The organism is Mesotoga prima MesG1.Ag.4.2 (assembly GCF_000147715.2).
GTDB classification, from domain to species: domain Bacteria; phylum Thermotogota; class Thermotogae; order Petrotogales; family Kosmotogaceae; genus Mesotoga; species Mesotoga prima.
In genome coordinates this window covers 2825907-2883577 of the sequence record NC_017934.1, presented here as the reverse complement: position 1 = coordinate 2883577, position 57671 = coordinate 2825907, and the positions used below count along the sequence as shown (strand labels likewise).

Genomic DNA, 57671 nt, shown 5'->3' with positions numbered 1-57671 from the left:
AACATGATTGCTAGAATCGCCGTTATTTGAACGACTCCCAATAACAGTATCGGGAACACCTGCGCTATAACAGTTCCTACAAGTTCCAGATCAGATATCAATCTCGATACGAGCTCGCCGGTTTTATTCTTGTGGAAAAAGTCGAAAGGAAGAACAAACATCTTTTCTAGCAACTGCTTTCGCAAATCCGATTTTGCCATGAGGGCCGTGGTTTCAAAAACCACCTCGCCAAAATAAGTAAATATCAAGCTTCCAAACCAGAGCCCGACGACAAGCAAAACGTACTTTACGAGAAGGTCCATGTCGCCAGAAGGGATAACTACATCTATTAGCAGCCTTATCAAGAGCGGAAAGACAACTGCAAGTGCAATCATCACGCCGACTAGAACTGCAGCCAGCAGTTCCCGTTTCCAGTAAACCTTGAACAACTTGAAAACAAACCTGCGAACTGTCTTTTTTTCATTCTCCATATTTCTCCCCCCCCCCATCGGGCTGTTGTTTCACAGGCCATTCGAAAATATCGCCTTCTTTTCCGCTTATTCTTGAACACCGGGGATCTGGTGAATCGTACGAATTATAGTAAGAAAAGGCTAGAGCTCTGCAACCTCCATTACATTGAGCAAACTTTACACAATCAAGACACTCTGAGATTTCGCGATTCGTTCTAAATGCATCAGCTTGTTTAGAGAACCAAATCTCTTCTATTGAGTTACGGAATACATTTCCATAACTGAAACGTGCCCTGTCAAGACCTTCTACAACATCGCACAGTAGAACCTCCCCATCTGCACCAATCTGCATTGCGAGTTTAGCACCACCACAACTGAGTGAACTAGTATATCTGTGCACCCCAAAGACAATCTCTGGCTTATTGCCATACTTTGATCTGAACGCTTCCACAACCTCCAATGCACTTTCAATCTGATCTCTGTTAGGGATCTCATTGATTCTGGCTCTTCCAGAAGGCATCAGAGTCACTATTCTAATCTCGCTTACTCCCAAAAATGGGAGGTTTTCTAATAAATATGGCAACTCTTCCAGATTCCGCCTTGATAGAGTTATTCTTGCTCGTGTAGAGACATTTGCACTCTTGCAGTATATGAACGATTCAATTGCGCTATTGAAGGCGTGTTTAGGTAATCCAACAATTTCCGACCACACCTCAGGATGCCACGCGTCAATACTTATCTGAATGTTCCTAATACCAGCAACAACAAGCTCATCAACTTTCTTCTTGCTCAGTAACAATCCCTTGGTAGAGAGCTCATAGGTTATTCGGCAACTTTCAAGATAACTTACTATTTCTGATAACCCTGAATGGGCAATCGGATCACCGCCTCCCAAACTTACATACTCTACCTTTCCGAGTTTTCTAGCATCTTCAATGATCGATATTACCTTCGCCGTAGGAAGGTAGAAAGCTTCGTTTTCGCTTCCAAAAGCTCCATAACAATATTCGCAATTGTAAGGACAGTAATTGGTTAATGCAAAGCCTATGCTGCTTATCCTTGCAGGAACAACTGGACAACTTTCATCTGCAGGAATGAAAACAAATTCATGCCAATCCTCCATAGTTGATAGCCTCTTCTCTAAAGCCATAGGCAGCATAACAAGGACATGCAATTCATGCAGTTTTTCTGCAAGCCTTGTTATATCATTTAGAATTGTTCTAGAATCTACTTTGTAAAGCTCAGACAAGAGGATGGCGATTTTGCTCATACTTCTAGTGCCATCACATAATGAAAGGAAGATAGCGTCGGTTTGTGTAACATAAAGTGCAACAGTTTTTCCAATGAACTTCAGTATTCCGCCTTTGTTAGTTTTTATCAAGTCAATTCCTGGAGAACGAAATGGAAAGCCTTCTTGTAAACTCATGCTCCTACCTCCTTGGTTTGACCTAACTAAACTGGACAATTGCCAAAATGGACAGGGCAGATAGCAATATCAACAAATTACCACGTTATTCCGCAGATGACAATAGCATCTCGACAGAAGCTGCAAGAGACAATTTCAGGAAAATCACTTGACAACATGTAATATCCCAAAAGCATAAAACCACTCCTTTATCAGAACAATCAGAACACTTATGGTCTGCTAGATGCAGCTACCAAATTATTCCACAAATGACAATCGCGCTCTCACAAAAAGAGCACAAAGACAGGTTCACTAAGTCAGTACTGATCTCATAGTACCCACTGAGCATCCTAACACCTCCATTTCTTTGTCAATAACAAACTCCTTCCACAATGTACACAAAGCACGAATTTGCCCTGTCCAACCAATTGCGGTTTAACATGTTTAACATGTTTGCAGAATCCACTTTATATTGTAGCATACTTGACTTATATTATGACTATAAACTACATTAGTGTTACATTATGCAATATCATGTGCTGAACACTACGAATGAGCTCAATATCTTGAGAGGTTATAGATCTTGTGAAAATTGTGAGCATGTTTGCAGATTTTTGGCCGGATTTCGAAGCAAGCTGGAAGTGCCTCACCCTTTAGCTTCGAAAGGATTTCACGTTGTTTGCCAGTCAGTTCACTTCTCTTGGAGAAATCACTCATATCAAAAGAGAAATGATCCAGTACATTCTCTCCAGTCCGTTTCTCATTCTCTTCCAACTTATCCCGTTGCGAGCTTTTCATTGCACATAAGTCAGCGAGTTAAATGCCGCCAATATACTGGTTCTTACGCGAGCTTGTTTTTGATGATTTTGAGTACTCCATTACGTGAGGAGGGCCATGCAGCGAGGAAGGTGTTAGTCTTTGTCTGCGAGAAAAGGCGACGATCTGAAATAGCTCCACAAGAAAGGTTGTTCGATGCCCGTTCTTGGTTGCTGGCAGGAACATACATATGGATTACTGACCAAATATCGTGAAGAGTGAATCTCGGGAAGAGGCATTTGCACTCCAAGATGCTCAAAACAAGCGCGGGATTTTGGAGCGAGATCCCGTGCAGAGGCATCATCGGATGACAGTATTAAGAAATTCTGGAAGCGTCCCTATTCGTCATGCTGAACTTGATTCAGCATCTCGGTATTGAGAGCCGCTGTGCGCTGTTAGAAGCGACACTCCGTTGACAGCCCCAGATCATGTACCCGTTCACCGATAAGATCAAAGACCAGATCCTGATCAAGAGCACATCAGGATGGCAAATTGAGTTGGTTCAAACAAGTTGATATTTTTCGCCGGGTGATTGCTGTCTTCTCTTCCTTAAGCTCCAACCAACCACGGCTATTAGAACAGTTGTCAGTTCCAAGATCCAAGTTGCAAAGTTGGAAGAACGGGTAATCAGTTCTCGGTTCACCGTTCTCCGAGAGGAGCATAGGGACATCGGTTCCAAGCGCAAGAACGGCTGGACGACACTAAGAGTCTCTCGCTCCGTTGGGCGATCAGAGTTTCTTTTAGAATCATAGAGGAAAGAAAAAAAGACGCTCTGAAAGCGTCTTCAATAAAAATTCTACCACGAGAAATTGTTAAAGTCAACCGGTCTTGCTGTTGACGGCAGGTTAAGGAATCTCACCCGGGAATCTGCAATCCCTTTGGTTTTGTCGATCTGAATCTATTATTCACATATCAACTACAGTGAGTCGTCGCAAAGAGTAATCATAGTATTGGATGAATCCAGAAACTCATCCAGCCGGTCCAAACCTTCAGCGAAGCTCTTTCGGCCCAATCCCATTCTGAAGAAGCCACCTTCGTAATCGTACATCGATCCGGGAAGAAGTAGAATTCCCGCGCTTTCCAGGACCACCGAGCAGAAGTCTTCGACGTCCCCTCCAACGAACTGTACAAAAGCTATGGGCCCTGCCTTTGGCCTCGAAACTCTGAATACCGACGAGTGCTTCTCAAAGAAGGGCGCAGCCCGATCCCAGTTCTGGACGACTATCGCTCTGTTCCTTTTCAGGATCTTGTCTCCTACACACAGCGCCTTCCAGGCAAGATACTCCGAGGGCGCGCTGTTGCAGATCGTAGTGTAGTGTTTGAATCTTGTCATTGATTCCAGGACGCTTTTGTTGTGAGATACAACCCAGCCGATTCTCAAGCCGGCCAATCCGTAAGATTTTGACATCACACCCAGTGCAAGAGAGTTGTCGGAAATGTCTGCAAAGGACTTCTGCTTTTCTACAGATTGATCAAGCTCAAGCCCTCTGTAGACCTCGTCGGAAAAAACGAAAATCCCCCTTTCTTCGGTAAAGGAAGCGATCTTCATCAGGTCTCTGTTAGGCACAAGGTATCCGGTCGGGTTATTAGGATTGTTTATCACAACCAGTTTAGTTTCTGGACGAACAAGATCCTTCAGTTCATCTACATTAAAGCTCCATTCTTCCCCACTTCTTCTCAGTTCCCAGCGGGTTATTTCACATCCTATTGCGTTGGCAACTTCGTACAGTGACTGATAAACCGGAAACTGGCAGATCACATGGTCGCCTTTCTGAAGAAAAACATTCATGAAGTTGAAGATAGCCTCTTCCGCCCCGGAATGAACAAGAACATCCTCTTCTCCAACAGTCGAGTACAGGCGGGAGATCTCCTTTCTCAATATCGGATTGCCCGAAACTTCAGTGTATCCAAGCCATGTATCGAGAAACTCGGACGAGCTGTCCCCCGCCATTTGCAGCAATTCTTTAATTGTCATGGCTTCGCAGTCCGACTGTGCAAGAAGATAAGGCGCACTAAACTCATGCTTTCCAAAGTAGACTTCCAGTTTGAAATCGTTAAGCTTCATTCTCTACCTCCCACACCATTCGATGAGCATTTTTAAGAAATCCATATAGGCGACTACGGTACGTCAGAATCCTACAATCAAAATGTAAGTTTAGGCTAAATCTTCACTCTTCGAAGGGAAAATCAATCACGAAGATATTCTTTCCATCCAGATGAGTGTATTCAAGCTTCAAGCCATGCGCCCTGAGGATTGACCTGACCACCCGAAGGCCCAGTCCGTACCCCTTAATTTGCTTGGCCTCCTCGAGTTCTTCGTTTTGAACGAAATCGATAGCTTTTCCCATGTTCGAAATCGAGAGAAAGGAACCATGTTCATCGGAAATCAGTTTGACCTCTACTGATCCGTCGGTTGTGTATCTGCAGGCGTTGTCGAGCAGATTGATGATCACATGCTCCAGCATGTAGCCGGAACCTCTAATCACTATATCTGGCGCAATATCGATTTCCAGATCTTTATCGGAATGAATCATTAAAATCTTTTCAATCGTCTGGAGCAAGAGCTGAGAGAAATTAATGAGATTTTTCTCGATCGGCAGTGAGCTCTCAGTGCGGGATAGAAGCAGATAATCTTCAGACAATCGGATGAGTTTATCAACTTCTCCCAAAGTCGATTTCAATGCTTCGCGCATTGTATCTTCAGAAAAATCCTTGGTAAGAGAGAGTTGTAGATTTGTTTTCATTACTGCTAGCGGTGTACGCAACTCGTGGGCAATCTTAGATGACATCTGCTTCGCATCTTCTATCAACTGTTCGATTCTGATCAGTGATTTGTTGATCTCACGTTCAAGTTTTGAAACTTCTTCGCCGGTCTTCCTAAGCTCGACTCGAGAGTTCTTCAGACCACTCCTGCTGATTCGCTCAAGCTGATTCCCTGCCTCTTCAAAAGGGTTTATTAGTTTTCTGGTGAACACCATTCCGACTACGCTGACAATCAGAAGGGTCAGAAGAGAGAAGATTACGATCGTCACAAAAACAAATCTGAGATATTTCTGAGACTCATCCAAATCGTAGAAAGTCACGAACTTTTCTTCCTTTCCTTCAATTATCTCAAATGAAGATCTAAATCGATAATCTCCTTTAGTTCCGCTTCCGGTTACTGCCTTGAAAAACTCCGGTTCGGCACGGAAACTGGCAATCGGAACTTCATCAGTGTAAATGGCAAACCCCAGATCTTCATCCCCGGCAAGAGTCAACAGTCTGTTCTCCTCGCCTGCGTATTTGTAAGTATTGACAATGTCATTGTGGAAGGAAATTAAGAGATTGTCTATTCTGCGCATCTCGAGATTTCTAAGAACGAAGAAAACGGTCAGTCCAAGCGAAACGACTATACTACCATAAGTAAAGAGGTACAGTAGAGTGATTTTCGACTTAACCGTCATCCCGCAATCTCCTCAACCCATACCCCTTTCTCGGTACCGTCTGTATAATATCTAGAATTCCTGCAGCCTCTAGCTTCCTTCTGATGTATCGAATGTAAACGTCGACAATATTGCTCCGAGACTCGAATCCAGTTTCCCAGATCTTGTCTGTAATTTCCTCTCTGCTAAAGACCGTTCCGGGATTCCTTAAAAAAAGCTCTAGGATCGAGGATTCTCTGGAAGTAAGCGACAGTTCCTTCTTCGAACAACTAAAAACACCGCTCCTTGAATCGTATGTCAACGGCCCATATCGAATAACAGGCTCACTTCTAAGTTGGTTCCGCCTGATAAGCGCTCTGACTCTTGCCTCAAGCTCTCTCAGGTCGAATGGTTTCGGCAAGTAATCATCCGCTCCTATCTTGAGACCTTCGATCCTACTGTCAATTTCCCCAAGGGCAGTGATGATGATTATTGGTACGTCGGAGCCGATCTCTTCTCTGAGGAAGCGGCAGAATTCATATCCGCCCATTCCGGGTAAGATCACATCAAGAATTATGCAATCATAGTTTCTCTCAAGCGCTAGATCCAGCCCATCTTCTGCATCCTGCGCAGTATCTACAAGGAATCCTTTGCGTTCTAGGAAAGCAGCCACATTCTCAAGAAGCTTCTTCTCATCTTCAACTACCAGTAACTTCATAGGACATCATTTCTTTCCGTTTTCTTTTCCCGGAGGTGTATTTGGCGGACCTGGATCATCAGGCTTTCCAGGATCTTCCGGTTTTCCGGGATCTTCTGGTTTACCTTGCTTTTCGGAAGGATGCTGATTTTCCCTTACCTCCTCAGATCTCTGCAACCCCTTGTTTATCTCTTCCAGTGCTTCCTCATTTGACTTTATACTAAGAGTAGAGGCAAAACTGCTTGCGAGCCTGAAGGTCCTAGTCCCGGTCACAACATGCCAGAAGTAAGAATTCTCTTCCTGCACCAGGAAGATGCCAAATACATTCTCTCTTGTCTGAACAGATACGAGAGAAAGCGCATCTATGATTCCAACTTTCAAAGTGGTACCCGATCCAGTGATCTCATAAATCTCATAAATCTCACCGGTTTCCGAAAGCGTGACAAAATGGGAATCGGTAATGACTCTTACCGACCCTTCGGGTAGAAGAAAAACCGCTTGAATCTCTCCTGGAACCTTTTCTTGGACACTCTGAATCAGAGAGATATCAACCGCCATATTCAGGGCCTTCCCCTCGACTAGATAATCCAGCAAAGATCTCTCGCCCTCAATTAGTACGTTAGAAAGAATCTTGGAGGAGAAAAAGAGAGACATTATTATCAAGATCCAGACGATTTTCTTCATGTAACCTCCATATGCTCATCTTTTTCGAGAAACTCTGCGCGTTGCACCTTGCCACGCTAGTGAAGAAGAAGGGCTCTTATGTCATCTCAAGAGCAGCGTCAACAGAACCTATTTCTCCACAAGAACAATTGTACCAAGATCTACGTCTCTATCCACCACTGTCACAAACAAAGGCTGATATCTGGACTCGCTCTCGTCAATCGAAAAACCTTCATCTGTGTAATTGTCGAAGAACTCTATCCTGTAATCTCCCGAAACGACTTTGCAGAACCTGAATTCTCCCTGATCCCAAATTGAATTGTCCTCATGGGTAAACGTTGTAAGTGCCTCGCCTCCATTCTCAGGAAAGAGCGCTACTAGAAGAGGGTAAATGCTTGAAGAGGCAACTCCGGTTACGTCAAAAAGGCTGCCGTGGCGCACATGAAGGACAGGAGTCATATGGACCTTGTCTTTGCGAGAATTGATACCTCCATTGTCCTCTTCAATCTTGAGATCTTCCCAACGTCCATTTATGATCAGGGACTTAGATAAGTCGAAATCAAGCACAACTGTTGTAGTTGCGTTCTCATCAATCGTCAAATCGAGATCGTTTATCTTTAGCGACCCTGAGTTGACAGTAACAGGGAAGATCTCACCATTGGCAGTCAAAGTCGCGGCTCCGACCTCCATTCTCAACTGGTTGTAGATGCCTGAGACGCTGCTTGTATTGGGCAATTCGTACGTTGCTCCGACCAGAGTGACGATATCCACTTCGAAAGGCGTATCTGAAATAACAACCGGCTGATCTTCATCTCCGTAAAGTGAAATACTCTCAATCCTTACCATCAAGGAATCGATGTCCTCTACGGGAATTACTGCATCGGTAAGAAAGACTCTTACAGTACCTATGTCAGGTTCCTGTGAGGGGAACTCCATGCACCCGGCAAAGAAAAGTGTAATCAATAGTATGATGGACAATGAAAGCTTTTTCATAATTCACAACCTCCCTCTACTTTTTCGATCATCGTAGTTTAACCCGCATCCAATTAAAGAGAGATTAAACAGACAGCCAACTTCGTTGCTATCATCATTCATCGTTGAGTAGAAGCTTACAAGGAGATAATTATCCGTAATAGTTTCTACTGCTAAATTCCTTATAATGGGAAGCGGCGAGTTCATTTGAGTTAGTCTGTAAGCAGTACATCATCTGGAGATTTGAATGCCAAATGAGCCCGACTGGTATTGCCAATGTTTCCAGGGATAGAGATTAAAAGAAGATCCGAGAAATTCTCCTCAAAAGATTCGACTTCGTAAATCTAGATTTTCGACCGTCCGGCTTCATTTGTGATTGATAACCAAAGAACTTCAGAGCAATAAATGTGAAGACCGAAGGGAAAATATCTCGGTTTGGGTCAAAAATGCGACAAATGGCAGTAACAGCTCAGAAGAAAAGAAAGAGCCTCTGCAATTCAGGAGGCTCCAAACTGAATGTTATCGTCGGCTTCGACGAATATTCTTCACTAAAAAGGATCGTCTTGTGTAGCAAAATGAGATTGACCGCGAGATCTCCTGAGCCGGTTAACTGATAACTGCAAATCCACTCGATCTACTTCTTTATTGCGGAAGCCATGTTCAAACCAAGTTCGACACACTTCTCCAAATCCTCCTGTGTCGGACAGCTCTTCGCCTCAATCACCGGGCAGACCTGATCGCATTTTGATTTCGAAGCGAACTCTTGAAGCTCCTTGAGAGCTCCTCCGCTCCATGTATAAGATCCAAATACGCCGATCTTTCTGTTCTTCATCATCCGGTTCTCTATCGCACTAACCAGTTGTTTCATCGGAGGGAAGAGCTCCATATTGTATGTGCAGCTTCCCAATACGAGACCTCTAAATCTCCAGATATCTCTAATTATGAAAGATATATGTGTGGTAGAGATATTGTGGACCCTGATCTTATCTACGCCCCCCTTGACCAATCCGGATGCTACCGCCTCCATCATCTTCTGGGTGTTTCCATACATCGAACCGTAAACAAGAACTACTCCCTCTTCGGTTTCCTCTTTGCTCCAGCGATCGTAAAGCTCTATAATTCTTGAAGGATTTTTCCTCCAGACAGGTCCGTGAGTTGCGCAGACGACTTTTATATCTACATTTTTAAGCTTTTCGAATGCCTTCTGGACCATCGAACTGTATCTTCCAACGATGTTGGAAAAATATCTAAGAACCTCATCCTCAAAGTAGTCCACATCGACTTCATCATCGAAGATTCCTCCGTTGAGGGCTCCGAAACCCCCAAATGCATCTCCCGAGAAAAGTAGTCCAGTTGTCTTCTCAAAAGTCATCATTGTCTCGGGCCAATGAACCATAGGAGTCATATGAAACTGGAGTGTCTTTGAACCTATCTCAAGCTCATCACTATCTTTCACGGTTACAACGTTGTCAGTCACTCCGTAAAAAGCATCCAACATTCCCTTTGTCTTTTCGTTCCCGATTATCTTTATCTCTGGAAAGGCTTCCCTCAGAACTTTTATCGATCCAGAGTGATCTGGCTCCATATGGTTGACCACAAGATAGTCAACCTTTCTTCCTTCGGGAAGAAGCGACCTGATCTTGTCGAGAAAATCTGAGAAGAACGGACCTTTAACCGTGTCGATAAGGACAACCTTGTCGTCTATCAGAATGTATGAGTTGTAAGATACTCCTCTTGGAAGCGGCCAAAGCGCTTCGAAGAGGTTAGTCTCAAAATCGTTAACTCCTATCCAGTAGATCCCTTCAGCAATTCTTACTGTATCACTCACTCAAAAAGCCTCCCTTCTGTTACTCTAAATCAAGTATTCATCCCTATTTTCTTCCTACAGAAGACACAGATACTCGCTAGTCAAACCTAAGAAGCGCTAAGATAACGCTTCCCGGTGAAATACAACAGTACAACACCACTTAGAAAAAGCACAAGATTGGTAATAACGAAATATGAAGTTGACACAAATTCAATTCCAAGTGAATGCCTTATCAGCTCGGCCACATATTTTACTGGAAGGAACATGGATATTACTCTCAAATAGTCGGGCAAGAAAGAGAGTGGGAAATAGATTCCCGCAAGGAAAACCATGATCACCATCAATATACTCGCGGCGGTATCGGCAGTCTCTGGATTTCTGAACAACAATGTAAGAAACAGACCAAGTGCCATCATTCCAAGAGTCGAGGACAGAATCGATACTAGAAACGGAAGCCAGTCTATTTGAAAAGTAGTTCTGAACAACAGTCTGCTGACAACCAAGATGAGAACTATGGAAACCAGACTTACAAGAAATCTAGTAAGGGTGCTGCCAAGGACAAAAGTGAAGGGCCTAAGAGGAGTAATTTTGAATCTATCGAGGACTCCCCTCTTACGGTATCTCCCAAAAACACTAATCACAGAAAACATCCCTGCCGAAAGAAGTGAGATGGCTATTACTCCTGACATTGTATAATCTGCGTCTGTTGCGCGAATTCTACCGGCTGTTTCGGGAATATTCTCCACGACTATGAAAGACCTGGCGTTGTTGATTTTCTTCTCCACTGCGGCCGAAATGCTTGCTCGAGCCATTTCGATAGTGCTTTGCTGTTCTAGATTACCTTCCTGATGAAGATAGGTGATCTTCTCCCCGTTGAATATCATACCGAGAAGAATGTCTCCATTCTTGACAGCTTCCCCGATATCCGTTTCCCCGTCGTACAGACGCAGATTCCAGGCTCCGCTTTCCTCAATAACCGCGGAAATATCGTATGGTCCCGTCTGATACAGACCAACTGAAACCTTTTGATAACTCTCGGACCCCCCGAAGAAGAATCCGAACAGAAGGAGAAATATCATCGGGAAGAAGAGTGTAAAGAAGATTTCCAATCTGTTCCTGAAAGCTTCCTTTGCAAAGGCAATGAATACCGGTTTAAGACTGTTCCTACTCATAGCCCATCACCTTCTTAAAGTTGATTACGAAAATTACGGTCGAAAAGGCTGTCCAAATGATTGGCACTAAGATCAGCCAGAACAAAGAAACCGGTGCAAACTGATATCCCATTACCCTTCTGCTCAGTTCGACAAGATAGGTTGTTGGTAGAGCGTACACCAACCAGCGAATTCCCCACGGGAGATCAAAGACGGGAAAGTAAAGACCACCAAGGAACATCATGAGCTGATATAAAGTCTGCCCAAGAACTGTCACAGTGGAGAGCTTCTTGGAGAAAGATGCGATCATCAGTCCGAAGGAAATCGTTACCACCATTGAGAAGAGAAGTGTAAGAATGAATCTGATATCCAGTATTGGACCTCGCACATTGTATACAAAAGTCGCAATTAAATACAGTAAGGTCAAAGAGATCAGCATCGTGAAAATCAGCTTGGCGAAGTGACCCGCGAAGTATTCGAAGGGTTTCAAAGGCGTTGTGTAGAGCTTCTTGTTGACACCCGATACCCTGTATTGGATCAGTCCTATTGGACTGTTGAAAAGAGCTACCGAGAGGATCATCATCAAGGCTACTCCCGGAAAGATGTATTCCCTGTAATCGAAAGGTTTTTCTTCTCTCGCAGAAACGGTTTTCGCCTCAGTAACAACGTCGACATACTCTCCGCCACTTTGACGTCTTATCTCCAGATTCACTTCGTTTATTATTTCAGAGAGGACATTAGAAGCAATGGAAGACGAATCCTTTCCGCTGACATAATGAACCAGCAGAGCGACTTCTCCAGTCTGAAGAACAGCGGCGCTTGCAATTTTTGCGCTGGTCCCTTCTGGAATGACAAGAACGATATCCTGCTTACCTTCCTTGAGATCAATCAACGCCTCATCTATTGATCCATACTCCTTTTTGACAAAGGGCCCATTCTCGGAGGAAATATCTTCTATAACTTCGTCGAGGATCATTCCAAGACCTGAAAGGGATTCCTCCCTGACGATTCCTACTCTGAAACTTATCCCCTGAGTATCATCTCCATAGAGAGAACCAAACACGGAAGTCAAAATGAAATAGAGAATCAGAGGAAATATGAAACTCCAGAACATAACCTGAAACTCTCTTATTTCACTTTTGAAAAGGCCTGAAGTGAAATTCCATATCCTGCTCATTGAATCACCTCAGTCTCTCAGTTTTTTGCCCGTGAGCGTTATGAATACATCTTCAAGGTTGGGTTTTCTAATCGTTACATCATCCAGAAGCAAGTCGAATCTCTTGGATCTCTCGAACAGCCTTCCAAGAGTTCTCTCCACATCCCTTGTCGTTACCGAATACTCGCGGTTCTCTGTGTGTTGAAGACCTTCAATCTCAAGGAACTCATTTGGAATAGGACCATCTCCCCGCACACTAAACGTGACTATGTTCTCCACTTCAATAGAATCTATTAACTCAAAGAGCGTTCCCCTAGCTATGATTTTGCCCTGATCCATTATCATAATCCTGTCTGCCAATCTCTCGGCCTCTTCCATGTAGTGGGTAGTGAGAATTATCGTTTTCCCACGCTGTTTGAGGACCGAAATCGTTTCCCATAACATTCTTCTCGCTTGAGGATCGAGACCGGTCGTAGGTTCATCCAAAAACACCACTCTAGGATCGTTGACCAGTGCTACCGCAACTGCCAATCGCTGAAGCTGGCCTCCAGAGAGATTCTTGGTGTACGTCTTCTCTTTGTCCTGCAAAGAGACTTCTCTTATCAAATCCTTGGAAGGAATGCTTTTCCTGTAAAGACCTCTGAAGAGATCTAGAGTCTCCTTCACGGAAAGATACTCAAAGAAACTCGAGGACTGGAGCTGAACTCCAATTTCCTCCTTCACTCTATCACTTGAAGGAGGAAGTCTCTCTTCGAAGTATTCTATGGTTCCATGATCTGGCTTTCTTAATCCTTCCAGCATCTCGACTGTTGTGGTTTTTCCTGCTCCGTTCGGTCCAAGAATGGCGAGTACTTCGCCTTCTCTCAGATCGAATTCGATTCCATCAACTGCTTTAGTTTCACCGTAATACTTCTTTAAATCCTTCACTTCAACTACAGTCCTGGGCAACTCTACCACCCCTCATTTGTAAACTCTCAATCACGAAAAAGTATTGTATTTCATGTTTTCACCAGATCAGCTCTGTTCGTCTATTGCTTTGAGTAATGCCTTAGCAGCCATTAATGGCCCTTCCATTTCATATCCGGGGATCCCTAGCCTGGTCCTAACTTCTCCGACCCTTACTCCTGAATCTATCATAGCTTTTAGATAGCGATCTGCTATCACTTCATGTCTTTCTCTCCGTTGAATCGCGCCAAACGGGTTTGCAAAATAGCTGTAAGTGAGTCCTTTCTCGGTGGTCGTCCCTTTAGCCATTCTTGCACCATTCGAAAATACCGCTGCCGCTTCCTCAGCGTCTTTAAAGATTCTTAGATCGCTATCTTTGTCTTCGTTGTAATTGTTTGCATACAGGAAGTAGTCAACTTTCGTGGGCTTGATGATGTCGGTGTAGTTTGAGTACGGAACGATTACCCGGGCATTGATCTCGTTGGGATTCATGAAGATACTACGGTCCATAGTAGAGTACGCATACCCGGGTTGAAGATCATCTAGGCGAACAAAGGCTCCCGTTTCTGTACCGTAGGCAATCACAGAACCCGAAGAGGTAATATCTAAAGATCCCATGTCGTCAATCAATATGTTGACTTCAGAAACTTCGGCATGAAGTCTATTCAGTGCGTCGAGAGTCTCTGATTTACCTGCTCCGCTATCTCCGATAAGCATTACGTTGGCCTTTTTCCCATTCCTAAGCTTTATGTGTGCAAGGGCCCCGTGAACTGGCAGTCTCCCTTCGTCGATAACAAGAAGATTATGAATAGTGAGGATCATCTTTTTCATATACCCGAAGTAGTCTATAGAAGGATCGTCTCCCACTATTCCAATGTAGGTGCCGTCGTCCTCCCTGTATATGACTCCGTTGAAGTCTTCTTTCTTTTCGAAGAATGAGTTGTCTATCCCTAAAATATATATTCCATCGGGCTTCTTGTTTTTTACGATATCAAAACTGGCCAACTCGAAGAGATTTCCGAGCCCGGCCGCAAGAGAAAGATACTCCTTATTCACAACAACGTCGATTAGTTTCGAACCTACGTGAATTGGAAAGAGAAACCAATCGTTTGATGACGGGATATTCAATTTGCTTAGAATTGGTTTGTCACGGACTTCGAAAAGCCCATGCCTCTTATTGGACCTTGTGTAAAATATGACCGGGGGTTCGAAGACAATGCTCCAAACACAGGCCATTCCGTACAACCAGTCTGCTCCGGGGACCCTAGCTCTTTTATCTACCTCGGGGTTGTCTACGATGAAACCCACCTGGGCTCCGCCGGGCTCCTGTCTGAGAATCTTGAGCCTGATGTCCGATACATTTATCAGAATCTGCCTGTAGAGGCTCAGTACCAGGCTCTTTAGATCAGTGTTAGTTCTTACGAGGACCATCTGCTTGAAGATCCTGTCAAATCTGTTTGGCGTGTATTCGTCTCTCTTGACTATGAACCTGTGCTTGTTTCTCCACAGGGAAAACAGGCTTTCAACAAACCTCACAAGGAGCTCCCTTTTGTTGCTCATTTTGGGAAACGAATAGTAGGATGAGCCGTCGATTTTCTCAATAGGATCTATCGTCAACGCAAGAAGAAGCTCGACGATACCGTCGATATCGTATTTTCTTGAAGTCTCCATCGTGTCTGTATTTCTTAAGAAGGGTTCGAAAAGAGACAAAAGCGAATTCTTCTTTTCTTCGGAGTCATTGATCAGCTCGGCAAGAATTTCCCTGAAGGTGACACTGTTAAATATCTGGGAGGGAGCATTGTAAGCCACCTCACCATTGATTAAAATACTTCTCATAAATGTTTACCTCCTCGATCCGACATAAACATATTATACTTGCAGGCAATGCAATTTCCTCCGCGACCGTGTAATCCGCACTAATCCCATGTTTATTTGATCTAGCTTTTTTTGGAAGAATTTCAAAGGAATCAATCATCTATCCACTCAGAAAAACGAGCAATACTTTAGTTATCTCATAAAGCATGCTCCAAAAAAACGAAGACAATTTTCGCTAGAATAGCTGTTAGAAGACTTGGTGCAACTAGCTGATAACGGTGCTAAAATTGACATAGTGCGGCCTCGAGCCGCCACAAAAAAGAGGTGTCCAGAATGGCGGACAAGAAGAAAGAAGCAAAGAAACAAGTAAAGAAAGAAAAGAAAGAAACACCAAAGAAGTAAAACCTGTCAGTCCTCTGGGGAGACGGGCTTTAGCTACCCGCCTCCCGTTTTTTGTTTAGATATCGATACTTGCTCGTGATAGGTCTTCACAAGTTTTAGAATTCTCTTGCGACTCTTGATATTCGTAATAGTAAAGCTGAGGTGAATAATGATGAGAAATCTCATTTTCGTGATTCTGATTTTGTCATCGGTGATTTCACTCGGACAAGAAGACATTCTCAAAACGATAAATGAGACTGAGGAGTTGAGCATAGTCGCTAGCTACATTCAATTATCCGGGTTAGATCAAACACTGTCAGGAAAGGGGCCGTTCACATTTTTTGCGCCAACCGACAGCGCATTCATGAAGCTACCTGAACTGACCAGAGCGGATTTGATTAATGACGTGGTTCGTCTTCAGAGAGTCCTTAAATATCATATAATTCAAGGTAAATTCTCTTCAAGCATCATCGTCCAGAGACCCAATTTTGTTACACTGCTGGGTCAACCTCTTTCTGTTGACACAAAGGGAGGAATCAAGGTAGACGGTTCATCGATCTTGGTGAGAGATATCGAAGCCACGAACGGAGTTATTCACATCATAGATACTGTGATCTTTCCCCATGAAGAACCGGATATTGTTCAGGTCATGAGGAACACAGGTATTCTAGATACGGCCGTCTTTTCCCTTGAAGAAACTGGTGTTATAGACATTCTTAAAGGTGAAGGTCTATATACAGTATTCATGCCCAGCGACGTCGCATTCGCCAGATTGCCCCCTGAGACAATGGAGAACCTTTTCAGAGATCCGGCACGGCTGAGTGACATATTGCTTTTTCATATTGTGGAAGGTTCCTTCTCGGTTGAAGAACTCTTTGAGAGAGGCTCTATTAGATCGCTTCTTGGAGAAACTATTGTGTTAGGCACAACTCCTCCGCGAATTGGTCCCCAGAAAACAGTTGTAATTCTGAGCGACATCGAAGCCAGCAACGGAATGATCAATATCGTTGATCATGTTATGTTTCACGAAGATTCAAGGACCAAGCTTTCAACGATTGAAGAGACTCTGAAAGCAAACGAGATAGATATTATGGCGGAACTGTTGAAGAAAACCGGTATCTGCAGTGAGTTGAGTGAAAATAAGCGTTTAACGGTTTTTGCTCCGACTAATGAAGCTTTTCTCGAGCTAAAAGAGAGCGATAAAGCCTTCCTCTACAGTGCAAATGAACTGAGAAAGGTACTCGAGTACCACACTCTTCCGAATGAGTACCTGCTGTCGGAATTGAAGATCTCTAACATGCTCCTCTCTCTAATCGGAAAGCCGTTGTACTTTGAGATGAAAGAAGACCTGTTAGTCAATTCCATTCCGATAGTTGAAAGCGATATTCTATGTAGCAATGGCGTAATTCACATAATTGAATCGCTTCTGGTCACGAAGTAGATTTTAGCGATTCAGATCTCCCGTCCGCAATCTTTCTGAAAAGGGATCTCAAAACTCTCGATGAAAACATGCTACCAAAGGCCAGAGTACGAACCTTTCCTCATGCGCCTCCAAAGTGGTTAGCACTGAGAATAACATAATCCCTATTATCCGTCCGCTAAAAAGCTCCGATATTTCATCTTTCTGTTTATCACGTGGTGACATCCCTACAAATGATGCCGGCGTCACGACGGCCAAGAGGACAGCCGCATTCTCGGCTCCCAAGGCGGCAACAAGAGATCCAAGCTCAAACTCAACTTTGACAGCAACGAATCTGAAAACAGCTAAACATGGGAAAAAATGAAAAGAAAAACAGACGTACCACCACAGTGGTCTGTTATGCAATCTCTTTGAGTAGATCCGGCGGTCTTATCTTGAGTGCTTTGAAAGCGTCGTAAGCATTGCCCATCGTTTCAGTCCTTGCAAGAAAGCGTTTGTTTTCTACCGTTATCTCAACTGCTCTTATCTCTTTCAAGTCTTCAAGTATTTCTGCGTAAGAGAAAGTACTTCCAATCTCTTTCAGCTTTCTGCATAAGGCAGTCTCCATTACTAGTGCAAGGAAACAGATCATTATGTGTCCCTTCACCCTCGTATCTGTGTAATGGTATATGGGGCGAAGATCGAGTCCGCTCTTCAGTTCCCTGAAGGCCCTCTCTACTTTCCACAGTAGCTTGTATGATTGAGCAACCTCTCTATTGGTTAGTTTTGTGTTCGTTCTTAGAACGTATTTGCCATCATATTTGATTTCCGAGGCCATCTTTTCCTGGTCTATCTTCACATCTGTTTTCTGCATACTCAGATATCTTCTGTATCCTCTGTTTCCTACAAGACTCTTTGGCCCCTGTTTAAGTTTCTTCGTAAGGTTCTTCACTATCTCTTCTCTCTTGATTCTGTCTCTTTCTGCCTGAAATGGATTGAAACAGATTACGTATCTCTCCCCCTCATGCAGAACTTCCTTTACCTTCAGATTCTCTTCCACTTCTTCGTAATCACCGGGCTGATTCAATACCGCTTCAACTCTCTTGCTTCTTCTCATCTTCACTCCGAATATGTATGAAAGCCCGGCCTTATCTATCTCCTCAATGAGTCCGTTGCTTATCATTCCTCTATCGGCTACCACTATAACCCTGTCTATGTTGAATCTCCTTCGTATATCCTCAAGAGCTATCCTGAAGGTATCTATGTCTGCCGTGTTTCCGGGAAAGATTTGGTGAGCAACGGGGAAACCATCCTTCGTCATTAGTACCCCTATCATCACTTGCTTGCAATCAGACCTGTGATCCTTGGAACGACCATACATTGAAAGTTCGGGTCCTTCTCCCTGGAAGTACGTGCTCGTTGTGTCCCAGAATACTAGATCGAGATTCAAGTTGAAGAGAGTCTTCACATTACTGAATAGCTCTTCCTCCACTTCTTCCTTGAACTTCTCGAGATAATCCAGTCCACGGTAGTAATGCTGAAGACTCAGTTGTTCGAACTCAGGTCTGTAAACCTTGCTTACCCACCTGTCTACTCCCCTCTTCGATCTCGGTTCGACAAGTCTGTTAAGTACCATCGCGAATATAGCCTCAACGTAATCGCTAACTGCATCCGTATCTCCCAGAAGTCTCCTCAATACTCTTTCGATACCCAGTTCCTTCCATAACTGCTCGAAGATAATTACAGGTCCCCACAGATAGGTTTGATTCACATTAAGGGCTTCTTTTCTAATCCATTCTTTCGTCGAGAAGTTCCTCAGGCTTTCAATAAGCCTATCTATCTGGCCACTGTTCTGAAGATCATCTACTCTCCCCAGATTAACCAGAACTTTCTGTCTAGTCTTATTCCCCACTCGTATATTCTCTACGAGCTGCAGGTAACTCCTGGTGGAACCGTCCTTGTTTTTGAAGTGCTTCAGTCTAAGAAACATGGCACCTATATTATATCACTATAACTAAATACAAGTCAAGCACTAACAAAGTGACAAGCAAATACACATGGCACCGCATTTCAAAAACGATTCAAGTATCTACCACGAACTTATGCACCTTTCAGAACTTATTCCTACTATTTATTCTCTTTTGCTGTCAAAGTTGAGACAAACTCGTTTTTTTGGATCAAGCAGACTCTTTCTCTCCACGACAGATTAGTGGCCTGTCGGTTGAGGTTCTAAAAAAGAGCCTATACAGCGAAAAACAAAACGAACATCACAGAGTTGCCACTATGGTGCGTTGAGAAGTCCATCCACTTAGGTTTGTAGACATTTCCTGTGAGGTCTTACTCGTTGTGCAGAGGATAATTTTGGAAAAAATCGATCGCGGCTTGGGAGAGAACACAAGTCAGAAACTGCCAGTAGTGGTTATTATCGGTTAGCCGGATTAGCAGATTGGACGCTGAGGATTCGAAAAGCATAGTATTGGGGATGGCGCGTAAATTAACCCCTTAGTTTCTGGCATTAGTAGATACAGCATTTGGTCAAATAAAAATCCAGAATTGGAATTGACTGTTTAGCCTCTAATATTGGAGTGCTCCAGTCTGTAATTTGCTCCTCTCTGAGATCATAAGGCAAAGATATTCATCAAAAGACTACATTTATTGTTTTAATTTTAGAAGTCAATCATTATATACTTTCTTTGTTGTGTCCATTCAGCAACAGAAAAGGGGGGTAAAGGATGAAATTGAAACTTGTTCTTGTGATCGTTCTCATTTCGACAGTCGCTTTCGGCGATTTCTTTCAGCGGTCCGACGAATATTTGAGGAGACAGAACGAACTCAAAAGCACCCTGGAATTCTCACTGACATTCCAACAGGCTAAGGAGATAATTGTGAAACATTATCCCGAGCTCAAGAGCGATGAAGAAGTTAGAGAATTCATTATTGAAAGAGACATTCAGAGAGCTATCGTGGACGGTGTAGAGATGTACTACTGTGACATGGAGCACAACCTCTTCACCAGGGATCCGGAACTGGTAGAGCGGGAGCCAGAGTGGTCGGCGGGCAATGTCTTGCTCGTGAGATACCTTCTGGAAGAATACGGACCAAAACAGACGCCTTTTGCCTCCTTCAAGCCAGCTCACAGCCCGTATTTCAACCCGAAAAACTACCTCGTGGAGTACGAAGTACATACCGAAAGGTCTCTCCTGCCGGATAAGGGTTCGCTGAGAATCTGGTTCCCCCTTCCTCTGCAAACGGCCACTCAAGAGAATATTTCTTTGCTTGAGGTGACCCCGAAGGAAGCGGTGGTCGGCCTTCCCAGAACTACCGGCGATATAGCATATGTCCTCTTCGAATTCGATCTTTCGAGTCTCGTTGAGGATCTGGATATCTCGGTAAAATTCACTTTTACACACTACCAGCAACAGTTCGATATAGATCCAGATCAGGTAGGCGAATACGACAAAGAAAGCTCGCTTTACAAGGATTACACCAAGTCCGAAGGAAGCATCTATTTCGATGAAAGATTTGAACAGCTTGCCAGAAGCGTTGTTGGAGATGAAAGCAATCCCTACCTCCAGGCAAAAAAGATTTACTATTACGTAGTCGATAACATCAAATACACTTTCATGGCCCACGCTTCAATAGAGGCGGCCGGGATTCCGGAAAGCCTCTACTCTTTTGAACACGGTTACGGTGACTGCGGGACGCAGTCGATGATCTTCTCAGCTCTCTGCAGATCCGTCGGAATACCGGCAAGGGCGCCGGGAGGCTTTCAGGCTTTCTCCGGTCAGCTCGGTTCGCATTTTTGGGCCGAGTTCTATCTGCCAAATTACGGTTGGGTTCCTGTGGACACCTCGGCAGGACAGATTGCTACCTACACTTACGGAATCACGGAAGAGGAGCGACAGGACTTTATCGATTACTTCTTCGCAAACCAGGACCCGTTGAGACTCGTGGTTCAAAACTCCGTCGACTTCTTGCCGGCCGAAAGGCCCGCCGACACTCAACTGCTTGAAATAACCTTGCAGACTCCGTTCGTTGAGAGCGAATTCGGCAACGAAGAGTTCGATGTCACCATCGCGATTCTTGATTCTTTAACCATGAAGACGGTTTTGTTGAAATAGAGCCGAGGTTCGCGGGGCCAGTGGGGGTTGTTGGCATCAAGATCAGAAGTGATGCTGCCTCCGGCAGGAAGTGAGGCTCGCTGGCGCGAGGAAGTGATGCCCGGAAGGGCATCCGGGGAAGTGATGCTGGCGCTTACGCACCAGGAGGCAAAAACCAAAGAAAAAGAGGGAGCAAACTGAGGTTAAGCGAGGATCTGTTCTTCGTTCTTGGTTAAGGTCAAAAACCAGGAGCTAGATGCTGAAACAAGTTCATGACGCGAAGGGCAGGGTATCGATTACAGGGTATGGGGTCTCGCGAAGAGAACCGGCAATCAATTCAGGGTTTCAAAGCAACTGAGAAAGTTGTCCCGGAGCGGTTTGTGGAAGCCCCTCACTCTGTCATCCCGAACTTGTTTCGGGATCTGGGCTTTCGGGAAACCGTGGTTGGGGGTAGCGGGTTGGTGTTAGGAAAGATCAAAGGGACTGGTTTACTGTTGAATGGTTATCCGTTCGCCGAAAAGAACAGTTGCATGTTCCAAGATGTGAGTTGTAAGTTGCACCAAAAGGCAGTTGCCGGTCAAAGGCTTGCCGTTCTACGAAAAGAGCCTGTTCTTCCAGAGCAAGGATCTTTTCTTCGTTCTTGGTTGAAGTCATGAAGCAGTAGCATCGAGATTCCGACCAGGAGCTTTGTCGGAATGACGGAATCTAGCCCTTTCGCAATAAACATCAGTTGTCATCCCACTGAGCCTGCCCTGAAATGCCTCTGTTCAGGGTCATCCCGGACTTGATCCGGGATCTGTTCCAAGAACGAACAACCTGGACGCGTAGCGTTGGAAGAACCAGTCTTTCCGAAGGACGGGTTCATGGTTTTGGACGAAGGACCAAGGACGGCTCTTCCCATAGATCAGCGGTTCTCGTGCTCTTGAAGCGGAATCGGCCTTACCATGCTCCATGATCTCAGCTCGAGCGAGATTTCGATTTCCTTTACGACTGAGAATCCAAAGGATTCGTAGAAGCGCAGATTTGAAGGATTCTGGGTTTCCAGATAACAGGGGAGCCCTCTGGAGTCTGCTTCCTGAATAAAGAGGTTCATCAGCTTCTTTCCTATTCCCATTCCCTGTTTTCGAGGTAGAACGGCCAGCAAGATGAGGTGCAGATTGTGTCCTTTCATGCATTCTTTCTGAGTCTTAAAAATCTCCATCCCTGTTTTCATCAGACGAAAGAGCGAGCTAATGGGCGAACCGATCATTCTCATTGCCCCACTTCGGAGCCATGCCATTACGCCGAGCTCCTTTTCAGAGTCAATCCACTGGATCACTCCGCTAGACTCTTCGGAATCGAAGTAGATATCGCTTGATGGAGCGTAAGCTTTCGTCATTACGCCGTACAGCCTTCTTATTTCTTTTCTTTCTCTGTCCTTGAACACGTATTTGATCATGGGATCTTCAAAGAAGGCTTCGGTAAGGATCTCCACAGCTTTCTCGTACTCTTCTTCGGAAACTCTTCTCGGTCCGTTCACAGAATCACCTCACATTAACCTTGTGTTCTTCGTAAAAGACCGGCAAGAACAAAGATAATAGAATGGTCTATAGGTTGAGGCAGCATTCGATAGCCGCCCAGAAGACACGCTCCTTATGACTGTCGGCCTCGGGATGGAATCTCCTATCCCACTCTTCGCCGCTAACGTCGTCTCCCGAGGAAAGTAACTGTCCAAAGAGGACATTTCTGAACTTCGAGACGGCCATAAGGGCCGAAGCCTCCATTTCGACGGCAATACAGCCCTCGTCGATTCTTTCCTTGACTATCTTCTTCGTCTCCCTGTAGAAAGCGTCTGTTGTCCAGGTCTTTCCCTTGATATGTGGAATCGATAAAGCTTCCAGTGAGACCTCTACCTTTTCCAACACCTCTGTATCTACAGCGATTTCGCGGGAAGGCTCAAGGTAATGGTACGATGTTCCCTCGTCTCTGATGGCAGATTCAACGACTATGATTTTTCCCCTAGGGATCTCTCTCTTCAATACTCCGCATGAGCCGCCGGCTATTGTCTTTCTAACTCCAAGGGCGATGAGCTCCTCATAGAAGCCTGCTGCGGACGGCGCTCCAAGTCCGGGATTCAAGATCGCGACTTTGACCCCTCTGTACTCGATCTCATAAACGGGATACAGTCCGACCTCGCTTCTCCTGTCAACGATCTTCTTCAGAAGACCCTTGTTCAGGAGAGTCTCGATAACGTCCTGATAGAAGAGAATTACCGCTCTTTCCGGCATCTCGGGGATCGAAGAGATGACCTTCGCCGGTTCTATTACGGCCGGTCTTTCATTATTATGTTCCAGAATAGGTAAACGCTTCTCCATATTTGCCCCCTATGCGACTATTCTAGCAGTGAAGAAGAGATCGACAGGCGCCGAATGACCTGACACTTTTGTAACCGGAAGTTCTGTTATTGTAATCAGTATAAACTGAGGTGAAATCGTGAAGATAAGGTTGGTTCTGATAGTGGTTCTTCTTATCGCAGTTGTTTCATCGGCCGGGCTGTTGAACAACCCCGAAAACAGGTTCAAACTCGAGCTTGATTATGAGATCGGATTTACAGGAGTGATCTTCCACACCATTCAGTTCGGTCAGACGGGAACCGTTCTTAACTACGTGAAAGATGGCGGTCAGGACGTTCTCTTTCCATATCAAAGGTACACCGCCGGGCTGAGCATTGGCAAACATACGGTCTACTTTCTGTATCAGCCACTCACCGTTCAGTCAAAGGTTCAGCTTAAAAACGACCTGATAGTCGATGGAGTCACCTTCCCCGCCGGAAGCGGAATCCTCTTGAACTACGGCTTCCCCTTCTACAGGATCAGTTACACTTACGACGTCTTGAGAAAGGGCAACAGCTATCTTGCCCTCGGTCTCTCACTTCAGCTGAGAAATGCAGATATCTATTTCGATTCTCTCGATGGAACGAAGTTCGTCGACAATAAAAATGTCGGTCCCGTTCCGATTATCAAAGTGAAGGGCGCGTACTGGCTGAATGAAAAGGTTTACCTAGCAACAGACATCGACGGCTTCTACGCCTCCAGCAGTTTCATTAACGGAGCCGACTTCGACTTTGAGGGATCGGTGCTGGACGCCTCTCTAAGAGCCGGCCTGCTTCTAACGGATTATCTCGAAACCTATTTCAATGTACGTTTCATAGGTGGAACCGCTAAGGGCACTTCTGAAAACTCCGACAGCCCCGACGGCTTCACCGACAACAAACTTGCGACCATTAACTTCAGCATAGGCTTCCAGTTGAAGTAGAATAGCTACAAGTATATAAGAACCGGCCATAATGGCCGGTTCTTTTCTTTAATCCACAATTTTATTAGGTCTTTTACTAAAGGACTATCGATTCGCCGTTTTTTATTTCGATAGAGTTGCCGAGAAGATCGCCGAATTTCTCGACAGGTTCGCTGGAGACTATTCTTACCCCGTCTCTCTCGTAAAGAAACAGGGCGTGTTCCGTGTCGTTCGTCTCTGCGTTCTGCCTTATCGCCCAGACGTTTTCATAATCCGTGAGAAGCGCGTTTATCGACGTGTAGCGGTAGTTCTCCGCCACAAAAACCGAAGTTATTTCTAGAGCTCTCTTCGTTTCATATATCTCGAGGTTGCTGACCAGAAGCTCGAGATATCTCTGTGTATCCGTCGTTCCTTCATCGCTAGCGAAGTCGTATATCGTTCCGTTGTGGCAGAAGGCATAGTTCCTTCCCCTGACCGTGGTGTAGAAGGGATGAACGTGCTCGAGATTGACGGTGTATCCCTTCGATGCCTTTCGAGAATGAATAATGCCTACCCTGCTCTGAGGGAGCTTCTTATCGCTATCAAAGATCGCGCCGGAACTGTTGTAGGTCTCTCTCCCTTCGCCACGAACGGCATAGCCCCAGCCGTCACTGTGAGGACTGGAAATGCCTCTCGCGGAGATGCCCTTTAGAATGTCTAAAATCCAGTTCGTATCTATGTTCTTATCTGCCTTGAAGGCGATCATTCTGCACATTTTTCAATACTCTGTCCGGCCGCTTCGACCATCTTTAGAAAGTACCGGTGAATTCTCAGATCTCCAGTGAGTTCGGGATGAAAGGAGGCTGCAAGCATGTTATTCTGGCGAACGAGAACCGGTGATCCGTCGTAGCTTGTAAGGACTCTCACTTCGCCACCGATCGATTCGATCTTTGGAGCCCGTATGAATACTGCCCTGAATGGTTCGGGACCGATCTCGTCGATCTGTAGATCTACCTCGAAGCTGTTGATCTGCCTGCCGTAACCGTTTCTCTTGACGCTAATGTCTAAAACGCCCAGAGAGTCCTGATTGACGACGTTCTCAATCTTCTTGGACAGGAGGATCATGCCCGCGCAGGTCGCCAAGACCGGCATTCCATCTTCTATCCTATTCCTGAGGGCTTCCCACATTTCGAATCTCTTCAAGAGTTTGATCATGGTGGTTGACTCTCCACCTGGCATTACCAGCGCCTCGACGGAGTTAAGCTCTTTACGATCCTTCACCCAGGATGGTTCCACTCCTGCATTTCTGAGAATCGATAGATGTTCCTGTATAGCACCTTGAATTCCGAGAACCCCGATCTTCAACCCTTACCAGCCTCTTTCTTCCATTCGAACTTCAAGAGTCTCGATCTCGAGTCCGTCCATTGCATCTCCGACGTTCTCCGAGATCTCTGCCAGCGCTTTAGGATTGTCATAATGCAAAACTGCTTCGACGATCGCTTTGGCCATTCTTGCGGGATCCTTCGACTTGAAGATTCCAGAACCGACGAAGACTCCGTCACAGCCGAGCATCATCATGAGAGCTGCGTCGGCCGGTGTAGCCACTCCGCCGGCGGCGAAATTGACGACGGGAAGTCTTCCGAGCTCTCTTACCTGGCTGAGAATCTCGACAGGCGCACCGATTTCCTTTCCGTAGTGGACGAGTTCGGCGTCGTTCATCATCTGGACCTTTCTCACTTCTTCGTTAACGGTTCTCATATGCTTGACTGCCTCGATGATATTTCCGGTGCCAGCCTCTCCCTTTGTTCTGATCATAGCGGCGCCCTCGGCGATTCTCCTGACTGCTTCTCCGAGATTTCTCGCTCCACAAACGAAGGGGACGGTGAATATTCTCTTGTCTATGTGATACTTGTCATCTGCAGGTGTAAGAACCTCCGATTCGTCGATGAAGTCAACGCCAATAGCCTCGAGGATCTTCGCTTCGGCGATGTGGCCGATTCTCGCTTTGGCCATTACAGGGATCGTTACAGTTTCCATGATCTCTTTGATGAGACCAATCTTTGCCATTCGGGCTACTCCGCCCTCTTTTCGGATATCCGCCGGTACTCTTTCAAGAGCCATTACTGCCGTGGCTCCGGCATCCTGAGCTATCTTTGCCTGCTCGGGATTCGTGACATCCATGATTACGCCGTTCTTGAACATTTCAGCGAACCCTTTTTTTACTGTCCAGGTTCCCCTTGCTTCCATTTTCAACACCTCTCCTCTTTATCGTTGTTCCAATAGTCACTCGCTACCTTTTCCAATCTTGGAGTCTCTATCTTCCCTCTTCCCACTTTTGCGCAGGGTCTTCCTTCGACCTCCACGATATCTGCCGTGAAGTCCAGCTTGTTTTTCAGCAGGGACGAACCGACTCCGTAAACATCCACGGGCACATTCAGCTTCTCGAAGAGATCAATCTTATCCGCCGTGAAACCACCCGAGACGACTATCTTCAAATCCTTCATTCCGTACCTGTCGAATTCCCTTCTAGCCCTCCAGACCAGTTCGGGACAGACTCCCAGCGAAGAAGCGTCTTTCGGGACGACCGAAACGTCTCTCAAACTGCCAGAAGTATCGAATCTCACGCCCCATATCTTTCCCTTTCCCGGGCCTATGACAACCGAAGGATCGGTCCTGCCAGGTGTGAAGTCCTCTCCGGTCTCGGCTTTATACGTGCGTGCAACGCAATCGACCGTCGTTCCGATCACATCGTTGTCCCAATCGACCAAAATTATCCGGTTGACTCCGCCCTCTATATAACGATCGAAAGCCAATGCGGCCTCGGCCGTATCTCCGTTATATACTGCGATAAGCGCGTGAGGAATCGTCCCCATGCTCTCAACGCCCCAGTAGTCGGCATTCGCGTCGGTAGAGACTCCAAAAGCCCCGGCCTTGAGCGCCGCGTATCCATCCGTTGCCTGAGTCCAGAAGTGGTCGAATCTCGCGCTGAAGAAGAGTATCTCCTTGCCTCTGGCGGCCTTCACGACGGACTTGACGGCAGTCGCAGTTGAGGATGCTCTCGCTATAACACCCAGCAATATGGTCTCGAGATACGAGAAATATCTGGGGTCGCCTTCTATCGTCATAACCGGTTCCATATCCTTTGCTTCATCGCCGTCATACAGCGCGCGAACTTCTAGTTCGGGCCATTTGTCAACCCAGAGATCATTCAGCATCATCTTCAGGTCCCATTTTTGAGCGGTCAATTCCACCAGGGCGTGTCGATCCATCTCCCATGCTGCGTGGTTCACTGCCTTCTCAATCTCGAGCACCTCTTCGAAGAGCCTCTTAGCCTCTCCTTCATTAGAGTAATAACCGGTCCCAAAGCGAAGAATGGCGAGCGCTTCGTCAATTCCCACTATTGTCGCGTCTCTCCTCGGGAAGAGCTGATATAGCACCCTTGACTTCTTGTCTGCCTTCTTGAGAACTTCGACAAGTCTCGTGAAGTATTTGTCAGAATAGTAGCCGGCTCTCATCTTGTCAATCGGTACTTTGAAGACTCTCGGGTCGATTCTGCACTTATCCACCGAACGCCCCCTGTCTCTGCCCTCATTCGCGAGCAAAAATTCCGGAAAAATGTATCCGGTACCCTGATTATATAATAATAAACGACTTTCGACTCTCAAACGGGGCAGATCTTTGCCAATTGGACCAGTCCAAAAAAATAAACCGGCCATAAGGCCGGCAGAGAAGATGACGCTTCTATATCCAGTCGATAGAGATCTTCGACATATCTGACTTCACGTTGATCTGGCAGGTCGTAACGGCCCTGTCGATATTGGTCGAGACATACCCTTTTTCCCTCTCCATAAGGTTGTTGAAGTTGCTCCAGTTGAGCTCGCCTTCATGGATAATGCTAAGACCAACGTCTTTGGGTGTCCTAATGTTCAAGGAGGTTACCTCACAATCTATGTCTACTATAGAGTCTCTCAGCTGGGAAGGTATTATAGAAAGCCTGGAGAGCGATGTCTTGATTCTCGCGCTGTCAAGATTTAGTTTGGAGAAGTCGAAGACACTATCGGCGCCATCAAGTGTAGCATCCAGCCTGAGAATCGGTTCCGAGTTGAGTTCGAAATTCATTCTTGATTTTGACAGGACACTGGATACTCCTGACCTGGCCTTGCACCTGGCCCTTAGAGAACCCTTTCCCTTGTCCATATCGTACTTTAGATCGCCACTGAAACTCTGCTTATCGTAACTCACATTTGCATCGAAGCCGTTTGAGGTGTTATCCATAAGCAATACCTTTGTGAGGTTGGCATCGATGTCGATTTCCAGTTCTTCGAACTCTTTGGGCCTTGAAACGTTGAGAACCTGTCTCGTAGAGTTCGGTGTTTCTCCAAGTTTGAAGCTTCTTTTGAAAAGAGTAACAATACCCCAGCCAACGATATACGATCCAATCATGGCCACTACGAGCTCCCAAAAGCCCCAACCCCTGAAGCCCTTTATAACATTCCAGCCTATTAGTAGATCTGCGAAGAGGATTCCTCCAAAGATCAGACTTCCCATGTGCTCTGGCTTGAACCTTTTGAAGACCTTTAATCCCTGATACAGGAAGATAATCGCAAGGAATATCTCAATTGCAAAGGAAAAGCTGGGGATCACATGCGTGACGGAAAGGATAATCAGCATTCCAAGAAAAATCGCAAATAGTGCTCCGAATTTCATTTTATTATCACCTTCTTTTCCTTATCAGATCGATTTCGGTTCTTCGGGAGTATCCGGTTTTTCGGGTGTTTCTGGCTTTTCTATAGCTTCAAAAGACTTTTCACTTTCAACATCTTCGTTTTTGATTACTACATCTACCGAGTCCTTAAACTTCTGAAGCTCCTCGTCCACTTCAAGCATCTCTTCAATCTCCTGCTCAGAGTATCCGAGGATACCGAGCATCTCAAAGGTGTACTCCTTTGTAAGTTTGCCTTCCTTGAAGAGAAGAAGAATCTTTCTCGTCTCCTGATCCTGAAGGTTCTCCTCGACAACGGCCGATCTGTGGCCCCTCTTTTCTTCCGAAGAAACGGTTCTGGATTCAACCTTTACTTCCTTCGCTGGAGTCCCCGTGTACTTCGTACTAATGATGAGATCTCCCGAAACACTGTTCATTTTCAGATACTCCTGCGATTCTCCGTTTCCCGATCTATAGTGTTTCTTATCTATCTTCACAAGCCCGACGTCAGATGAGATGTCACCGCTCACGGAGGAGATTGTGGCATCGAACTTAGGCTCTCCCGAATAGGAGACAATGGCGTCTCCACTGACTGAAGAAACTATTGTTTCCCTTTCCATAGGAGGAAGCCCCTTAATGCTGAGATCACCCGATACCGAGCCGAATTTACCTCTTCTATAATTCGAGGCTATGAAGTTCAAGTCTCCGCTTACCGTACTGAAGTTCAGGTTTTCTACAGAGCAGTTCTCGATCTTCACGTCACCGCTGACGTTGCTTATCTTAAGGCTTCTAAGATCGAAGTCGGTTATGACGATATCACCGGAAGCACTGTTGGCGTCTAACTCCCTTACAGACTTAGGCACGAGAAGTCTTACGCTCTTGACCTCTGCTCCGCCGTCAAAGAGATTCTTTATGAAGGGAATGTTTATATTCGTTCCCTTCTGGAACTTTATACTCAGCCTCTTCCCTGAACTCTCAGCTTCGGGCACATAATCATTAGAATCTACTTCGACGTATGCAATCACATTTCCATCTTCCACAAGGTCGATCTGAAGATCCGCGCTAGCTGAAGAGATCTTAAGAATCTCGATTCCGGCGCTGTCAAATTCAAACTTTTTCTCCACGACCATACCCCCTCAATCCTCTATCTTTATCGTTACTCTCTTGTCCCCGGTTTCTATTTCAACGGATTCGCCGCTCTTGATTACCTCTTCGAGGACTTCCTTCAGATTGTAGTCGACAACCCTGTCTCCTATCTTGAAGTTCGCGTCCTTTTCCTTTACAAAGTTTCCGACGAATTTTGCTAGCCTCACGGGAAGTCTTATATGGGCCTCGACCTTCCCCGAATGGTTATCCACAACCTCTATAGAGAATTTCCTTCCCGACTTTTCTTCTTCATATGATTCAAAGAACTCTTCAAGCAAGTCCCTTCCTTGCTCGGGAGAAACCTTACCATCTGCAACGAGCTTCAGGATTTTTAGAACCTCTTCCCTATCCAATTAGATCACCTACTTCTTTTTTCTGACTTTCCTGAGCATCTCGAGAGCTTCATCTGGCTGCAGTTCTCCGGATTCAAGCCTCTCTAGGATTCTCGACGCCTCTTCCCTGTCCTTGTCGACAACTTGATAGCCCATTGCCCTCACTATATCTTCGAGTCTGTTTCTCGCCGTCGGATAGGAGATGTCCAACTCCTTCTGAACCTCGGAGAGATTGCCTCGATTCTTGATAAAGGTCTTCAGATAATCAAGCTGTTCGGCGGAGAGTTTCATAATATCGTCAAGCTCGAATCTTCCCCTTATCGTGGTACCGCAACTATCACATTTGTACTCAGTGATCGTCATTTTCCCCCCGCAGACGGGACAGTTGCTTATAGAGTATTTCATCGGTCCACCTCCACAACTTAAGTTGAACCTAAAGATACTTTCAACCACATTCATTATACAACTTCTAACTTGAAAAGTCAAACATTACCTTAAATATATTTAGATTGACTTCAATTTCTTGTACTAGGAACCAATTATTTTAGTTGTAATTTTCCGATAGATGGAGACTGCGTTCTTGTTTTTTCTCATATGGAGAGGCTTTAGATGGAATGAAGATCTGAAAGGCGTCTAAGCAACAGATTTGCCAGCGGTCTTTTGGGGTCGAGATGGAGAGTGGATAGGTAGATGGAATCATCTACCATATCGATATAACCGTAGAAATCGGTGAGCCATCCATAGACAACACCGGAAAGCCTTCTGCTGTAGCCCGAGCTGCTTATCATTGGCCTATCTTCTATTAGACTGCGATGACATCTCCTGAACAATCCACCGGGAAATACGTCGGAGAGCAGTTTCGAGTTCCAGAAGATTCCCGTTATCCAGTCGCCCGAGAGCAAATCATCCTTCGCAACAGTTGACGCTTTGTATCCATTGTATTCAAAGGAAGCGCCCGGTCTATCGAGCATAACAACCGATTTTCTGTCAAGCGGTTTCTGCAGTCCGAAATGAGGATTATTGATGATCGTGATCTCGGCAATATCTTTGCGGGAAAGAACAGCGTGGAGCGTTGCAACACACTTATCGAGCAGAATTTCAATCTTGAGCAGCCCCTCGCTGAATTTGTCCGTCTCCAGGGATACTCTGACCGTGTCACCCTTCTCCCCAGATAACGGCATCTCTCGGATCTCTTCTCCAATCTTTATCCTGAGCGTTTCTCTCTTAATATCCTTCAGGAGAAAGATTCTGAGGTTTACCTCTTCTCCGATCCATAATTCCTCTTTATCTAGAAGAGAGACGAAAAGGTCGTTGTCTAGAATTGCTCGCATTCTTTCGGGATCGATCTTGAAGTTTCTATCGAAGTCAAGAAGACCGTTGCACTCCCAGAAGACATCACTTAGTTCAGTTATTACGAATCCCCTTATGTTCTCGTGAAGTCTCATTTTGTCGATTTCAATATTCAGGTTTTCTTCCTGGTTTTCAACGGAAAGCTCGAAAAGCTCTCGATAACTATATTCCTTCGATATTTCGCTATTGTCGAATCTCTCTAAAGCCCCTTCCGGTTTCGTCATGGGGACATCGTTAAACATATGATTGAACCAGTACGGTTTTTCTTTCTTTCGTAGCCAGATTTCAGGGGGCAGCGACCAGTTCCCAAATTCAGAAACGACAAGGGGCCTTCCTTCTGCATTATTTTTGTGTTCCCCTTTGTAGAAGCTTTTGGGGCTTTCAGAGTAGAGTTCAATCAGCGAGTTCCACTTATCCTGTCTGTCGATGGAGCTTACGTAAAAGTGGTAGTCGTTCAGATCACTCTTCAAATGGTAATTCCCCACACAGGCAGAGTTGTCGATCCAGACGATACCTGGGAATCTCTCCTTGAATCTCTCATACGCTTCGATCAGCCATTTCACCTGCCGTGGATCTGTTTGATTTATTCCCCAAGATTCGTTGATAATCGAATACAGACAAAGCGATGGGTGGTGAGAGTCTCTTCTCACGGCACCGTCGATTAATTCCAGAAGTTCTTCGCTTCCCTCATCAGAAAAGAGATCAAAGTGCGGCGCATCCTGCCAAACGATCAAACCAACCTCATCTGCAATATCCATATATTTAGGATCGGGAACCTTCACATGATGCCTGATCGTGTTGATACCGATTTTCTTCAGCTTTGCAAAACTCTCCCTCAAAAACTCCTCTGAAGGAATCGTGTAAAGGGTTTGGGGATAGAAATCCTGATCGAGAACCGCTTTCATATAGAAGTCGCGTCCATTCAGGAAGAGCTTCCCGTTTTCGGCTACGAAGTCTCTGAACCCAACCCTCCTCTCGATGACATCTCTGCTCTTCCCTGATTCAAGAGTGACTACAAGTCTGTAAAGACTGGGAGTTTCGGGAGACCACGGAAGGCAGCTGGGAAGGCTAAGCGAAATACTCTTGTCCACGCTTCTCTTAGACGCTAAAAGCCGGTCTGATTTGTCGAATACTCCTATGCATGCTCGGTCGAATTCTTCATTTGTGGTGAACGCGACCTCCAGGCTCCTCTTTAAATACGAGGTGTCAACTCTCAGCCGACATATGTGGACCGGGGGTCTTTCTTCTATCCACACTCCTTGCCAGATGCCTGAGATATTCGTGTACCAGTTTGGATCTCCATTCTGTTTTCCGTGAGGAATAAGCCTGAAGTTAATCTTCCTGTCGTCTATGGGATCGAAGACAAGAACTTGGAGTCTGTTGCGTGATGACAGTACTCCGGATATGTCGAATTCAAAAGGCAGGTACCCGCCCCGATGGCTGCCCAACCGGGAGCCGTTCAGAAAGACTTTGCAAAGATAGTCCACCGCTCCGAACGCTAGAATTGTACTGCAATCCGAATTCCTTTCGTACTCAAATTCCCTTTCGAAATACAGATACCTCTGAGAGGATGTAACTTCGGGATACGTTCTCTCAACACACCCGGGGATCTCAATGGTTTTTGTCGGCTCAATTTTACCAACGTCATCTGGTTCATTCTCAAGGATTTCGAACAGCCAATCCCCGCCAAGATCTATTCTTCTTCTCATAGTTCTTTACCTGCTTTCTGATGTCTGCCAAAAATAATCTTCGAGAATACTACTCTTCGCCTCGCAAGTCGTTCCTCATGACAGTTGCTAGTTCTCCCGTAGATCTCCTGAACTGCCTGAAGGGGTCCATCTTGAGACTGACGAAACCCATGGGTTCTAAATACTTCTCCACTGGCTCGGATCCATAACGATAATCCCAGTTTATCAGATCTATTGCGGGAAACCACGTGTATCCTTTCAGGTCTATCCCTCTATCTATCAGATCTTCTACGAGTTTGAGCGACTCTCTCCACCAGAGAATCTGATGATCTGGCTCTCCGTTTATGCTTGTTTCCGTAAGGAATATCGGGCCACCGTATCTCTCGTGATAACTCACAATCAGTTTCTCGAGATATTCTGTCCCTCCATAGAACGGTGTGGTGCGTATTTTTCCCTTTTCTTTCGAGACTTCGAAGACACTAAGTTGTGGATAGTAATTAACCCCGAATCCGTCGACCGTTATTCTGTTTTCTGTGAACCAGTCGAGATCTTCACTACCAACCCCGTTTTTGTACAGGTAATCGAAAAGACAGTGTTTGGTGTCTACCTTCCCCTGTATAAGATCATAGGTCAAATATCTCATTTCATTCATCTTCTTCACTTCCTCTTGAAGTTCTCGTTCGGCCGAAAAGAAGATGCCCGACGCTTCGACGTGAAGGGCGTATTTGTTAGGTAGTTCTCTCTTTATGGACGAAACTGATTTCATTATCCCTTTTGCCGTCGCGATGAGGAGTTTGACAAAACCGTCGTCCCCACTTAAATAAGGGGGCCAGATTGACTGGCGGCCGCAGAATTCCTGGGTAATGAACGGTTCATTCATGGGAGTGAAGAGATCAATTGACTTTTTATACCTTTCAAGAACCTCCAACTCATAGTCAGCCATGTAATCCGGAAAACAGCTGTTGAGAAAACCATTGTCCATCCAGTGAGGTGTACCGTAGTGAATGAAGTCAACTATTGGGATAAGGCCCCTCTCACCCATGAAATCAAATACTCTGTCGGTCCATGAGAAATCAAATCTTCCTTTTTCCGGGTTCACCGTATACCAGGGAATTCCATACCTAACATACTTGAACCCCGTATCTGCGATAATCTCAAGATCTCCTTCCCAGTTCGAGTAATGTTGTGTGAGCTCGTACTCATCGAGAGATCTTGCCGAAGTCCTGTCCGTCTTTGTCACAAATGTGTCTTCAATTCCCGCTATCCACATGAACTCTTTTTTCATCATACTCACCCGATCCTCTAATGATAATCTGTCTTTAGCAGTATTCATTGAAATGTTTGAGGCGCTCTAATGTGAGAGGGTTCCGTTTCCTTCCTTCTTAAACTAAGAAAATATGATCTTTGCCCCAATTCATGATTCTATCCTGTAAATCTTGTATGCAAAACTGGATTGATCTATAGATAGCTGCAGAGAGAAGTCGTCTTTCGAATCAAACTTAAAAGAGCCTAAAATATAAGAATCGACATCCCTTTCGTAACTGTCGCTCCAAATCTCAAGTAAGTAAGTGCCCTCATCAAGAGCAGAAGATTTAATAACTACATTTCCAATTGTCTCTTTGGAAGCGACCCATCCGATCACCGAGGTGAGATTTTCGAAACTATTCCCGCTACATGTATGAAATATATCTTTATCTGAACTAATGATGATTTCGTTATCAAGATTGATTCCCGAGAAATCGAGCCAGTCGATTCCTTCGGATTCTATGAACTGTGAGATCGGTTTCAGAACTTGCAGCAGATAATCAGGCATGAGGTGTGGAGAAGTATATGGCCACCGCATTCCGATTCCAGTACCTCCCGAAGCAAGGTGGGCCCAGGAAAATGCCTTATAACAGGCCGTATCGAATCTTGAGGGTTGAGGCCATCGATCTATGGGTCCGCTCTCGCTGTCCATGAATGGAATAGAATCGTTGAAGAGATAATTGTGGTAATTTATGTTCATTACGACGTCTTCGGCGATCTTTATGGGATCCTTCGGATCCTTTATCGTGTCAAAATAGAAATGTGTAGTGAAGAAATCAATGTGATCGAATCTGTAGAGCTTTCCGGACAGAATACCCGTAAGGGCAGGCTTCGCAGTCGAGACTGTCAGGAGGTGAGTTTCTCCGTAGAGATCTCTCTCCAACGCCCTTATGAAAGTCGAGATCTCTTCGATCCATTTTCTCGCTTCATTGCCAACTGAGTAATCTGCCTTATAGAAGATGTGACCGTACCACAACTCGATTTCGTTGTTTAGCTCCCATGCAAGAATCTGCTCGCTTGCTCCATATCTTTCGATCATGAACTTAAATCTGGCCTTCTGCCATTCCAGCGCTTCTTCATCTGTAAGAAACTCGGCCATTGTAGATATCGGGCCGCCGTTGTCGGCGTTGTAAGGATTTACATCCCAGTTTTCATACATCCAGAAAGGGTCCCAGGGCGTTATTATGAGGTAGATATTGTACTTCTCGGCAAGAGAGATTATGTTGTCCCATATACCTATTACGGTGTCGTTGTATGTTCCGAGCGGTGACTCGAAAAGTGATAGACCAGACCTGTCCTGTGCATATTCAAACATGATCCTCAGTGTATTCACTCCATAGTGGGAGAGCTTCTCGAAGTACTCCTCGGCGGCCTCCTTGTTGCCATAGCTCAGAGAAATCAATGAAGGCCAGGTTATTGCGTCATTGAATCCTACAGGAACAATCGCTCTTCCGTTGTGTTCGAAATACTTCCCGGCGGGTGATATCTTGACAAACGAAGCTATTCCGCTGAAAGCCACCGCCAAGAATAGAATAATCACGAATAGTCTCTTCATGAGCATTACTCCTTTACTCCACCGCTTATGTCTATTCCCTTAATGTAGTACCTCTGGACCAGGAGGAATATTAGTATTGAGGGAACGGCAACAAAGAGAGCACCGGCCATCAAAGGGCCGTACTGCGTAACGTACTTCCCCTGAAGTGTCGAGATTCCTACCGGCATGGTCCTCTTCTCAGGAGAGTAAAGAACGACAAGCGCCCATAAGTAGTCGTTCCAGTTGGACATGAAGTTCATCACCCATAGAATGATTATTGACTCTTTCGCAAGGGGCGCTATAATGTAAAGGATTCGCTGCCTGATGTTTGCCCCGTCTATTATAGAAGCCTCTTCGATTTCTCTCGGAATGCTTATGAAAAACTGCCTCAAGAGAAAGATTCCAAAAGTGGAGGCCAGACCCGGAACGATTATCGCTATAAGACTGTCTGTCCATCCAAAGGCTTCTACCGTAGTATAGTTGGGAAGAAAGTGAATCATCCCAGGTACCGCCATGGAAACCAGCATCAGCTTGAAATAAGTATCTCTGAATCTGAATTTCAACCTTGCAAGAGCGAAGGCGGCAAGAATCCCCACAAACACTGAAAGGCTTGCGTAGCTCACGGCGGCGATCACACTGTTCAAGAACCACCGAAAAACTGGAGTATCGTGAGGATGTGACAGAACCTCTTTGAAGTTCGAAGTCGTAAGGTTTCTTGGCAAGAAGTCAGGCGGCCAGGCCAGTATCTGGGCTTCAGTTCTGAATGCGGTCAGGAAAGTCCAGTAAAGCGGGAAAAGGAATATGAGAGAGATCAGTAAAGCAACTATGTTTATTCCAAAACCTCTTCTCCTCATCGCCGGTCCTCCTTGCTACTTCTTGTGAAGAGATAGTACTGGAGGAAGGTTACGGAAACTACTATCACTCCCGTGATTAATGACATGGCTGTTGCGTAACCCATTCTCGGCCTCGAAGGATTAAATGCCTCTCCATAAATGTGGAGCATTATCGGAATCGTCTCCCTCCCGGGACCACCGCCAGTCATCAGTTGAGGTTGAGCAAACAACCCGAATCCGGCAAGTACCTGAGTTATGACTACAAACATCATCACTTGCTTCAGACCGGGAAGCGTTACATAGAAAAACCTTTGAATTGAATTTGCCCCATCGACCTTGGCAGAATCATACAGAGAATCGGGAATCTTTTTGAGCCCGCCCAGAAGGATCACGGTGTTCCAGCCTACTGTCCACCATACTGTCGCGATGACAATAGAAAACCAAACCCAGGGTAGATCTGTGAGCCAGGGGACTTTGTCGATGCCGAAGAAACTCAGAACGTAGTTCAGCAGGCCGGAGTGATTGTTCAATATCCATCTCCACATTACAGCCACGACGGTTACGGAGAGCGCGGTAGGAACAAAAGTCGCCGTAAGATGCAGGCTCTTTGCCTTCAGCTTCTTGCTGTTTAGCATAAGAGCCAGCCCGGTTGCAACAAAAACAAGCACGGGTACAGAATAGATAACGAATTGAACGGTTACCCATATTGCCTTCCAGAAGTATTCCGATCTATATCCACTGAAATCGAAGATCTTCTCGTAATTATCCAACCCGACATATTTAATCATGCCTTGAAACAATCCCCACTCTGTGAGGCTCATATAAACACTCTTGAATAACGGGAAAATGAAAAACACGCCAAAGAACACCGCATGGGGCAGAATGAGAATATATGGAATAACCTTCTTTGTTCTCAAGAGAACCTCCTCGATGAATGTCCCTTCCGGAAAACCTCTCCGGAAGGGACATAAGGTTCAGTTAGTCTTGAAGAATTTCGTTGCTTATTCTTTCCGCGTCGCTAAGAGCTTGTTCAACCGTTTTTTGTCCCAAAATGGCAAGGTTCAACGCTTCCCATATCGGGCCTGTAGCATCGCCGTACTTTGGGAAGAAAGGCGGGAAAACAACGTATTCAGCACCTTTGGCAATTGTGCTGTGATACGGCAAGGACAGGAACTCCGGACTATTCTGAACAGAGATGTTAGCGGGAATCTGGCCTGCAAGTGCCCATTCGTAGCTGTGATTGCTTATCCAGCTTATGAACTTGGCAGCGGCCTCAGTTCTTTCTTTGTCCTGTTTTCTCTGTTTGTAGATGACCATAGTGTGAGAACCGGCCCAGTTTGCCGGCTTTTCAGACCCTAATTGTGGGACCGGCCCGGCGCCGAAATTCAGACCTTCAACTTTCATGTAGTCAGTCAGCATCCAGATTCCGTTGAATTCCATTGCGCAGGTACCTCTCTTGAAAGCGTCGATGTCTGCGTCGACCTGTACCTTTTCTGGCGAAACCTTATGCTTGAAAACCAGATCCACCAAGAACTGCATTGCATCGATTCCGGCAGGACTATTGAAGGCGGCCTTCGTCAAATCTTCGTTGAACAGCACTCCCCCATTGGAGAAGAAGGTAGAAAACCATATGAAGTAGTTAGGCCAACCTACTGGAATCATTGTGCCCCACTGGTCGATTGTTCTGTCTCCGTTAGTGTCCTTCGTAAGAAGCTTCGCGGCCTCAACGAATTCATCTCGAGTCGTCGGAGGATTCTCTGGATCAAGACCGGCCTCTTCGAAAAGGTCCTTGTTCCAGTAGAAGACGAGAGGATGGACATCAAGTGGAATTCCGTACACACTTGAGTCTACATGAACGGCATCCCAAACCGAAGAGACTATGTCTCCCTCTTTCATGTTCATGATCTCAAGGTACTCATCCAAAGGTAGAAGCATTCCCTGACTCACAAAACTTCTGATGTTGTCCACATGGGCAATACCAACATCCGGTCCCTTTCCGCTTGCAAGTGCTATGGGCACCTTTGTGTTATAGTCCGCCCATAGCATGGTGCTCATGTTTACCTGAATCTCGTCCTTGTGTTCTTCGTTGAACTTGTCGACAAGTTCCTGCATGAAACTACCGTCGGGCCCTGTAAAACCCGTCCAGTATTCGAGAGTGACTAATCCAAAAGCAGAGACTGAGAAGAAAAGTAAGGCTGACAATGAGAAAACAAGCAGTTTCTTCACAAAAAACCCCTCCCTTGTTCGGTTATTCCTACCCAGAGTCTCTAACTCTGAGAACAGGTTTCTGCACATATCTCTTCTCTCTAATTTTCTTGCCTTTGATCATCTTGATGAGCATCTCGGTACTGGTTCTTCCGAGCCAATCCTTATCAAGCGCAACGCTAGTAAGGGTTGGACAAACATAGACCGAATAGGGTATGTCATCGTATCCGACCACCGCGATCTCTTCGGGAACTCTCATACCCTTAGAACGTAGTAGGGCGATTATCTCGAGAGCATACATGTCGTTGTAGGCAAAAACTGCATCGCAAGTTCCGCTGGATTCAAGATACTCTAGAACAACTTTCCCGGCGTTTTCTGGAGAAGATTTGAGTTCGATGGCCGAATTTGCAGATTCAGCGGAATATTCCTGCAGCGCCTTTCTATAGCCGAGACTTCTTCCCCGGGTAGGGAAGATATTCATATCCGGTTGAACTGTGATGATGTTTGAGCGCCCCGATTCGAGCAGGTGTCGAGTTGCGATGTATCCCCCAAGTTCCTCATCATTGTAGACTTCACAGAAATCGCTCTTCTCGAAGTGCCTACCGACTATTACAAAAGGTACCTTGATACCATCCATCTCGACAGGTTTCGTATCATCGACAGGAGCGATAAGGATTCCGTCTACTCCCTTGTTCTGCAAGAACTCGATTGCAAAGACCTGTTCCTCGTAATCAGCAGCAGTGTTCACAAGAAGAAGGTGGAATTCATGCTTCTTAGCTTCTCTCTCCATTCCCTTAACGACTTCCGCGTAAAAAGGGTTAGTATTGTCATCAATTATTACTCCGAGCAACCCAAGCGTCTTTCCCTTTAGCGCCTTCGCCATCATGTTTGGCGTGTAACCGAGTTCCCTCGCTCTATTCTTAACCTTCTCTCTGGTCTTCTCATCAACATCCCCCTTATCATTCAGGGCTCGAGAAACAGTCGATACTGAAAGCTCAAGTGACTTTGCAACATCCTTTATGGTGATTCTAGCCATTCGGGACACCTCCAAATTCACCAACGATGCCGCAAACGTTTGCGGAAACGTTTGCATTTATTCTAACACCTTAGTAACTTAGGTCCAAAGCAATTCTAGAACGACTATGGGCGTTCTGGGACATCTATAACCGAATAATTCAGAATGATTCGATTATTCTGTTAATATCATGTGATGGCAGTTTCTAGAGAGGCAAGACGTAGATAAACATCATCAGGAGAAAGGTAAGGTTGCCAAGCATAACCATGATATGCCAGATCTCATGGTTACCGAACTTACCGGGGAAGGGATTCGGTTTCTCACGTATGAAGATCACCGCGCCCACAGTATAGAAGAAGCCGCCGAAAAGCAGAAGGAGGATTGCCGATAGCCCCAGACGTATGTAAACACTGTAGACCATGGCAAGCGACAGCCACCCCATCGAGAGATAGCCCGCCATCGAAACCCATAGCGGCATAGTGGAGAAGAAAACAGACTTCAGCACGATGTTGAGGATGGCAAGTCCCCAGATTATCCCGAAGACCGTCCAGCCAACCCAGCCTCCTACTACAACGAGACAGAAAGGGGTGTAGGTACCGGCGATAAGCAAGTATATTGCGCTGTGATCGAGGATCGCGAAGATCCTGTAATACTTTCTGAACCAGAGAAAGAAGTGGAGAAGACCGCTCAAGGTCATTGAAACGACGACGGTCGTTCCGTATATCGAAAAGCTTACCAGATGGAGCCACTTCTGTTGAATGGCAGAAAAAACAACTAGCAGGACCAGCCCTGCAAGACCAAGAACGGCAGCCAATATATGGCTTATCGCATTGAATCCTTCGTTGGAGTTTTCGCTGGATACCATTGGATCGACTCTTCGGCCTTCAACTGTATTCATGAAGCTTCCTTTCTGGAAAAGTATTTGATCTTCTATTATAGACCATTCCATGCTTCGCTTCAGGGAAGCGGTGCTATTCTCCAGCATTCTCTAACGTTGCATCAGATTGAATCTACTCGAAAGAAGCATGGAAAATCTTCAGAAAGCAGGTAGTCGAAAAATCACGAAAGCGGATATTGTTGAAAAAGGACAGACTCGGTTTTTTGCATTAGATTTACGTGAATCCTCTAGATAATTCATGAATCTTTCCGATGCTTATTTTCTTCTACGCTACATTGATCATGTGAGGAAGAGCAATAATGTAGGAATAAGATCCCGTGCAGAAACCCTGAACCAAAGCTGAAAAGGGACTCGGTTTTTGAAAAATCGATTTGCTAATGTTTGAAGACCTTAGTAAAAGCAGCCGGGCACGATACTTGTCAAGCAATCACAACAGACTTTCATGAAGCCTAAATCAACATCAAACCACCCAATGAAGAAGATTGACTGAATCTAAGAATATCGAGCCGCGGCTTTCACTGCCTCGATCAAGTTTGTGGGATCGGCGATTCCCTTTCCGGCTATGTCGAAGGCCGTTCCGTGATCCACGGAAGTTCTAAGAAAAGGCATTCCCAGGGTTATTGAGACCGTCCTCTCGAAATCGAGGGTCTTCGTTGCAATGTGTCCTTGATCATGATACATAGAGATGATGGCGGAGAAGACACCCCTCCTCGCCATGTTAAAGATCGAATCGGCACCTATGGGACCAACAACATCTATGCCCTTCTTTCTTGCTAGTTCTACTGCCGGAATAATCTCTTCGGTTTCTTCGCTTCCGAAGAGACCGCCTTCTCCCCCATGAGGATTGAGAGCCGCCACACCGATCGGCTTCGTCAGCTGTATTCCAAGCCGTTTCAGAGCAGCTTCGCATCTCAATATGTAATTGTAGACCCTGTCTTTCTTGACCATTCTACAGGCGTCTATTAGCGATAGGTGTCTGGAGAGAAAGAAAACTCTCATCTCTCCCGCGATCTCAAACATCGTCAGGGGATCTATTGTCTCCGTCAGGGCGCCGAGAATCTCGGTGTGCCCCGCATAAGGTATTCCCGCAGCCTTTATAGAAAGCTTGTTTATTGGGGCGGTTGTAATTGCAGACACTCTTCCCTCTTCTGCCAGCTCTACCGCCTTCTCGAGAAATTCAAAAGCCGCTCTCCCGCATGCTCTATCGACTTTTCCATACTCCGGAAGTCTATAGAGGTTTGCCATGTCGATCAAAGAGAGAGTTCCCGGGGAGAATTCCGTCTGATCGGTTATCTCGGAGACCGTCTCTATTTTCATGCCTAAATGGTTTCTGTCTATTTCTCTTTGAAGAGTCCCGAACTCACCTATCACAATCGGTCTGCAGATCTCGAAGATCTCTCCACTGGCGATGGTTTTCGAGACGATTTCCGGCCCAATCCCGGCAGGATCACCTTCGGTGATGGCTATTGCAGGTTTATCTGATATCCTTTCCGGTAAAACCGGCTGCTCCATGGGTTTCAGAATCAATCGTAACCTCCAAGACCTCTCTTCGTATGAAACTGTATCACTCTCCGAATACTTCCGTCCTGATTCTCGTCATATACCAGCTGAAAAGGTCCACGCAAATTTCGGCGGCCAGCTTGTTCTTCTCAGAGGCGGCGGCGAAGAGCTTCGTCCCAATCGAAGCAATGAAGTCAAAACCGCAGCATCTTCCCTCGTTATTCAAGTTTTTCACAATCTCCATCATTCTTTCGAAATCATCCGTGACAAGCGCCTCTTTTAGGTACTCGACATCTCTGTGTCTCATCAACAGGAAGTTATCAACAGTACCTTCCATACTGGCCTCAATAGTTACGATAACCCTTTCCATCTGCCACCTCCAAGAGACAATGCAGTGATCACAAAACTCCGGTTGACGGGATCATCTGATGTCGTGTTTACTACTTATATCATGATTCTATCCGATTAGTCTGTTTTCATGAAGTCAATTTCCCACCTAAACCACACTCTTGAATAAGTAGTCTCAAATTAGCGGGTTTTCATGGATGCTTGTATTGAAGAATTTCTGATATTTTCTCAGTAAAGGTAGTTTGTTTGCGTGGAAAATGGAATTTTGCAGGATCGATCTCTCTTGTCTTGCATTGAGGCCGGCATAGTGTTGAATTCTGGCAATGAGCTCTACTGATCTTGCCTGTGCAATGGTTTTCGGAGTTTTATTTTGGATTAGTACATATTGTATAATCATACTAACAATATTGGGCATAAGTTCTTGTTCTTCTTTATTTCTATGAACGGCAAGCGCGGTCTTTACCGGGTTTTGTTTGATCTGTGATATTTCTATTGTGTTATACCGTAAGTATGTACTCAACTTTATTTTGTAGGAGGGGAAAGTATGAAGAAATTCTTGTTACTGGCTTTGGTCGCGATCATTGCTGTAAGCGCATTTGCTGGCAAAGTCACAATCTGGAGCTGGCGGACGCAGGATGCTCAGGTATGGGAAGAAGTCGAAGCGGCTTTGAAGAGCAAAGGTCTCGACATCACGATCGAATACACGGCATTCGCACCAACGGAATACGACTCGAAGGTTGCCCTTGCTCTCCAGACCGGCGAAGGTCCGGATATCGTATACTCTAGAAGACTTCCCGGAGGAAGGACTCAGGTTCTGATCGAGAATGGCCTTTACCTTCCAATCGACGAGTTTACGGATATGTCGAACTTCCCGCAGGCCGCTCTGAACTCAGTTACCTGGCAAGATAAGGTTTACGGAGTTCCCTTTGCAGTCCAAGTAGTTGGAATATTCTACAACAAAGACTATTACGAAGAATTCGGACTAGAGGAACCTGCAACATGGGATGAATTAGTCGCCAACGCTGAAGTTATCAAGAACAAGGGAATCACACCGTTTTTCCTCTACGGGAAGGAAGCTTGGGCACTCACGATGCAGCACGCGATGTGTGGTGTCAGTGTGCTTGGACCCGACTGGATAAAGGCGTTAACAGAAGGCAAAACAAACTTCCTCGATCCAAAGTTCACCGATCTGAACAAGAGACTGAACGACCTGAAGGTTTACTATCAGGACGGTTTCATGGGAAACACGACTGTAGATCAGGACGCGGCATTTGCCTTCGGCCAGGCAGCGATGGTGTTCTACGGCGCCTGGGGTTACCAGACATGGAAAGATCTGAATCCAGATCTAAATGTCGGATATTTCATGGTCCCACCACTTACCGAGGATCAGACACCTTATGCCTACACGTATCTCGACGGAGCCATAGCATTGACATCTAATGTCAAGAACCTCGAGGACTCCAAGGAGATAATCAAGTTCTGTGCTACACCTGAATTCGGAACGATATTCGCCGGAATCACCTACAACATCCCTGCCGTTCTCGGAGCATCGATTCCACCGGATCCTCTTCTTGAAGAAGTTCTGGATGTCTACAACAACAACGCTTCTCCATGGGTCTACTGGGTAGGATCTGTCTTCACGACACAGAAGCCTTCTCTGTACGACGACGTTCTCAGCCCGGGAATGCAAGCTCTTTACGCAGGCAAGCTTACCCCCGAAGGACTCTCTCAGATGGCTCAGGACGCAATATCTCAGTGGTACCCACCTTTGATGAATCAGTAAACGATAGATTTTTTCTCTTCCCCGCCGGTAGGCGGGGAGGAGTTTATAGAGGAGAACGAAGATGCAAATAAAACTCAGATACCTTCTCGTCTTCATCTTACCTGCTCTAATCCTGTATTCGATATTCATAATCTATCCGCTGTTTGACAGCTTAATTCTGAGCTTCTTCAGCTGGTCGGGCGTGGGGCCGAGAACCTTCGTCGGACTGAAGAACTTTCAAACTCTCTTCTCCGGAAGCTTTTCCAAGGAGTTGTTCAACGCATTTTTCCACAACGTTTACTTCTTCATAATGCTCACGATTCTCGAACTTGGACTGGGCTTTTTGATCGCTTTGATGCTGGCAAGCAAGATAAAGGGAGCCGGAGTATTCAGGGTAGTCACGTATATCCCGAATATGATACCTCTTGTTCTGGTCGGCTTCATGTGGGTTCTCTTTCTGAATCCTCAGGCCGGACTGGTGAACCAGCTCTTAAGAACTGTCGGACTGGGCAGTTTGGCCCAACCCTGGTTAGGTCAGGCAAACACAGCTCTTACAACAATAATTCTTGTAAACGTGTGGCGAAATCTCGGATTCTATGTGCTTGTAATTCTGGCGGCGATTCTGGATATTTCACCCGAACTGATAGAAGCCGCCTATATCGACGGAGCGAACAACTGGAGGATAACCTGGAGAATCATATTCCCGCTGGCATTCTCCACATTCAGAACGCTAGCAATTCTCCTCTTCATCTGGAGTTTCAATATATTCGACATGGTATATGCTCTGGAAGGCGTTCAAGCCGGTCCCTACAGATCTACAGACGTTCTCGGAACGCTTTTCTACAGAACGGCCTTCGGTGGACTTGGTAGCGGAGCCGTTGATATGGGGCTGGGGGCTTCGGTAACGGTCTTCATTTTTGCCATAGTCATGCCCGTCTCTATATTGTATGTCTTCATAGTCGAGAAGAGACAAAGGAGTTCATGAATCATGCTGAAGCTTAGCCTTTTCGGTAAAATCGTAGTCTACTTCCTTCTGGTTGTTTACTGTTTGATCATTCTGGTTCCGTTTTTCATTATGATCATGAACTCTCTCAAATCAATGAGAGAGATCTATTTGCAACCATTTTCATTCCCGTCGAAAGTCCTCTTCGAAAACTATTCGAAGGCATGGCAACAGGCCGGAATAGGAACGGGTTACAAGAACAGTTTGATCGTTGCCGGGGTATCCGTCATCGGTATTGTAATTGTCTCTTCGATGTTCGCTTACGCGATTTCGAAGTACACTTTCAAAGGAAGAAGATTCCTCTTTATTTACTCTATGCTGGGTCTGGCTTTTCCGGCGAGACTCGCTATTATTCCTATATTCATACTGATGCGAAACTTCGATCTGACGAACTCGCTACTGGGACTGATAATAATCTACACTTCAATCAACATCCCGTTCTCCGTATTCCTTCTGAAGAATTTTATTGACGGAGTCCCTAACGAGCTTTCAGAAGCTGCAAGAATCGACGGCGCTTCTCCGATGCAGATTTACTGGAGAATAATTCTTCCTCTGGTCAAGCCTGCCCTGTCGATAGTCTCGATCGTCAGCTTCGTCAACGTATGGAACGACTTCTTCTTCCCGCTCATCTTCATCACGGATAGATCGAAGGCGACAATCACTCTGGCAGTTTCGATCTTCTTCGGGGAGTATGTGAACCAGTGGCATCTTTTGTTCTCGGGACTTACGCTGGCCGTCGCTCCAACGATAATACTCTTCCTGTTGTTCTCCAGGCAGTTTATAACGGGCATGACGCAAGGAGCAATAAAGTGAGGTGCTGGGTATGAAAGTTAAGCTTGGTATAGACTGTCTCTTAGAGAGCGACATACTGAAGAAGAAACGGATCGGGTTGCTGACGAATTCGAGCGGCGTAAACGGAGATCTGAAAATCAACGTCGATCTCATGCTGAACGGGGGATTCAACATCGTGAAGCTTTTCGGACCCGAGCACGGTATCTCGGGAGCCGCAGCCGATGGAGTGAGCGTCAACAACGCGGTGGACCCAAAGTATGGTATACCGATCTATTCGCTCTTTGGAGATGTGATAAGACCGACGGAAGAGATGCTTTCCGGAATCGATGCCTTCGTTTACGATATTCAGGACGTAGGTCTTAGATTCTATACTTATCTCTACTCCCTCGTCTATTCAATGGAGGAGTGCGCGAAAAGGGGGATAGAGGTAGTCATCCTCGATAGACCAGATCCGCTTTCATGCAAGATCGCGGGCCCCACAATAAAGAAGAGGCTTGACAGCATTGTCGGCGGGTACGGCCTGGCTCTGAGATATGGCATGACCGTTGGAGAGGTGGCAAAGTACTTCAACAAGGTCTTCGATATCGGTGCCGATCTTACAGTAGTTCCGATGGAGAATTACGAGAAGTATATGTACTATGATGAGACCGGTCATCTCTGGAGCACACCTTCCCCGAATATTCCCTCGCTCGAGCACGCAATACTCTACTCGGGCTTCTGCCTCTTCGAGGGCACGAACCTGTCAATGGGGCGCGGTACCGTTCATCCCTTCAAATACATAGGAGCGCCATGGATCGACTCGGCACCGCTCTATAAGGAACTTAAAGAGCACGATCATCCTGGTGTTGCCTTCAGAGAGAGGAGTTTCATTCCGGGAGCATTCAAGCTTCACGACCAGCCCTGTAATGGCCTCGAGTTCTATGTTACTGATAGAAACGCAATCAAACCTTTGGAACTTGCCCTAGATATTATCGCCACTCTCATGAAGCTTTGGCCGGAAAAATTCGACTGGGATGTTCATTATCACGGAACCAGCATCCCACTGAACAAGATGTGGGACGGCAGGTACCATTTCGACCTTATAATGGGCGACGAGCAGTACAGAGAAAGGCTCCTGGAAGGAGCCACGGCCGCCGAACTTTCCGGGTTGTGGAAAGACGAGCAGAGAGAGTTCGAGAATCTAGTAAGAGAGTTCAGGATCTATTGAGTTTCTCGAATGCCTGCTCGGCAAGGATCTCATCGACATTGCCCGTGAAGAGCGTTGTCCTGTGATTGTTTATCATCTCTGAATACTTATTGTTATAGTAGGCCGAGGCAAAGGAACCACCAAATGTATGGATGGTTTCTACCTCGCCTGTTTTTTCCAGGACATTGAGTGTTCTCTTTGCGAGTATCTCTATTCCTTCGTCAGCGATTCTTCTTGCAAGCCCGGTGGGGTTTTCAAGCGCCACCCTGCTGAAAGACGCTATCTCTGTCTTCATGTCGGGCATGAGGGTGAGGTTTACGAGCTCTTCAATAGTACTCATTTCGAAGAACTCGACCAATTTGTCGAAGATGGGGTCGTGAGGAATCAGACCGTCCCTATACTTCAGAGAGGCAGTGATCAATTCCTTAGAAATCCAGTAGGCGCTTCCCTCGTCATCGAAGATATGGCCCCAGCCGCCGGACTTGACGGCCTTTCCTTCCCGGTCATGACCGTAGACTGTCGATCCCGTTCCCGAAACGACCACGACACCTCTAGCCTCTCCGACGGCAGCTCTGTACAGACCTTCTATATCCATGATAACTTCAATCTCAATATTGCCGAAAACATAATGCAGCGCCTGTCTCAGCTTTTCTTCGCGAGTCTTGTCTCCAGCGCCGGAGAAGGCCGCGACTATGTAATCGGGAATTCCAACGTCGTCTCGAACCAGCGAGAAGATCGATACTAAATTCGCGCTACTGACAGCCGTAATATTGACTCCGGTGCCATAGTTCTTCCTGAACCTGGCCTCGCTGGATATGCAAGTGACTCTAAGATTCGTCCCGCCTCCATCCATCGCTATTATCTTTCTGGTCATTCTACTCTCCTCACAACTTTAAGTCTGTAACGGTCGCCTCTGTATACGGATCTCACCACTTCAACACAGATGTTCTTGTCGGTAAATGTCTGTCTCTCGCGTCTTATTCCATAGCTATTCTCGTTGACCTTGAGGTGCTTCGCCTCTTCTTTCGTCAGTCTGCAGACCTCGATGTTCTCCAACGCGTGATCGAGAACCAGTGAAAGCTCGTTCTTCAGGATATTATAAAGCGATGCCTCGCTCATATCTCTGTTCACGATGTTGAGAATCCTGATATCTGCCAGCGGGTTCAGGTAAGCCCTTTCAATTCCGTAGGGCTCGTCGTTGAGATATCTTACCCTTTCCAGCAACACAACCATCGCGTCATCGGGAATTCCGAAGAGCTTTGCGATCTCTTCCGACGGAACCATCAACCCATCGCTCAGGACAACGGATCTTGCCCTCTGCTTGTCTCGGGCGGCCTCCTCGGTGAACCCTGTAAGAGAGCTTATGCTCTCCTCTCGCTTCTCGTCGACAATAAAGGTTCCCCGGCCTTTGGCAGACTCGATAACCGACTCTCTTTTAAGCTCGTCCAAAGCCCTTCGAAGCGTAAGTCTGCTTACGTTGAATTCATTGCAGAGCTCCTTTTCGGTCGGAAGTCTCTTCGAATAGACTCCCTTTCCTATCCGTCGTTTAAGTTCTTTATATATCCGGTAGTAGACCGGAGCTCCCGCTTCTATCAACTCACCCCTCCAAGTTCTTTGAGAGCCGAACGCACATGACCCCTGTTGCGTTTGAGAGATTCCTCACACTTTTCCTTTCCGAGACCGGTAAGGGCCATGAGAATCGCAAGAGGTACCTCCCTGCCTGAGGCTTCCAGTATCTTCTCCGATTCTTCGTAAGAGAGCTCGCTGATCTCCGAGACTATTCTGGTTGCCCTATCCACCAGTTTGCGATTGAGGATCTTCACCCCTATCATGTAGTTTCCGAAGACTCTGCCGACCTTGACCATCGTGATCGTGCTGATCATGTTCAAGACCATCTTCTGAGCCGTACCGGCCTTCAGCCTTGTACTGCCGGTAATCACTTCGGGGCCGGTCCTGACGGCTATCGTAACATCGGCAAGCTCGGTGAGCCGGGGAGTCCCGACGTTGCATATCAAGATGGTTCTGGCTCCCTGCTTTCGCGCGTACTTCAGTATTCCTTCCACATAAGGTGTCCGTCCCGATGCCGAGATCCCCACTACAGCGTCCTTTTCAGTTATATCTACCTTTTTTGCTTCTTCTTCGCCTAACTCAATGCTGTCCTCGGCTTGTTCGACTGCATTTGCGAGGGCTTCCTGGCCCCCGGCTATCATGGTTACAAACAGGTCTTTCGAAACGCCAAAAGTGGGAACGACCTCCGCAGCATCAAGAACGCCTAGACGGCCGCTTGTGCCCGCACCGGCATATACGATTCTTCCTCCCATTTCAAGAGACCTGACGCATAACTCAACCGCAGAGGCAACTTCATTGAGAACCTCTCTAACAGACAGTGGAACTGTTGCATCCTCTTCGTTCATAATTCTAAGCATCTCGTACGTCGATAGCTCATCTAAATTCCTCGTTCTGGGATTAGATCTCTCTGTCTCCAGTTGATCAAACTTCATCCTAGACCTCCTGCGGTATCTTTATCGGAAGTTTCCCTTGCGCTTTGATCGTGCCGTCTAGAATCTTCTTAAGGCTCCTTTGCGAAACCGCTTCGTAGCCGTAGCTGATTATGCAGTTCTTAACGCCTTCCAGGAAAGCATCGTATGGGTTTCTCAATGCTATTACCAGCGTTCTTCCCGTTCTTTGCGAAAGCTTCAAGAGTAACTTTCTCTGACCTTCGTGAAGGTGAGCGTTCTCCGTAAAGACCAATCTTACTCCCTTGCCCGGGGAATTGGCAGCCAGTCTGTCCGCTTCTTCGACGGTTATGTTAGGCGAGAAGTCAATTATCGGACAGTCTGACATCTGCGCGATCTCTCTGGCCACAGTGGGAACTCCCTTCTGGGGACCGTCTTCAACTTGAACCAATCTTGAAAGTCTTACAGAGAATATTCCGCTCACACTCTCGATTGGAAGGGGAAGAAGAGAACTGTCTTCCAGAATGGCCGTGATAGATCTATCGGAAATCTCCTGCATCGCATTCAGACTCTCCTGGGAGGCGATCTCTTCGATCGAGAACCTGTCGGCACTGGTCGCCTCTACCCGGAACTTCTCAACTCTTTGTAGAGATTCCTGGAAACGCTTTTCCAGCTCCGGCGATTTTTCTATCTCTCTAATCAGAATCTTCTTGACTCTTCTCTGGACAACCGGATCGTGGCAGTAAGTCAGATAATCCATTCCATTTCTCAGACCCTGTATAGCGGCTTCCTCGGGCGTGAAGTAGTTGCTCACTCCCCCCATTCCCAGATCATCTGCGACAAGGACCCCCCGATAATTCAGCACGTTCCTGGCAAGATCCGTCAATATCTCTCTCGACATCGATGCCGGAACCCGGGAGGCCTGAAGCTGAGGCATGTATATATGCGAAGGCATTATCGAGTCTGCTTGAATTTCCTTGAATGGTCTCAGTTCGTATTCATAAAGTAAAGATTGGGGGATGTCCAGAATCGGTAAATCCAGATGAGCGTCAACATCTACCCTTCCCTTGCCGGGAAAATGCTTCAAACAGCTCATCACTCTTTCACTCTTCATACCCTCTACAAAGGCCCTTGCGTAGGCTATAACCTGATCCGGAGAATCGCCGAAACTCCTTACTCCGATTCCCGGGTTTTTGGGATTGCAGTTAATATCGACGACGGGAGCGAGATTCCAATTCACACCTATGGCGTTCATCTCTCTGGCAAGTATTCTTCCAACAACGAAGGAGTTTTCGGTGGTTCCAGTGGCGGCTATTGCCATAGCTCCGGGCGAAACAGAGAAGCCGTCCCTCAGTCGGCTTACTATCCCACCTTCCTGATCGATGGCAATTGCGGGCTTGTATCCAAGGACTCTTTGAATGTCATCTACGAGAGCCCTTACCTGAACAGCATCGACGATATTCTTCGAAAAGAGAATAACCGCCCCGGGTTTGACTTCTCGAAGTGTCCTTTCGGTCTCGCTATCGATTTCCGGACCGGGTATTCCAATCAAAAACAACCGTCCTACGGCTTCGTCGAAATTCATTCTGAATTCTCCCTGGTTTTCATACGATACAATTCTAGTTTTTATTACCTTGTATTGTCAATTGTAAATTTGTATAGTATGAATATACATAACCTTAGATTCCGCTGCCTATCGATCATATTTGACTATAGTTCCATTTAAGTAACCGAGGGAAAACTTGGATACAGAAAGAAAATGCGATAGCATTGCTGTTGGAAGAACCGTGGTTGGGGGTCGGAGGTCGGGGGTTGGTGGCATCAAGATCAGAAGTGATGCTGCCTCCGGCAGGAAGTGAGGCTCGCTGGCGCGAGGAAGTGATTCCCGGAAGAGCATCCGGGGAAGTGATGCTGGCGCTTAAGCACCAGGAGGCAAAAACCAAAGAAAAAGAGCGAGCAAATTAAAGTAATCTGATCAGAACGAACTCATTTTGTCATCCTGAAGCGCTCCTGTTCAGGATCTGGGCTTTTGAGAAACCGAGGTTAGAGGTCAGTGGTCAGAGGTTGGAAGAGCAAAGGATCAGTTGCAAGTTCTAAGTTGTGAGTTGTGAGTTGTAAAACCGGCGTCGTTGCGGGTCGGAGGTTGGTGGTAGGAAATAGCAAAGGAACTGGTTGGACGTTGAATGGTTCTCCGTTCTCCAAGGAGAATCTGTTATTCGTTCTAGAGCAAGGATCTGTTCTTAGTTCTTGGTTAAAGTCAAAAACCACGAACAAGAGATGCTGAAGTGAGTTCAGCATGATGCGTTGTAGCGTTTTCGGAGTAACCATACGCTGTCATCCCGAACTTGTTTCGGGATCTACTGTCTTTGGAAACCGTGGGCATGCATAGCAGGTAGCTTGTTCCAAATGACTTTCAAACAAAGATTCTGAATCAAGTTCAGATGACGAATTCTTTCGCTCAGCGACCAGCGGGTTTTTTCTCTTAAGCGCACAGCGGTTCTTATGCTCGCAACTTGGAACAGTCAACTTGCAACTGCTCTTCCGAAGGACGGGTTCATGGTTTGGGACGAAGGACCAAGGACGGCTCTTTGCAGCGTTCAGCGGGTTTTTTCTCTTAAGCGCACAGCGGTTCTTATGCTAGCAACTTGTAACTGACAACTTGTAACTGCTGACCGTTAGCGGACAACGCAATACATAAGGAGGCTCGCTTTGATCTGGAATAGGGTTGACGAAATAGTCTCGTGCGGTATTGAAAAAGCAGTGTACCCGGGAGCTGTAGTTTTGGTGGGAAAGGATACCGAGGTCCTCTACAAGAATACCTATGGCTTCATTGCGGTAGACGACAATACCCCCACGACATTTGAAACTGTTTACGACATCGCAAGCATGAGCAAGGTGGTTGCAACCACAAGCGCGATAATGATTCTCGTTTCGCGCGGGGAGCTTTCTCTTTGGGATACGCTCGGAGATTTCTTCGATGTTCCGGAATCGAAGAAGGGGATATCGATCTTTCATCTGCTCACGCACACTTCAGGTATGCAGCCATATTCCGAGGCATGGCGAGAGCTTAAGGGGCGTGAATTGCTGAAATCCATCATAGATCTAGAACCCGAGACCGTACCGATGGAAAAGATAAACTATTCATGCCTGAACTTCATAACTCTCATGGCCATTGTCGAGAAAGTCACTTCTGTAAAATTCGACGAGTTCTGTTCACAACAGATTTTCGAACCACTCGGGATGAATTCGACCACGTATCTGCCGAAGAGCCTAGATCACGTGGCGCCGACAAGCGAACGGGAAGGAAAGATTCTAAGAGGGTTGCCGGATGACGAACTAGCGTATTATCTCGGTGGAGTGAGCGGAAATGCCGGCGTTTTTTCATCGGTTGAAGATCTTTTCAAGTTCGTCTCCAGTCTAATGTATGCTAGGCTGGTACCTTCCAGGGTCTTTGAAACGTTCATATCTGAAACAGTATCGATAGGTGAAAGCAAACGGCATCTAGGCTGGATGGCACCTGCAAGAGGTTCCAGTGCAGGTGACATGCTTGGAGAAGAGGCTTTTGGACACACCGGCTTTACCGGAACGTCGATCTGGGTCGATCCACTTACGGGACTATTCGTTATTATGCTGTCCAACCGAACCAATATCAGCAGGCGGGATACGATACCGCAGATTCAGCAGATCAGAAGACGCCTGCACAACCTTGTCTTCGGGAGCCTCGGATGATCTGGAATGAGATAAGAGATCTTCTCTCCAGCGGAACAAGAAGCATTCTCGGAGTCATGTCGGGAACGTCGGCCGACGGTTTGGAGCTTGCAATTGTTAATTGTTCCGGGAGCGGAAAGTCCATGAAGGTGAAGCTTCTCGAGCACTCTTCCGTTCAGTTCGAGTCGAGTTTCCACGATGAAATAGTGAAAACTTTCGACCCTTCGCTTTCTGGTGTGGACAGAGTCAATTCGATGAACTTCCTCATCGGGAAAAGACATGCGGATGCAATCAAGTCTTTTCTAAATGGAACGGAAGTCAAGGTTGACGCAATCGCTTACCACGGACAAACCGTTTACCACGATCCCGCAGTGCATGCCACTCTTCAGATTGGTGAAGCGGACATCGTGTCGTCCGAGACTGGCCTTCCGGTGGTCTTTGATTTCAGGAAGAAGGACATGGTCTTCGGGGGTGAGGGAGCGCCTATCATTCCTTATTTCGACTGGATCTATTTTGAAAGCGGCATCTACGCAGTAAATTTAGGTGGTATAGCGAACGTTAGCTATGTGGCCGAGAAGCTTGAAGACATGAAAGCCTTCGACACAGGTCCCGCCAACTGCCTGATAGATTTAGTAGCAAAAAGGTATTTCAACATGGAGTTTGACGAAGGGGGCAAGATCGCCGCCCGGGGCTCAGTCGACAGCGCGATACTCGACGTTCTCATAGAGAGAGACCGAAGATATTTTGAGAGGCAGCCCCCAAAATCGACGGGAAGAGAGATCTACAACGAAACCTTCCTGGAGGGGATCTCCTTCTCCTCTCCGGAAAACCTTGTTAGAACACTCGTTAGGTTCAGCGTATTCCAGTTGGTTCAAAGCATCAATTCATATTTACCTTTGGGGAAAAGAATAGTAGTTACGGGAGGAGGGGCCCTTAACCCCGTTATGATCGAGGATCTTAAACAGCTTAGCGGCCTTGATGTAGAAGTGCCTGACAAAACCTTCTTGCAGGCAAAGGAAGCGATTGGCATGGCAGTTCTAGCCCAGGAGTTCTTTAACGGGGTAGAGGCAAACGTTCCGTCTGTAACAGGAGCGAGAAAGAGAGTTGTCCTAGGAAAACTGGCTTTACCTTGATCTCCCCGACGGGAGAGAAAACATAAAGGAGGTTTTTACCGTGAGGCGAATCTTTCTGTTAGTTCTCGCAGTTCTTTTCACCGCCATGTTAATGGCAGCTCCATTCGTGGAAGACAGCATGCTGACACCTGATCCAAACCCCAGAATGGGAGGGACGCTGTACTTGGCACTTACCGGTTCCCCCCAGTCATTCAATTTCTACGGCACTCTCGATAGCAACGCTTACTCCGTTGCAGGACAGATGCTCACAGGACTCGTCGAGGCTCATCCGGTTACGTCGGCAATCAGGCCCGCCCTTGCAGAGTCGTGGGAAGTCTCGGAAGACAACAAGGAGGTCACCTTCCACCTGAGAGATGTGAAGTGGTCTGATGGCGTCCCTCTGACCGCCGATGACGTAATCTTCACATTTGAGCACTTCGTTATGAATCCCGTAGCCAGAGGAAACTCCGTAGCCAGATTCACAATCGAAGCAAAACCAATTGAGTGGGTAAAGGTCGACGACAGCACTGTCAAGGCTATTCTGCCCGCGCCGTACGCTGCCTTCTTCACAGTTCTATCGCACGCCTATATCTACCCGTCCCATGCGCTTGAAAGCAAGATCGACAAGAACAGACCCGACTCGGTCAACGATGTATGGCTAACAAACACTCCTCTGAACGAGATTCCAGCAAATGGACCCTTCATGCTCTCGGAATACATAATAGACCAGAAGGTCGTCATGACGAAAAATCCAAACTACTGGAAGGTCGATGAATATGGCAACAAGCTTCCTTACGTGGACAAGATCGAGTACCTCGTTGTAAGCGATGCACAGGTGAGGCTTGCCAAGTTCATGGCAGGAGAGCTCGACTACATGGCCGTGAGTGGAAACGACTTCCCGATCCTCAAGGAGAGGGAACTTGCCGGCGGTCCATTTAGAGTCTTCCTTGCCGAGCCTACTCAGCCTACTCCAAGCCCGATTCACATCGCATTCAATTTCGATGTTGAGAACCCGAAACTCAGAGAGGTTTTCAGAACTACCGAGTTCCGCCAGGCAATGGAATATGCCCTTGACAGAGAGAGGATCATCGATGAGGTCTACAATGGACTGGCCGTTCTTGGAGGAGTGCCTGTACTTCCCTCTAACAAGGCCTTCTACAATCCAAAAATCGAAGAGATTCGCAGACCCTTCAACCTGGCAGAGGCCGCGAGAATTCTAGACGAGCTTGGACTCAAAGACAATGACGGAGACGGCTTCAGAGAGTATCCCGACGGGACGAAGTTCGAGTTCGTGCTTACCCTGCAGAGCTCTCCGCAGGAGTACCAGGACATCGCATACATTTACTCTCAGGACTTGCAGAGTATCGGAGTAAAGGTCAACCTCCAGATACTCGATAGCTCGCTAACTGGACAGATGTTTGGCGCCGGCAGTTTCGAAGCTGGAATCAGGGCCTTTGGGAACCAGCCCGATCCCCAGTTGAGAAAGGCGATCTGGCAGCCGGGAACTCAGCTCTACTACTGGCACAGAACAACGAGAGACCCCGACACCAATCTTCCTATCATGGAAAACATGCTTGATTGGGAAAAGAGAGTGTACGAACTCTTTGAAAAGGGCCAGGTCGCAATGGACCCGGTCGAAAGAAAATCCTATTACGACGAATGGCAGGAGATCTACGCGGAGTATCTTCCCGTGATTTTCGTGTGCAAAGGAATGAATCTTTACGCCGCGAACAAGTCGCTAGGAAACGTCGAACAGAACGAAGAGGGGCTTCTCTCTTACTCTTCCTGGACCGTATTTAAGAAATAAGTGCTTCATCTGCGGGAGGAGATTCTCCTCCCGCTTTACTTCTCCGGAGGAAGATTATGTGGTCTTTTATCGCTAGAAGATTGCTTATAATGATTCCAATGATGTTCTTCATATCCGTGATCTGCTTCGTGATCACCGAGCTACAACCCGGTGATTTCATAAGCCAGTATCTGGACAACCCGAGAATTTCACCGGCGCAGATCGAGCTACTCAGAAAGAATCTCGGGCTCGATGAACCGGCCCACATAAGATACTGGAACTGGATCAAGGGGATAGTCACCAGAGGGGACTTCGGCTACTCCTTTGCCTTTCAAAGACCTGTTGGAGAGCTTATATGGGAACGAATGGGCTGGACGGTCTTCGTTGCACTAGGAGCCATCGTTTTTCAATGGATCCTTGCCGTTCCGATGGGAATCTACTCTGCGCTGCATCCATATTCATTTGGTGACTATTCGCTAACAGTTATTGGCTTCATAGGTCTTTCTGTACCGGACTTCTTCCTGGCACTGATCCTTATGTACCTCATGCTGCAGATGGGGGCGACCTCGGTCGGTGGCCTCTTTTCGCCACAGTTCGTTGG

The 57671-nt window shown here is 46.3% G+C and carries 50 protein-coding genes (2 of these 50 cut by a window edge); 13 read left to right on the top strand and 37 right to left on the bottom strand.

The window, feature by feature from the left end:
• The 12 genes from THEBA_RS13235 to THEBA_RS13175 all read right to left on the bottom strand — a co-directional run.
• Positions 1-470, bottom strand: the 5' end (the start) of a protein-coding gene (locus tag THEBA_RS13235) for an ABC transporter ATP-binding protein (RefSeq protein WP_006487248.1). Its footprint begins 1255 nt before the window's first position; 470 of the gene's 1725 nt are visible here — the first part of the coding sequence; its start codon is at positions 468-470; the stop codon falls past the left edge of the window.
• Complete coding sequence (locus tag THEBA_RS13230; protein ID WP_014731953.1) at positions 460-1875, bottom strand: radical SAM/SPASM domain-containing protein; 1416 nt, start codon at positions 1873-1875, stop codon at positions 460-462. Before THEBA_RS13230 ends, THEBA_RS13235 begins: the two co-directional genes overlap by 11 nt.
• A 1711-nt stretch (positions 1876-3586) precedes the next feature.
• Positions 3587-4735, bottom strand: coding sequence for an aminotransferase class I/II-fold pyridoxal phosphate-dependent enzyme (locus THEBA_RS13220; RefSeq protein WP_014731952.1), 1149 nt, complete (start codon positions 4733-4735; stop codon positions 3587-3589).
• Between the two features lie 103 nt (positions 4736-4838).
• Entirely contained in the window at positions 4839-6113 is a 1275-nt protein-coding gene (locus THEBA_RS13215; protein WP_014731951.1) for a histidine kinase dimerization/phospho-acceptor domain-containing protein, read from the bottom strand.
• Positions 6103-6789, bottom strand: a complete 687-nt coding sequence (locus THEBA_RS13210) for a response regulator transcription factor (protein ID WP_014731950.1) — start codon at positions 6787-6789, stop codon at positions 6103-6105. Before THEBA_RS13210 ends, THEBA_RS13215 begins: the two co-directional genes overlap by 11 nt.
• 6 nt (positions 6790-6795) lie before the next feature.
• On the bottom strand, positions 6796-7452 hold the full coding sequence (locus THEBA_RS13205) for a hypothetical protein (protein WP_014731949.1): 657 nt from the start codon (positions 7450-7452) through the stop codon (positions 6796-6798).
• Between the two features lie 108 nt (positions 7453-7560).
• A complete protein-coding gene (locus THEBA_RS13200; RefSeq protein ID WP_014731948.1) occupies positions 7561-8424 on the bottom strand; it encodes a DUF4382 domain-containing protein in 864 nt (287 codons plus the stop codon).
• Between the two features lie 613 nt (positions 8425-9037).
• Entirely contained in the window at positions 9038-10231 is a 1194-nt protein-coding gene (locus THEBA_RS13195; RefSeq protein ID WP_014731947.1) for an FprA family A-type flavoprotein, read from the bottom strand.
• 86 nt (positions 10232-10317) lie between these two features.
• The gene (locus tag THEBA_RS13190) at positions 10318-11382 is read right to left on the bottom strand and encodes an ABC transporter permease (protein WP_006487237.1); all 1065 of its coding nucleotides are present in this window, start codon (positions 11380-11382) and stop codon (positions 10318-10320) included.
• Positions 11375-12538 (bottom strand): ABC transporter permease, encoded by a 1164-nt coding sequence (locus tag THEBA_RS13185; RefSeq protein ID WP_014731946.1) that lies wholly within the window; start codon positions 12536-12538, stop codon positions 11375-11377. Before THEBA_RS13185 ends, THEBA_RS13190 begins: the two co-directional genes overlap by 8 nt.
• Before the next feature lie 9 nt (positions 12539-12547).
• The gene (locus THEBA_RS13180) at positions 12548-13465 is read right to left on the bottom strand and encodes an ABC transporter ATP-binding protein (RefSeq protein WP_014731945.1); all 918 of its coding nucleotides are present in this window, start codon (positions 13463-13465) and stop codon (positions 12548-12550) included.
• 66 nt (positions 13466-13531) lie between these two features.
• Positions 13532-15298, bottom strand: a complete 1767-nt coding sequence (locus THEBA_RS13175) for an ATPase (RefSeq protein WP_014731944.1) — start codon at positions 15296-15298, stop codon at positions 13532-13534.
• 532 nt (positions 15299-15830) lie between these two features.
• Here THEBA_RS13175 and THEBA_RS13170 point away from each other — a divergent pair.
• Complete coding sequence (locus THEBA_RS13170) at positions 15831-17099, top strand: fasciclin domain-containing protein (RefSeq protein ID WP_236609170.1); 1269 nt, start codon at positions 15831-15833, stop codon at positions 17097-17099.
• 376 nt (positions 17100-17475) lie between these two features.
• On the opposite strand, the gene THEBA_RS13165 is transcribed toward THEBA_RS13170, so the two are convergent.
• The gene (locus THEBA_RS13165; RefSeq protein ID WP_014731942.1) at positions 17476-19047 is read right to left on the bottom strand and encodes an IS1634 family transposase; all 1572 of its coding nucleotides are present in this window, start codon (positions 19045-19047) and stop codon (positions 17476-17478) included.
• 742 nt (positions 19048-19789) lie between these two features.
• On the opposite strand from THEBA_RS13165, the gene THEBA_RS13160 reads away from it, so the two are divergent.
• Positions 19790-21178, top strand: coding sequence for a transglutaminase-like domain-containing protein (locus tag THEBA_RS13160; RefSeq protein ID WP_014731941.1), 1389 nt, complete (start codon positions 19790-19792; stop codon positions 21176-21178).
• 30 nt (positions 21179-21208) lie between these two features.
• The gene (locus THEBA_RS13155) at positions 21209-21358 is read left to right on the top strand and encodes a hypothetical protein (RefSeq protein WP_039882447.1); all 150 of its coding nucleotides are present in this window, start codon (positions 21209-21211) and stop codon (positions 21356-21358) included.
• Between the two features lie 703 nt (positions 21359-22061).
• Here the strand turns inward: THEBA_RS13155 and THEBA_RS13145 are convergent.
• Both THEBA_RS13145 and THEBA_RS13140 read right to left on the bottom strand, forming a co-directional pair.
• Positions 22062-22676 (bottom strand): GNAT family N-acetyltransferase, encoded by a 615-nt coding sequence (locus THEBA_RS13145; RefSeq protein WP_014731940.1) that lies wholly within the window; start codon positions 22674-22676, stop codon positions 22062-22064.
• A gap of 67 nt (positions 22677-22743) precedes the next feature.
• On the bottom strand, positions 22744-23511 hold the full coding sequence (locus THEBA_RS13140) for a nucleoside phosphorylase (RefSeq protein WP_014731939.1): 768 nt from the start codon (positions 23509-23511) through the stop codon (positions 22744-22746).
• Between the two features lie 118 nt (positions 23512-23629).
• Here THEBA_RS13140 and THEBA_RS13135 point away from each other — a divergent pair, with 118 nt between their 5' ends.
• Entirely contained in the window at positions 23630-24451 is an 822-nt protein-coding gene (locus tag THEBA_RS13135; RefSeq protein ID WP_014731938.1) for a hypothetical protein, read from the top strand.
• A gap of 76 nt (positions 24452-24527) precedes the next feature.
• On the opposite strand, the gene THEBA_RS13130 is transcribed toward THEBA_RS13135, so the two are convergent.
• From THEBA_RS13130 to THEBA_RS13045, 18 genes are all read right to left on the bottom strand, one after another.
• Complete coding sequence (locus THEBA_RS13130; protein ID WP_041928340.1) at positions 24528-25184, bottom strand: class II glutamine amidotransferase; 657 nt, start codon at positions 25182-25184, stop codon at positions 24528-24530.
• Positions 25172-25774 (bottom strand): pyridoxal 5'-phosphate synthase glutaminase subunit PdxT, encoded by a 603-nt coding sequence (gene pdxT, locus THEBA_RS13125; RefSeq protein WP_014731936.1) that lies wholly within the window; start codon positions 25772-25774, stop codon positions 25172-25174. Before pdxT ends, THEBA_RS13130 begins: the two co-directional genes overlap by 13 nt.
• A 3-nt stretch (positions 25775-25777) precedes the next feature.
• Positions 25778-26656, bottom strand: a complete 879-nt coding sequence (gene pdxS, locus THEBA_RS13120; protein WP_014731935.1) for a pyridoxal 5'-phosphate synthase lyase subunit PdxS — start codon at positions 26654-26656, stop codon at positions 25778-25780.
• A 2-nt stretch (positions 26657-26658) separates the two neighbouring features.
• Positions 26659-27924, bottom strand: coding sequence for a nicotinate phosphoribosyltransferase (locus tag THEBA_RS13115; protein ID WP_049794086.1), 1266 nt, complete (start codon positions 27922-27924; stop codon positions 26659-26661).
• A gap of 226 nt (positions 27925-28150) precedes the next feature.
• Positions 28151-29116, bottom strand: a complete 966-nt coding sequence (locus tag THEBA_RS13110) for a hypothetical protein (RefSeq protein ID WP_014731933.1) — start codon at positions 29114-29116, stop codon at positions 28151-28153.
• Between the two features lie 24 nt (positions 29117-29140).
• Complete coding sequence (locus tag THEBA_RS13105; RefSeq protein ID WP_041928337.1) at positions 29141-30241, bottom strand: DUF4097 family beta strand repeat-containing protein; 1101 nt, start codon at positions 30239-30241, stop codon at positions 29141-29143.
• A 6-nt stretch (positions 30242-30247) separates the two neighbouring features.
• Entirely contained in the window at positions 30248-30610 is a 363-nt protein-coding gene (locus tag THEBA_RS13100; RefSeq protein WP_014731931.1) for an SHOCT-like domain-containing protein, read from the bottom strand.
• Between the two features lie 9 nt (positions 30611-30619).
• Positions 30620-30994, bottom strand: a complete 375-nt coding sequence (locus THEBA_RS13095) for a DUF2089 domain-containing protein (RefSeq protein WP_006489399.1) — start codon at positions 30992-30994, stop codon at positions 30620-30622.
• A gap of 200 nt (positions 30995-31194) precedes the next feature.
• Entirely contained in the window at positions 31195-33648 is a 2454-nt protein-coding gene (locus THEBA_RS13090; RefSeq protein WP_014731930.1) for a glycoside hydrolase family 2 protein, read from the bottom strand.
• 49 nt (positions 33649-33697) lie between these two features.
• The gene (locus tag THEBA_RS13085; RefSeq protein WP_041928335.1) at positions 33698-34915 is read right to left on the bottom strand and encodes a family 1 glycosylhydrolase; all 1218 of its coding nucleotides are present in this window, start codon (positions 34913-34915) and stop codon (positions 33698-33700) included.
• 126 nt (positions 34916-35041) lie between these two features.
• Positions 35042-36487, bottom strand: a complete 1446-nt coding sequence (locus THEBA_RS13080) for a cellulase family glycosylhydrolase (RefSeq protein ID WP_014731928.1) — start codon at positions 36485-36487, stop codon at positions 35042-35044.
• 5 nt (positions 36488-36492) lie between these two features.
• Positions 36493-37320 (bottom strand): carbohydrate ABC transporter permease, encoded by an 828-nt coding sequence (locus tag THEBA_RS13075; RefSeq protein ID WP_014731927.1) that lies wholly within the window; start codon positions 37318-37320, stop codon positions 36493-36495.
• A complete protein-coding gene (locus tag THEBA_RS13070) occupies positions 37317-38216 on the bottom strand; it encodes a carbohydrate ABC transporter permease (RefSeq protein ID WP_014731926.1) in 900 nt (299 codons plus the stop codon). The genes THEBA_RS13075 and THEBA_RS13070 overlap by 4 nt, the downstream gene beginning before the upstream one ends.
• A gap of 61 nt (positions 38217-38277) precedes the next feature.
• The gene (locus THEBA_RS13065; RefSeq protein ID WP_014731925.1) at positions 38278-39525 is read right to left on the bottom strand and encodes an ABC transporter substrate-binding protein; all 1248 of its coding nucleotides are present in this window, start codon (positions 39523-39525) and stop codon (positions 38278-38280) included.
• Positions 39526-39553: 28 nt separating this feature from the next.
• A complete protein-coding gene (locus THEBA_RS13060) occupies positions 39554-40540 on the bottom strand; it encodes a LacI family DNA-binding transcriptional regulator (RefSeq protein WP_014731924.1) in 987 nt (328 codons plus the stop codon).
• A 184-nt stretch (positions 40541-40724) separates the two neighbouring features.
• The gene (gene trhA / locus THEBA_RS13055; protein ID WP_014731923.1) at positions 40725-41417 is read right to left on the bottom strand and encodes a PAQR family membrane homeostasis protein TrhA; all 693 of its coding nucleotides are present in this window, start codon (positions 41415-41417) and stop codon (positions 40725-40727) included.
• Positions 41418-41909: 492 nt separating this feature from the next.
• Positions 41910-42944 (bottom strand): 4-hydroxythreonine-4-phosphate dehydrogenase PdxA, encoded by a 1035-nt coding sequence (gene pdxA / locus THEBA_RS13050; protein ID WP_014731922.1) that lies wholly within the window; start codon positions 42942-42944, stop codon positions 41910-41912.
• 37 nt (positions 42945-42981) lie between these two features.
• Positions 42982-43287 (bottom strand): hypothetical protein, encoded by a 306-nt coding sequence (locus THEBA_RS13045; RefSeq protein WP_014731921.1) that lies wholly within the window; start codon positions 43285-43287, stop codon positions 42982-42984.
• Between the two features lie 522 nt (positions 43288-43809).
• On the opposite strand from THEBA_RS13045, the gene THEBA_RS13035 reads away from it, so the two are divergent.
• The 4 genes from THEBA_RS13035 (at position 43810) to THEBA_RS13020 (ending at position 48029) form a co-directional block, all read left to right on the top strand.
• Positions 43810-45048: an ABC transporter substrate-binding protein gene (locus THEBA_RS13035; protein ID WP_014731920.1), complete on the top strand. Its 1239-nt coding sequence runs from the start codon at positions 43810-43812 to the stop codon at positions 45046-45048.
• A 61-nt stretch (positions 45049-45109) separates the two neighbouring features.
• The gene (locus THEBA_RS13030) at positions 45110-46012 is read left to right on the top strand and encodes a carbohydrate ABC transporter permease (protein ID WP_006489406.1); all 903 of its coding nucleotides are present in this window, start codon (positions 45110-45112) and stop codon (positions 46010-46012) included.
• Between the two features lie 3 nt (positions 46013-46015).
• The gene (locus tag THEBA_RS13025) at positions 46016-46843 is read left to right on the top strand and encodes a carbohydrate ABC transporter permease (RefSeq protein ID WP_006489409.1); all 828 of its coding nucleotides are present in this window, start codon (positions 46016-46018) and stop codon (positions 46841-46843) included.
• A 10-nt stretch (positions 46844-46853) separates the two neighbouring features.
• Positions 46854-48029: an exo-beta-N-acetylmuramidase NamZ family protein gene (locus tag THEBA_RS13020; protein WP_014731919.1), complete on the top strand. Its 1176-nt coding sequence runs from the start codon at positions 46854-46856 to the stop codon at positions 48027-48029.
• Here the strand turns inward: THEBA_RS13020 and THEBA_RS13015 are convergent.
• Genes THEBA_RS13015 through nagZ form a run of 4 tightly spaced genes read right to left on the bottom strand, consistent with a single transcriptional unit; the run spans position 48016 to position 52049 of the window.
• A complete protein-coding gene (locus THEBA_RS13015; RefSeq protein ID WP_014731918.1) occupies positions 48016-48882 on the bottom strand; it encodes a BadF/BadG/BcrA/BcrD ATPase family protein in 867 nt (288 codons plus the stop codon). The genes THEBA_RS13020 and THEBA_RS13015 overlap by 14 nt on opposite strands.
• Complete coding sequence (locus tag THEBA_RS13010; protein WP_014731917.1) at positions 48879-49604, bottom strand: GntR family transcriptional regulator; 726 nt, start codon at positions 49602-49604, stop codon at positions 48879-48881. The genes THEBA_RS13015 and THEBA_RS13010 overlap by 4 nt, the downstream gene beginning before the upstream one ends.
• Positions 49601-50509, bottom strand: coding sequence for an N-acetylmuramic acid 6-phosphate etherase (murQ, locus tag THEBA_RS13005; RefSeq protein ID WP_014731916.1), 909 nt, complete (start codon positions 50507-50509; stop codon positions 49601-49603). The genes THEBA_RS13010 and murQ overlap by 4 nt, the downstream gene beginning before the upstream one ends.
• A gap of 1 nt (position 50510) precedes the next feature.
• Positions 50511-52049, bottom strand: coding sequence for a beta-N-acetylhexosaminidase (gene nagZ, locus THEBA_RS13000; RefSeq protein WP_014731915.1), 1539 nt, complete (start codon positions 52047-52049; stop codon positions 50511-50513).
• A gap of 230 nt (positions 52050-52279) precedes the next feature.
• On the opposite strand from nagZ, the gene THEBA_RS12995 reads away from it, so the two are divergent.
• The 5 genes from THEBA_RS12995 to THEBA_RS12975 all read left to right on the top strand — a co-directional run.
• Complete coding sequence (locus tag THEBA_RS12995) at positions 52280-52429, top strand: hypothetical protein (protein WP_014731914.1); 150 nt, start codon at positions 52280-52282, stop codon at positions 52427-52429.
• Positions 52430-53173: 744 nt separating this feature from the next.
• Positions 53174-54193, top strand: a complete 1020-nt coding sequence (locus THEBA_RS12990; RefSeq protein WP_014731913.1) for a serine hydrolase domain-containing protein — start codon at positions 53174-53176, stop codon at positions 54191-54193.
• Entirely contained in the window at positions 54190-55305 is a 1116-nt protein-coding gene (locus THEBA_RS12985) for an anhydro-N-acetylmuramic acid kinase (RefSeq protein WP_006489419.1), read from the top strand. The genes THEBA_RS12990 and THEBA_RS12985 overlap by 4 nt, the downstream gene beginning before the upstream one ends.
• A gap of 40 nt (positions 55306-55345) precedes the next feature.
• Positions 55346-57091 (top strand): ABC transporter substrate-binding protein, encoded by a 1746-nt coding sequence (locus THEBA_RS12980; protein WP_006489420.1) that lies wholly within the window; start codon positions 55346-55348, stop codon positions 57089-57091.
• A 56-nt stretch (positions 57092-57147) separates the two neighbouring features.
• On the top strand, positions 57148-57671 hold the 5' portion of the coding sequence (locus tag THEBA_RS12975; RefSeq protein ID WP_006489421.1) for an ABC transporter permease. It continues 445 nt past the right edge of the window; 524 of the gene's 969 nt are visible here — the first part of the coding sequence; the start codon lies at positions 57148-57150; its stop codon lies beyond the right edge, outside the window.

Coding starts and splice junctions, on each gene's coding strand:
- murQ (WP_014731916.1), bottom strand. CDS start 50,509: ATGAAGTTTGATCAACTGGAGACAGAGAGATCTAATCCCAGAACGAGG.
- THEBA_RS13140 (WP_014731939.1), bottom strand. CDS start 23,511: ATGGAGAAGCGTTTACCTATTCTGGAACATAATAATGAAAGACCGGCC.
- THEBA_RS13095 (WP_006489399.1), bottom strand. CDS start 30,994: ATGAAATACTCTATAAGCAACTGTCCCGTCTGCGGGGGGAAAATGACG.
- THEBA_RS13075 (WP_014731927.1), bottom strand. CDS start 37,320: ATGAGGAGAAGAGGTTTTGGAATAAACATAGTTGCTTTACTGATCTCT.
- THEBA_RS13110 (WP_014731933.1), bottom strand. CDS start 29,116: ATGAAATTCGGAGCACTATTTGCGATTTTTCTTGGAATGCTGATTATC.
- THEBA_RS13045 (WP_014731921.1), bottom strand. CDS start 43,287: ATGGAAAGGGTTATCGTAACTATTGAGGCCAGTATGGAAGGTACTGTT.
- THEBA_RS13185 (WP_014731946.1), bottom strand. CDS start 12,538: ATGAGCAGGATATGGAATTTCACTTCAGGCCTTTTCAAAAGTGAAATA.
- THEBA_RS13190 (WP_006487237.1), bottom strand. CDS start 11,382: ATGAGTAGGAACAGTCTTAAACCGGTATTCATTGCCTTTGCAAAGGAA.
- THEBA_RS13215 (WP_014731951.1), bottom strand. CDS start 6,113: ATGACGGTTAAGTCGAAAATCACTCTACTGTACCTCTTTACTTATGGT.
- THEBA_RS13115 (WP_049794086.1), bottom strand. CDS start 27,924: ATGAGAGCCGGCTACTATTCTGACAAATACTTCACGAGACTTGTCGAA.
- THEBA_RS13220 (WP_014731952.1), bottom strand. CDS start 4,735: ATGAAGCTTAACGATTTCAAACTGGAAGTCTACTTTGGAAAGCATGAG.
- nagZ (WP_014731915.1), bottom strand. CDS start 52,049: ATGAATTTCGACGAAGCCGTAGGACGGTTGTTTTTGATTGGAATACCC.
- THEBA_RS13090 (WP_014731930.1), bottom strand. CDS start 33,648: ATGAGAAGAAGAATAGATCTTGGCGGGGATTGGCTGTTCGAAATCCTT.
- THEBA_RS13030 (WP_006489406.1), top strand. CDS start 45,110: ATGCAAATAAAACTCAGATACCTTCTCGTCTTCATCTTACCTGCTCTA.
- THEBA_RS13020 (WP_014731919.1), top strand. CDS start 46,854: ATGAAAGTTAAGCTTGGTATAGACTGTCTCTTAGAGAGCGACATACTG.
- THEBA_RS13205 (WP_014731949.1), bottom strand. CDS start 7,452: ATGAAGAAAATCGTCTGGATCTTGATAATAATGTCTCTCTTTTTCTCC.
- THEBA_RS13060 (WP_014731924.1), bottom strand. CDS start 40,540: ATGGCTAGAATCACCATAAAGGATGTTGCAAAGTCACTTGAGCTTTCA.
- THEBA_RS13200 (WP_014731948.1), bottom strand. CDS start 8,424: ATGAAAAAGCTTTCATTGTCCATCATACTATTGATTACACTTTTCTTT.
- THEBA_RS13165 (WP_014731942.1), bottom strand. CDS start 19,047: ATGTTTCTTAGACTGAAGCACTTCAAAAACAAGGACGGTTCCACCAGG.
- THEBA_RS13080 (WP_014731928.1), bottom strand. CDS start 36,487: ATGAAGAGACTATTCGTGATTATTCTATTCTTGGCGGTGGCTTTCAGC.
- THEBA_RS13085 (WP_041928335.1), bottom strand. CDS start 34,915: ATGATGAAAAAAGAGTTCATGTGGATAGCGGGAATTGAAGACACATTT.
- trhA (WP_014731923.1), bottom strand. CDS start 41,417: ATGAATACAGTTGAAGGCCGAAGAGTCGATCCAATGGTATCCAGCGAA.
- THEBA_RS13230 (WP_014731953.1), bottom strand. CDS start 1,875: ATGAGTTTACAAGAAGGCTTTCCATTTCGTTCTCCAGGAATTGACTTG.
- THEBA_RS13015 (WP_014731918.1), bottom strand. CDS start 48,882: ATGACCAGAAAGATAATAGCGATGGATGGAGGCGGGACGAATCTTAGA.
- THEBA_RS13105 (WP_041928337.1), bottom strand. CDS start 30,241: ATGGTCGTGGAGAAAAAGTTTGAATTTGACAGCGCCGGAATCGAGATT.
- THEBA_RS13035 (WP_014731920.1), top strand. CDS start 43,810: ATGAAGAAATTCTTGTTACTGGCTTTGGTCGCGATCATTGCTGTAAGC.
- THEBA_RS13175 (WP_014731944.1), bottom strand. CDS start 15,298: ATGAGAAGTATTTTAATCAATGGTGAGGTGGCTTACAATGCTCCCTCC.
- THEBA_RS13210 (WP_014731950.1), bottom strand. CDS start 6,789: ATGAAGTTACTGGTAGTTGAAGATGAGAAGAAGCTTCTTGAGAATGTG.
- THEBA_RS13170 (WP_236609170.1), top strand. CDS start 15,831: ATGAGAAATCTCATTTTCGTGATTCTGATTTTGTCATCGGTGATTTCA.
- THEBA_RS13160 (WP_014731941.1), top strand. CDS start 19,790: ATGAAATTGAAACTTGTTCTTGTGATCGTTCTCATTTCGACAGTCGCT.
- THEBA_RS13025 (WP_006489409.1), top strand. CDS start 46,016: ATGCTGAAGCTTAGCCTTTTCGGTAAAATCGTAGTCTACTTCCTTCTG.
- pdxS (WP_014731935.1), bottom strand. CDS start 26,656: ATGGAAGCAAGGGGAACCTGGACAGTAAAAAAAGGGTTCGCTGAAATG.
- THEBA_RS12985 (WP_006489419.1), top strand. CDS start 54,190: ATGATCTGGAATGAGATAAGAGATCTTCTCTCCAGCGGAACAAGAAGC.
- THEBA_RS13130 (WP_041928340.1), bottom strand. CDS start 25,184: ATGTGCAGAATGATCGCCTTCAAGGCAGATAAGAACATAGATACGAAC.